This is a genomic window from Patulibacter brassicae (assembly GCF_033949425.1).
Taxonomy (GTDB): Bacteria; Actinomycetota; Thermoleophilia; order Solirubrobacterales; family Solirubrobacteraceae; genus Patulibacter; species Patulibacter brassicae.
The window spans coordinates 55,429-112,837 of sequence record NZ_JAXAVX010000002.1 but is presented as its reverse complement, the minus strand read 5'-3'; the positions used below and the strand labels follow the sequence as shown (position 1 = coordinate 112,837).

General features: G+C 75.3%; 48 protein-coding genes, 2 tRNA genes, 1 pseudogene and 1 riboswitch (2 of these 52 running past the window's edge). Of the genes and pseudogenes, 16 read left to right on the top strand and 35 right to left on the bottom strand.

Features of this window, described 5'->3' with window-relative positions; translation table 11 throughout:
- From SK069_RS05505 to SK069_RS05495, 4 genes and pseudogenes are all read right to left on the bottom strand, one after another.
- A protein-coding gene (locus SK069_RS05505; protein WP_319953192.1) for a DUF559 domain-containing protein crosses the window boundary here: on the bottom strand, positions 1-56 show its 5' end (the start). It extends 814 nt beyond the left edge of the window; only the first 56 of its 870 coding nucleotides appear in the window; it begins with the start codon at positions 54-56; the stop codon falls past the left edge of the window.
- Positions 57-59: 3 nt separating this feature from the next.
- Positions 60-212: pseudogene (locus tag SK069_RS20230) on the bottom strand (type IV toxin-antitoxin system AbiEi family antitoxin domain-containing protein); the annotation flags it as partial.
- Positions 213-571: 359 nt separating this feature from the next.
- Positions 572-1,954, bottom strand: coding sequence for an FAD-binding oxidoreductase (locus SK069_RS05500; protein ID WP_406628262.1), 1,383 nt, complete (start codon positions 1,952-1,954; stop codon positions 572-574).
- 268 nt (positions 1,955-2,222) lie between these two features.
- The gene (locus tag SK069_RS05495) at positions 2,223-5,669 is read right to left on the bottom strand and encodes a BTAD domain-containing putative transcriptional regulator (protein ID WP_319953190.1); all 3,447 of its coding nucleotides are present in this window, start codon (positions 5,667-5,669) and stop codon (positions 2,223-2,225) included.
- A 101-nt stretch (positions 5,670-5,770) separates the two neighbouring features.
- Here SK069_RS05495 and SK069_RS05490 point away from each other — a divergent pair, with 101 nt between their 5' ends.
- On the top strand, positions 5,771-7,054 hold the full coding sequence (locus SK069_RS05490; RefSeq protein ID WP_319953189.1) for a TIM44-like domain-containing protein: 1,284 nt from the start codon (positions 5,771-5,773) through the stop codon (positions 7,052-7,054).
- Positions 7,055-7,235: 181 nt separating this feature from the next.
- Positions 7,236-8,417 (top strand): hypothetical protein, encoded by a 1,182-nt coding sequence (locus SK069_RS05485; protein WP_319953188.1) that lies wholly within the window; start codon positions 7,236-7,238, stop codon positions 8,415-8,417.
- A gap of 65 nt (positions 8,418-8,482) precedes the next feature.
- Here SK069_RS05485 and SK069_RS05480 read toward each other — a convergent pair whose 3' ends face one another.
- Positions 8,483-8,857, bottom strand: a complete 375-nt coding sequence (locus SK069_RS05480; RefSeq protein ID WP_319953187.1) for a VOC family protein — start codon at positions 8,855-8,857, stop codon at positions 8,483-8,485.
- Positions 8,858-8,994: 137 nt separating this feature from the next.
- Between SK069_RS05480 and SK069_RS05475 the strand changes: the two genes are divergently transcribed.
- Positions 8,995-10,605, top strand: a complete 1,611-nt coding sequence (locus SK069_RS05475) for an FAD-dependent thymidylate synthase (protein WP_319953186.1) — start codon at positions 8,995-8,997, stop codon at positions 10,603-10,605.
- 88 nt (positions 10,606-10,693) lie between these two features.
- Entirely contained in the window at positions 10,694-11,290 is a 597-nt protein-coding gene (locus SK069_RS05470) for a methyltransferase family protein (protein WP_319953185.1), read from the top strand.
- 89 nt (positions 11,291-11,379) lie between these two features.
- Here SK069_RS05470 and SK069_RS05465 read toward each other — a convergent pair whose 3' ends face one another.
- The 18 genes from SK069_RS05465 to SK069_RS05380 all read right to left on the bottom strand — a co-directional run bounded on the left by SK069_RS05465 (position 11,380) and on the right by SK069_RS05380 (position 30,335).
- Positions 11,380-12,024, bottom strand: coding sequence for a response regulator transcription factor (locus SK069_RS05465; RefSeq protein WP_319953184.1), 645 nt, complete (start codon positions 12,022-12,024; stop codon positions 11,380-11,382).
- A 376-nt stretch (positions 12,025-12,400) separates the two neighbouring features.
- Positions 12,401-13,963 (bottom strand): NADH-quinone oxidoreductase subunit N, encoded by a 1,563-nt coding sequence (locus SK069_RS05460; protein ID WP_319953183.1) that lies wholly within the window; start codon positions 13,961-13,963, stop codon positions 12,401-12,403.
- Positions 13,960-15,795, bottom strand: a complete 1,836-nt coding sequence (locus SK069_RS05455) for an NADH-quinone oxidoreductase subunit M (RefSeq protein WP_319953182.1) — start codon at positions 15,793-15,795, stop codon at positions 13,960-13,962. Before SK069_RS05455 ends, SK069_RS05460 begins: the two co-directional genes overlap by 4 nt.
- Positions 15,795-17,834, bottom strand: a complete 2,040-nt coding sequence (gene nuoL / locus SK069_RS05450; protein WP_319953181.1) for an NADH-quinone oxidoreductase subunit L — start codon at positions 17,832-17,834, stop codon at positions 15,795-15,797. Before nuoL ends, SK069_RS05455 begins: the two co-directional genes overlap by 1 nt.
- The gene (nuoK, locus tag SK069_RS05445) at positions 17,834-18,133 is read right to left on the bottom strand and encodes an NADH-quinone oxidoreductase subunit NuoK (protein WP_319953180.1); all 300 of its coding nucleotides are present in this window, start codon (positions 18,131-18,133) and stop codon (positions 17,834-17,836) included. The genes nuoL and nuoK overlap by 1 nt, the downstream gene beginning before the upstream one ends.
- Before the next feature lies 1 nt (position 18,134).
- A complete protein-coding gene (locus tag SK069_RS05440) occupies positions 18,135-18,836 on the bottom strand; it encodes an NADH-quinone oxidoreductase subunit J family protein (protein WP_319953179.1) in 702 nt (233 codons plus the stop codon).
- Positions 18,837-18,851: 15 nt separating this feature from the next.
- Positions 18,852-19,412 (bottom strand): NADH-quinone oxidoreductase subunit NuoI, encoded by a 561-nt coding sequence (nuoI, locus tag SK069_RS05435; protein ID WP_319953178.1) that lies wholly within the window; start codon positions 19,410-19,412, stop codon positions 18,852-18,854.
- Between the two features lie 9 nt (positions 19,413-19,421).
- Positions 19,422-20,447, bottom strand: coding sequence for an NADH-quinone oxidoreductase subunit NuoH (gene nuoH, locus SK069_RS05430; RefSeq protein ID WP_319953177.1), 1,026 nt, complete (start codon positions 20,445-20,447; stop codon positions 19,422-19,424).
- Positions 20,447-23,062 (bottom strand): NADH-quinone oxidoreductase subunit NuoG, encoded by a 2,616-nt coding sequence (gene nuoG, locus SK069_RS05425; RefSeq protein ID WP_319953176.1) that lies wholly within the window; start codon positions 23,060-23,062, stop codon positions 20,447-20,449. The genes nuoH and nuoG overlap by 1 nt, the downstream gene beginning before the upstream one ends.
- Position 23,063: 1 nt before the next feature.
- Positions 23,064-24,392, bottom strand: coding sequence for an NADH-quinone oxidoreductase subunit NuoF (nuoF, locus tag SK069_RS05420; protein WP_319953175.1), 1,329 nt, complete (start codon positions 24,390-24,392; stop codon positions 23,064-23,066).
- Positions 24,389-25,219 carry an NADH-quinone oxidoreductase subunit NuoE family protein gene (locus tag SK069_RS05415; protein WP_319953174.1) on the bottom strand — a complete coding sequence of 277 codons (831 nt, stop codon included), beginning with the start codon at positions 25,217-25,219 and terminating at the stop codon, positions 24,389-24,391. Before SK069_RS05415 ends, nuoF begins: the two co-directional genes overlap by 4 nt.
- Positions 25,216-26,358 (bottom strand): NADH-quinone oxidoreductase subunit D, encoded by a 1,143-nt coding sequence (locus tag SK069_RS05410; protein ID WP_406628261.1) that lies wholly within the window; start codon positions 26,356-26,358, stop codon positions 25,216-25,218. Before SK069_RS05410 ends, SK069_RS05415 begins: the two co-directional genes overlap by 4 nt.
- A 302-nt stretch (positions 26,359-26,660) precedes the next feature.
- Positions 26,661-27,176, bottom strand: coding sequence for an NADH-quinone oxidoreductase subunit C (locus SK069_RS05405; protein ID WP_319953172.1), 516 nt, complete (start codon positions 27,174-27,176; stop codon positions 26,661-26,663).
- The gene (locus SK069_RS20225; protein WP_406628253.1) at positions 27,169-27,990 is read right to left on the bottom strand and encodes an NADH-quinone oxidoreductase subunit B; all 822 of its coding nucleotides are present in this window, start codon (positions 27,988-27,990) and stop codon (positions 27,169-27,171) included. Before SK069_RS20225 ends, SK069_RS05405 begins: the two co-directional genes overlap by 8 nt.
- On the bottom strand, positions 27,981-28,346 hold the full coding sequence (locus tag SK069_RS05395; protein ID WP_319953171.1) for an NADH-quinone oxidoreductase subunit A: 366 nt from the start codon (positions 28,344-28,346) through the stop codon (positions 27,981-27,983). The genes SK069_RS20225 and SK069_RS05395 overlap by 10 nt, the downstream gene beginning before the upstream one ends.
- Positions 28,347-28,629: 283 nt before the next feature.
- Entirely contained in the window at positions 28,630-29,085 is a 456-nt protein-coding gene (locus SK069_RS05390; protein ID WP_319953170.1) for a hypothetical protein, read from the bottom strand.
- A 1-nt stretch (position 29,086) separates the two neighbouring features.
- Positions 29,087-29,581 (bottom strand): flavin reductase family protein, encoded by a 495-nt coding sequence (locus SK069_RS05385; protein WP_319953169.1) that lies wholly within the window; start codon positions 29,579-29,581, stop codon positions 29,087-29,089.
- Between the two features lie 259 nt (positions 29,582-29,840).
- Positions 29,841-30,335, bottom strand: a complete 495-nt coding sequence (locus SK069_RS05380) for a hypothetical protein (RefSeq protein ID WP_319953168.1) — start codon at positions 30,333-30,335, stop codon at positions 29,841-29,843.
- Positions 30,336-30,480: 145 nt separating this feature from the next.
- On the opposite strand from SK069_RS05380, the gene SK069_RS05375 reads away from it, so the two are divergent.
- The gene (locus SK069_RS05375; protein WP_319953167.1) at positions 30,481-30,957 is read left to right on the top strand and encodes a c-type cytochrome; all 477 of its coding nucleotides are present in this window, start codon (positions 30,481-30,483) and stop codon (positions 30,955-30,957) included.
- A gap of 111 nt (positions 30,958-31,068) precedes the next feature.
- On the opposite strand, the gene SK069_RS05370 is transcribed toward SK069_RS05375, so the two are convergent.
- Positions 31,069-31,839, bottom strand: coding sequence for a TrmH family RNA methyltransferase (locus tag SK069_RS05370; protein ID WP_319953166.1), 771 nt, complete (start codon positions 31,837-31,839; stop codon positions 31,069-31,071).
- A 125-nt stretch (positions 31,840-31,964) separates the two neighbouring features.
- Between SK069_RS05370 and serS the strand changes: the two genes are divergently transcribed.
- A complete protein-coding gene (gene serS, locus SK069_RS05365) occupies positions 31,965-33,281 on the top strand; it encodes a serine--tRNA ligase (protein ID WP_319953165.1) in 1,317 nt (438 codons plus the stop codon).
- A 96-nt stretch (positions 33,282-33,377) separates the two neighbouring features.
- Here the strand turns inward: serS and SK069_RS05360 are convergent, their stop codons facing one another.
- A complete protein-coding gene (locus SK069_RS05360) occupies positions 33,378-33,773 on the bottom strand; it encodes a hypothetical protein (RefSeq protein WP_319953164.1) in 396 nt (131 codons plus the stop codon).
- 237 nt (positions 33,774-34,010) lie between these two features.
- Here SK069_RS05360 and SK069_RS05355 point away from each other — a divergent pair, with 237 nt between their 5' ends.
- A complete protein-coding gene (locus SK069_RS05355; RefSeq protein ID WP_319953163.1) occupies positions 34,011-34,979 on the top strand; it encodes a cation diffusion facilitator family transporter in 969 nt (322 codons plus the stop codon).
- A gap of 193 nt (positions 34,980-35,172) precedes the next feature.
- A complete protein-coding gene (locus SK069_RS05350; protein ID WP_319953162.1) occupies positions 35,173-36,780 on the top strand; it encodes an acyl-CoA synthetase in 1,608 nt (535 codons plus the stop codon).
- Between the two features lie 82 nt (positions 36,781-36,862).
- Here the strand turns inward: SK069_RS05350 and SK069_RS05345 are convergent, their stop codons facing one another.
- Positions 36,863-38,413 carry an FAD-dependent oxidoreductase gene (locus SK069_RS05345; protein WP_319953161.1) on the bottom strand — a complete coding sequence of 517 codons (1,551 nt, stop codon included), beginning with the start codon at positions 38,411-38,413 and terminating at the stop codon, positions 36,863-36,865.
- Positions 38,413-38,907: an FMN-binding protein gene (locus SK069_RS05340; protein WP_319953160.1), complete on the bottom strand. Its 495-nt coding sequence runs from the start codon at positions 38,905-38,907 to the stop codon at positions 38,413-38,415. The genes SK069_RS05345 and SK069_RS05340 overlap by 1 nt, the downstream gene beginning before the upstream one ends.
- Positions 38,908-39,068: 161 nt before the next feature.
- Here SK069_RS05340 and SK069_RS05335 point away from each other — a divergent pair, with 161 nt between their 5' ends.
- Positions 39,069-39,950, top strand: coding sequence for an FAD:protein FMN transferase (locus SK069_RS05335; protein ID WP_319953159.1), 882 nt, complete (start codon positions 39,069-39,071; stop codon positions 39,948-39,950).
- A gap of 109 nt (positions 39,951-40,059) precedes the next feature.
- Here SK069_RS05335 and SK069_RS05330 read toward each other — a convergent pair.
- The 3 genes from SK069_RS05330 to SK069_RS05320 form a co-directional block, all read right to left on the bottom strand.
- Positions 40,060-40,147: transfer RNA gene (locus tag SK069_RS05330), tRNA-Ser, on the bottom strand.
- A 123-nt stretch (positions 40,148-40,270) separates the two neighbouring features.
- Entirely contained in the window at positions 40,271-41,572 is a 1,302-nt protein-coding gene (locus SK069_RS05325; RefSeq protein ID WP_319953158.1) for a DUF445 domain-containing protein, read from the bottom strand.
- Positions 41,569-42,516, bottom strand: a complete 948-nt coding sequence (locus tag SK069_RS05320; RefSeq protein ID WP_319953157.1) for an Abi-alpha family protein — start codon at positions 42,514-42,516, stop codon at positions 41,569-41,571. The genes SK069_RS05325 and SK069_RS05320 overlap by 4 nt, the downstream gene beginning before the upstream one ends.
- A gap of 252 nt (positions 42,517-42,768) precedes the next feature.
- Here SK069_RS05320 and SK069_RS05315 point away from each other — a divergent pair, with 252 nt between their 5' ends.
- The 6 genes from SK069_RS05315 to SK069_RS05290 all read left to right on the top strand — a co-directional run bounded on the left by SK069_RS05315 (position 42,769) and on the right by SK069_RS05290 (position 49,434).
- Positions 42,769-44,091, top strand: a complete 1,323-nt coding sequence (locus SK069_RS05315; protein WP_319953156.1) for an exonuclease SbcCD subunit D — start codon at positions 42,769-42,771, stop codon at positions 44,089-44,091.
- A 7-nt stretch (positions 44,092-44,098) separates the two neighbouring features.
- The gene (locus tag SK069_RS05310; protein WP_319953155.1) at positions 44,099-47,095 is read left to right on the top strand and encodes an SMC family ATPase; all 2,997 of its coding nucleotides are present in this window, start codon (positions 44,099-44,101) and stop codon (positions 47,093-47,095) included.
- Positions 47,096-47,197: 102 nt separating this feature from the next.
- Positions 47,198-47,488, top strand: coding sequence for a hypothetical protein (locus SK069_RS05305; protein WP_319953154.1), 291 nt, complete (start codon positions 47,198-47,200; stop codon positions 47,486-47,488).
- Positions 47,489-47,614: 126 nt separating this feature from the next.
- Positions 47,615-48,313, top strand: coding sequence for a peptide-methionine (S)-S-oxide reductase MsrA (msrA, locus tag SK069_RS05300; RefSeq protein ID WP_319953153.1), 699 nt, complete (start codon positions 47,615-47,617; stop codon positions 48,311-48,313).
- Positions 48,314-48,541: 228 nt separating this feature from the next.
- Positions 48,542-49,219, top strand: a complete 678-nt coding sequence (gene trhA / locus SK069_RS05295) for a PAQR family membrane homeostasis protein TrhA (protein ID WP_319953152.1) — start codon at positions 48,542-48,544, stop codon at positions 49,217-49,219.
- Positions 49,220-49,344: 125 nt separating this feature from the next.
- A tRNA-Ser gene (locus SK069_RS05290) sits at positions 49,345-49,434 on the top strand.
- Between the two features lie 128 nt (positions 49,435-49,562).
- Here the strand turns inward: SK069_RS05290 and SK069_RS05285 are convergent.
- Positions 49,563-49,790 carry a helix-turn-helix domain-containing protein gene (locus SK069_RS05285; protein WP_319953151.1) on the bottom strand — a complete coding sequence of 76 codons (228 nt, stop codon included), beginning with the start codon at positions 49,788-49,790 and terminating at the stop codon, positions 49,563-49,565.
- Between the two features lie 220 nt (positions 49,791-50,010).
- Here SK069_RS05285 and SK069_RS05280 point away from each other — a divergent pair, with 220 nt between their 5' ends.
- Entirely contained in the window at positions 50,011-50,661 is a 651-nt protein-coding gene (locus SK069_RS05280) for a DUF4352 domain-containing protein (RefSeq protein ID WP_319953150.1), read from the top strand.
- Positions 50,662-50,758: 97 nt separating this feature from the next.
- Here SK069_RS05280 and SK069_RS05275 read toward each other — a convergent pair whose 3' ends face one another.
- The 4 genes from SK069_RS05275 to SK069_RS05260 form a co-directional block, all read right to left on the bottom strand.
- Positions 50,759-53,176 (bottom strand): peptidoglycan DD-metalloendopeptidase family protein, encoded by a 2,418-nt coding sequence (locus SK069_RS05275; RefSeq protein ID WP_319953149.1) that lies wholly within the window; start codon positions 53,174-53,176, stop codon positions 50,759-50,761.
- Positions 53,177-53,183: 7 nt separating this feature from the next.
- Positions 53,184-53,337: riboswitch (cyclic di-AMP (ydaO/yuaA leader) on the bottom strand.
- Between the two features lie 103 nt (positions 53,338-53,440).
- Entirely contained in the window at positions 53,441-54,574 is a 1,134-nt protein-coding gene (locus SK069_RS05270; protein WP_319953148.1) for a glycoside hydrolase 5 family protein, read from the bottom strand.
- Between the two features lie 177 nt (positions 54,575-54,751).
- Positions 54,752-56,746: a glycoside hydrolase family 26 protein gene (locus SK069_RS05265; protein WP_319953147.1), complete on the bottom strand. Its 1,995-nt coding sequence runs from the start codon at positions 56,744-56,746 to the stop codon at positions 54,752-54,754.
- A protein-coding gene (locus SK069_RS05260) for a glycosyltransferase family 2 protein (protein WP_319953146.1) crosses the window boundary here: on the bottom strand, positions 56,743-57,409 show its final stretch. 1,160 nt of this gene lie beyond the right edge of the window; only the last 667 of its 1,827 coding nucleotides appear in the window; the start codon falls outside the window, past its right edge; it ends in the stop codon at positions 56,743-56,745. Before SK069_RS05260 ends, SK069_RS05265 begins: the two co-directional genes overlap by 4 nt.

Genomic DNA, 57,409 nt, shown 5'->3' with positions numbered 1-57,409 from the left:
AGCAGTCCCGCGAACGCGAGTCCCGCGTCGCTGGTGCCCGGTTGGAATCCGTACACGGCCCGAAGGACGCGAACGAGCACGCCGGATCGGCACCGGCTGACGATCGTGCTGTCGGCGAGCCCGGCCGCCCGCAGCTGCCACAGGGAGATCACCCCGTGCTGCCGGGCTGCGACCTCCCGGATCAGGACTTCCGTCGGCCGTCCTCGGGTCATCGCTCGAGGATCCCGAGTGGGTCGTTCCGTGGGGCGGACGCGTCGCGTCGATCGTGCACCGCAACGGCGTCGGTACACCGCCACGGGCTCTCCCTCTCGACGACTCGAGTCACCCAGGACCGGAATCCCGCTCCAAACGACTCGAGTCACGTAGAACCCGGAATCCCGTCCCGAACGACTCGAGTCACCCAGGACCGGAATCCCGCTCCAAACGACTCGAGTCACCCAGGACCGGAATCCCGCTCCAAACGACTCGAGTCACCCAGGACCGAGAGCCCGTCCCAGACGACTCGCGTCACCGAGGACCGGGAACCCCGCCCCGGACGACGCGCGTCACCCGGGAACGGGGAGGCGGCGGGTCAGGCCGGGGCGCCGGAGCGCACGACCTGGCCCACCGCGAGGACGCCGCGGGGGTCGTGCTGGGCGGCGAGGGTCGCCAGGTGCGCGCGGGTCGGCGCGTCGTAGCAGCGGTCGTTCACCGCCGGATCCGGGCTCGGCGCGAAGTTCGGCAGGCGCCCGCCCGTCGACCAGGGCTCGAGCGCGGCGGCGAGCGCCGTCGCGTGGGCCGGGACGGCCTCCGCGACCGGCGGCGCGAGCACCCCGATGGTGCACAGCGAGAACGCGGCGTCGCGCTGGCAGAAGGCGCTCGCATGGCGCGGCGCGCGGGCGAGCGCGCCGCCCAGCAGCCGCAGCTCGACGATCACCTGGGGCGAGCCGGCCGCCGGGCCGGCGGCCGCCAGCAGCGCGTCGACGGCGTCGTCGGGCAGCGCCCGCAGGAGGGCGTGCCCCTCGTGGACCGGCATCGGATCGACCGGATCGGCGTGGATCGCCCCGAGCGCGGACGTCGGCAGCGGGCCGACGGCGTCGATCAGCGGGGTCGCGACGGCGCGGAGCTCCTCCAGCAGCGCCGCCGCCGCGTCGTCCCCCGCCACGCTCGCGAACCGCACCGCGACGGTCGGGCGCCCGGCGAGCGGCTCGGGCACGGCCGGCAGCGGCGGCAGCTGCAGCAGCGCGATCGACGTGTCGGCGTGCTCCGGGAGGGACGGCGCCCAGCGCGCCCAGGTCCGCACGACGGCCTCGGCGTCCGCCCCGTCGAAGTACACGGCGCCGCCGTGGACCTCGCGCAGCGGCAGGAGCTCGAGCTCGACGGCCGTGACGATGCCCAGCGTGCCCTTCCCGCCGCGCAGGCCCCAGAAGAGGTCGCTGTGCTGCTCGGCCGTCGCGCGCAGGATCCGGCCCTCGCCCGTCACGACCTCGATCGCGCGGACGCGGTCCGCCGACAGGCCCTGGCTGCGCACGAGCGGACCGATGCCGCCACCGGTGAGGAACCCGGCGACCCCGACGCCCGGGGCGGACCCGCAGAGCGGGACGAGCCCGTGGGGCGCGGCGGCCTCGATGACCTGCTGCCAGACGCAGCCGGCGCCGACGCGCGCGGTGCGGCCGACGGGATCGACCTGCAGGTCGGTGAGCGCCCCGGTGTGCACGAGCAGCACGTCGTCGGCGTCGAGCGGCAGCGCCCCGTGCCCCGTCCGCTGCACCGCGACGCGCAGGCCGTGCTCGCCGGCGAAGCGCACGGCCTCGGCGACGTCGCGCGGGCAGCGCGCCGCGACGACGGCGGCCGGCCGCACCGGAATCGCGACGTTCCAGGGCTGGGCGGCCGCGTAGCCCGGCTCGTCCGGGAGGGCGAGTCGCCCGTCGAGGCGGACGCGCAGCGCATCGAGCGGGGCGTCGGCGCCGCGCAGCGGCGCGGCGGGCGCCAGCGGCGCGGCGGGCGCCAGCGGGGCGTCGGGGCGGTCGGTGGACGGGTCGGACGGGACGGTCGGCACGGGGCGCTCCTGGCGCTCGGCGGGGGCGGTCGGACCGACCGTCCCCGCGACGGGAATCGGGACGACGGCACCCTCGCCGACCCCGCTTGGCGCGTCCTTGGCGTGCTCTTGGGGCGGCCGGCGCTGCCGGCGACCGCTGCGCGGCGAGCCGGGCGACGACGGGGTCCGGCGCCGACGACCGCGCTCAGGCGCCGAGGGCGGCGAGCGCGCGGTGGGCGCGGGCGACGGACGGCCGCCCGCCGGTCCGCTCCGCGAGCTCCCGGGCGCCGTGCAGCAGCGCGAGCGCGCGATCGCGTCCGCCGGCGAGCGCGTGCAGGCGCCCGAGCGCGAGGTCGACCGGCCCGACGGTCCCGACGTGCCCGATCGCGGCGATCCGGCCGGCGAACGGCTCCAGCAGCGCGATCGCCCGCTGCGCGCGGTCCGCCAGCCCCGCGTCGGCGATGGCGTGCGCGACGAGCACCGCGTGCCCGAGCGTCAGCCAGACCCAGGGACGCGGCGCGTCGAGCCAGCGGTCGACCGCCGCGCCGGCGACGTCCCGCTCGCCGCGCTCGGCGGCGATCGCCGCGATCCAGGCGTCCTGCTCCGGCGCGTCGCCGGGGTCGGCGTCCCGCAGGCCGCCGCGCTCGCGCTGCAGCGCCAGGGCGGACAGGGTCCCGGCGCCGGCGTTGTAGAGCTCGGTCTGCCCGTGGACCCGGCGGGCGATCGCGAACTCGCGGGCGGCGAGGTCGTGCTCGCCGCGCCACGCGGCGAGGTTGCCCTGCATCCACCGCAGCTGGATCCGCACGACCTGCAGGCGCCGCAGGTCCGCCTCGTTGACCGCCTCGGCGACCACGCGCGTCGCGCCGGCGACGTCGCCGAGCTGGAACCGGTCGAGGCTCGACGTCGCCCGGGCGATCGTCGCGTCGAGCCGCGCGCGGTGCGCGGGGTCGTGCAGCAGCGGCGCGTCGCCGAGTCGCGGGCCACCGGCGTCGCCGTGACGGTCGCCCTCCTCGATCAGCGCGTTGGCGATCGCGAGGCTGCGCTCCGCCTGGTGGGTCACGCCGGTGTAGGAGACGAGCCGCGCCAGCCGGGCGTCGGCGAGCACCGCCGGGTCGCCGAGCTCCTCGGCCCGCGCCAGCGCCTCGGCCGTGCGCCGGTCGGGCACCGCGCCGTCGGGGTCGTAGCAGGTGCCGACCGCGGCGGCCGCGAGCACGCGGACGTGCGCCACCGGGTCCTCGCGCACGAGCGGGGCGACCTGCGTCAGCCGGTCCTGCAGCGCCGTGGTGTCCTCGCCGTAGGAGATCCAGGGCCAGGCGCCGGCGGCGCGCAGGACGGCGGACGCGAGCGCGCCCGCGGTCGGCCAGCGTCGCTCGCGAACGGCGTCCAGCAGCGCGGCGTCCACCCGGTCCAGGAGCGTCTGGTAGCGCCCCGCGCGAGCGAGCGCCGCGATCTGGGCGACGCGCAGCTCGTCCTCCTCGGCGACGGAGCGCTCGGCCGCCGGCCGCAGCGCGGACGCCCGCAGGGCCGCGGCCCACCACTCCGCGGCCGTCTCCGCGCTCCACCGCTGCTCGGCGACCGCCGCGGCGGCCCGGCAGGCCCCGAGCGCCTCGGCCGGATCGACGTGGGGCAGCGCCGCGAGCAGGTGGTGCGCGCGGCGGCTGATCGCGTCGCCGTCCGCGTCGCCGGCCAGCGCGCCCGCGATCCGCGCGTGCAACCGGGCGCGGCGCATCGTCGGGATCCCCTCGAGCAGCTGCTGGCGGAGCAGGCCGTGGGCGAAGGCGTACCCGCCGGTGTCCGGGCTCACGACGAGGACGTGCTCGTCGGCGGCCTCGTCCAGGAGGTCCGCCAGCGCGTCGCCGTCCATCCCGGTCGCCGCGGTGAGCGAGTCCATCTCGATCGCGTCACCGGCCACCGCGGCGGCCCGCAGGACGCCGACGACCTCGGGATCCAGGCCCGCCAGGCGTCGACCGAGCACGGCGCGGACGGCGAGCGGCACGTCGCCGCGCGCCCGCTCCGCCGACGGGAGCCGCGCGTACTCGCGGACGAACAGCGGGTTGCCGCCGGTGTGCAGCGCCAGCTCGGTGACCTGCTCGGCGCTCAGCGACTCGCCGGCGATCCGGCGGGCGAGCTCGCCGACCTCCGCGACGGCCAGGGGACCGACGCGCAGCTGGACCCCGCCCTCGCGCGCGACCGCGGCGAGCAGCGCCTGCGCGACGACGGGGTCCTCGTCGTCGCGCAGCGTGAGCGCCACGACGAGGGGCAACCCGCGCAACGCGGCCGCGAGATGCGTCAGGCAGCGCACCGAGGTCTCGTCCGCCCACTGGACGTCGTCGACGACGATCGCGAGCGGGCCGTCGCCGGCGGCGCGCTCGAGCGCGCCGGCCACCCGCTCGTAGAGGACGAAGCGCGCCGCGTCGGTGTCGACGCCCGACGGCGGGACGAGCAGCGCATCCGGGTCCTCGCCGAGCGCCCGCACGACCTGCCGGATCGGCCACCACGCCGGGGCGCCGTCCTCGTCGGAGCACCGACCCCAGGCCTCGCGCCCGCCGGCCGCCCGGGCGCGGGCGGCGATCTCCTCGGCCAGGCGGGTCTTGCCGATCCCCGCCGGGCCCGCGAGGACGACCCAGCGCGTGCGGCCGGCGCGCGCGTCGTCGAGCACCGCCCCGAGCTGCGGCAGCTCCCCGCCGCGCCCGACGAGCTCGTCCTCGACCGCGGCCGCGCCGTCCGACAGGACGGTCGGGGGCGCGTCGGCGGCCGGGACCGTCCCCGGTCGCTCGGCGACGGGCGGCTCGACGTGGAGCGGCTCGGACGGCGCGGCGTCCGGCGCGGCGGCGTCCGGCCGCGGCCAGTGCGCGACCCACGACTCCTCCGCGAGGATCGCCGCCTGCAGCTCGCGCAGCTCGCGGCCCGGCTCGAGCCCGAGCTCGGCGTCGACGCGCCGCGCGTGCTCGCGGTAGCGCTCCAGCGCGTCCCCGGTCCGCCCGGCGGCGTGGAGGGCGACCATCTCCAGCCAGCACCCGCGATCGCGCAGCGGGTGGGCGGCGCGGAGCTCCTGGGCGGCGGCGGTCGCGCGCGCGGCGTGTCCGAGCGCCAGGAGGGCCGCGATCCGCGCATCGCGGGCCTCGGCGCGCAGCTCCTCGAGCGCGGCCGCCTCCCCCGCCACCCACGGCAGCTCGCCGAGCTCCTCCAGCGGCGCGCCGCGCCACTCCGCGAGGACCGCCTCGGCCCGCTCCAGCAGCGTCGGCCACGCCCTGGCCGCCCCGGCCTCGCGCAGCGCCGGCATCGCCGCCTCCACGCGGGCGAGATCCAGTCGCGCGGGGTCGACCGTCAGGACGTAGCCCGGCCCGCGGCGCACGATCGGCGGCGTGGCGCCGGCGGCCTCTCGCAGCGCCCGCCGGAGGTTCGAGACGTAGGCCTGGATGCTCGCGGTCGCGCTCGGCGGCGGCGCGTCGCCCCACAGCGCCTCGGCGAGGCGCTCCGTCGTGACGACCCGGCCGCGCTGCAGCAGCAGCAGCGCGAGCACCGCGCGCTGCTTCGGTGCCCCGAGCGGGATCGGGGCCGGCGTCCCGTCGCTCCAGCGCTCGGCGGCGAGCGCTCCGAGCAGGCGGTAGGCGACCCCGTCGGCGAGCGTCGTCTCGAGGGCGTCCGGCATCCGTGCGGGAACCTAGCTCGCCGCGCGCGGAACGGCGAGGGCACGTCGACGCCGTCGCGCCACGTCCGCCGGCGCCCGGCGACGTGGCAGCATGCCCGCCCATGGCCCTGCCCGCCGCCCTCGCCCCCGTCGCGACGGTCCTCGCCCAGGCCGGCGGCGGGTCGTCCGGCTTCTCGAGCGGCGGCGGAGGCGGGGGCGGCGGGTTCTCCTCGTCCGGAGGCTCGGGGACCGGGGGAGGCTCGCTCGGCGCCGGCGGGGTCGTGCTGATCGTCGGGTTCCTCGTCGTCCTGGGGCTCGTCGCGCTCCTGCAGGCCCGCGCCCGCCGGCAGCGCGCCGCCGCGCGGACCGCGCGCGACGAGCGCACGCGCGCCGCCGCGGCCGAGGCGGCCGCCGACGACGAGGACTTCGACGCCGAGGGGCTGGCTGCGGCGGCCGGCGAGCTGTTCACGGCCGTCCAGCGCGCGTGGGACGACCGCGATCGCGACGCGATGGCGCGCCTGCTCGGGCCCGACCTGCTCGAGGAGTGGCGCCGGCGGCTGGACGACTTCGACCGCAAGCGCTGGCACAGCCGGGTGCGGGTCACCGCGACGCCGGAGGTCCGGCTCGTCGGGCTCGTCAACCGCGCGGCCGACGCGGACGACCGGGTCGTGGCCTTCGTGAGCGCCGACATCGAGTCCTGGGTCGTGCAGCCCGGCGGCCGGAAGCTCTACCGCGACGGCGCCGACTCGCCGGAGATGCGCCTCGAGCAGTACTGGACGCTCGGCAAGCGCGGCGACGACTGGATCCTCCTCTCGATCGAGGAGGAGGCCGAGGGGCGCCATCACCTCGAGAGCGCGCTCGTGGCGACCCCGGAGGCGGACCCGACGCTCGCCGGGCGCACCCGCACCGAGCTGGCGGTCGCCGACGCGGCGGGCGACGCCGGCGAGATCGCGCGGCTCACGACGATCACCGACGACGCGCGGGCCGCGGCGCTGGACCTCTCGCTCGTCGACGACCGCTTCAGCCCGGACGTCCTGACCGTCGCGGTCCAGGAGGTCGTCGCCGCGTGGATCGAGGCGATCGACGGCGCCGACGAGGCGCTCGAGCGGCGCGCCGACACGGGCGCGGTCGCGCACCTGCTCTACGGCGACGACGCCACGCGGCGGGTCCGCACCGTCGTGCGGGGCCTGCGCGTCACGGCGGTCGAGATCGACGGCCTCGACGGCGCCGCGACGCCCCCGACGATGAGCGTCGTCGTCCGCTACGCCGGCGCCTGGTACCGCGAGGACCGCGACACCCAGGCGGTCGTGGCCGGATCGCGCGAGCGGCCGACGGACCGACGGGAGCGCTGGACCCTGGCGCTCGTCGACGACGCCGAGGTGCCCTGGCGCCTCGTCGCCGCCTGACGCCCTCCGCCGCGCCGACGGGCGCGCCTCCCGAAGGGCCGCGACGCAGCGCGCGCCGCCCCGGCGAACGCGTCGCGGGCGCGCCCGACGACCGTCCGGACGTCCAGCGCCGGCCTCGGATGTCCGTCCGCCGTCGCGCGCACGGGGCGTCGCGCGCGGGACGGCGGCCGATCCCCGTGGCGTGCCCTCGACCCGCGCCATCCGACCGTCCCGCCGCGCGGCCGCCGTCGCCCTCGGCCTGACCGCCGCCCTGGGCGTGCCCGCCGTCGCCCACGCCGCCGACCCGCTCGTCTGGTGGGAGGACGGCGAGCAGCAGCTGCTCGGCCGGACCCCCTCGGGCGGGATGCCCAACGGCGTGGCCAGCGAGCCGACGTTCTCGCACGACAGCCGCAACAACCGCTGGATCGCCTTCACGTCGACCGCGACGAACATCGACGGCCCGGTCGCGGCCGGGCGACGCAACGTCTACCTCGTCCAGCGCGGCGGCGCGATCAAGCCGTGGGCGAACCCGTGGCAGTACGGCAGCACGCGGCTGCTGACCGTCGGTCGCGGCGGCGCGCCGGCCGACGGGGACTCCTGGGGCCCCTCGATCTCCGGCTTCACCGGCCCGAAGGACAAGCCGGAGGAGGCGCGGATCGTCGCGTTCGTCTCGACCGCCACGAACCTCGTGCGCGGCGCCGGCGACGGCCGCACGCCACGCGCGTACGTCGCGAGCGTCCGCGGCGGCGGCATGCGGCTCGTCCGGGCGCCCGGCTGGGTGACCGGCGTGGAGGTCAGCGCCGACGCGCAGCGCGTCTTCGTCACCACGACGCGCGGGCTCTACGTCGAGACCGGGCGGCGCGTCCGCAAGATCGCGAGCGGCAGCGGGATGGCGCACCCGGCCACCACGACGCGCGGCTACCAGGTGGCGTACGAGCGTCGCGGCAACCTCTACCTCACGACGGTCGCCAGCCGACGCACCGTCCTGCTCGGCCCGGGCACGGACCCCGACGTCGACGCCGGCGAGCCGAACGGTCCGCGGCGGGGCTTCGTCCGGGCGCTGACCTTCAGCCGCGACGGCGGGGCGTTCCGGATGTCGTTCTCCGGCTCCCGGACGAAGATCGAGCAGTTCGGGGTCACCCAGACGGCGTCGAAGGTCAACAGCGGCGGCTCGACGACCGCCTTCGGCGAGGGCCGCCAGGTCCGGCTGCAGGTGCGCCTGCTCGACGGCGGCGACTACGGCGGCTACGTCCGGCCGCAGGGCGTCTGCCCGCTCGGCCAGGGCGACGTCACGAGCGTCGCCGTGAGCACGCGCTACAACTACACCGCCTTCACCTGCCAGGGCGGCGGGCTGTTCGGCTTCTACGTCGGGCCGTACGAGTAGGCCGCACGGGGCGCGGGCGACGGGACGCCGGCGGCACGCGACGGCGGCGCGCCGGCGCGGCCGCCTCAGCCGTACTTGTGGTGGAGGTCCAGCGCGTTGCCGGCCGGGTCGAGGAAGATCGCCTGGTGGCAGGTGCCGCTGTCGATGACGTCGGTGACGAACGCCACGCCGCGCGCCTCGAGCTCCGCACGGGCCGCGGCGACGTCGGGCACCTGCAGCGCCAGCGGCACCGCGTGCGGGCGGAGCTCCTGGCCGAACGCGCTCGGCTCCATGATCGCGATGGTGAGGTTGCCGGCCTGGTACTCCGCGGCGGGCATGGTGCCCCAGCCCTTCACGAACGGCAGGCCCAGGACCTCGCCGTAGAACCGCTTGGACTCCTCGATGTCCTTCGCCGGGAGCGTCACGAAGTCGACGCCGGTGATCTGCAGGCCGTTGCCCATGGTGCTCCTCGCAGGGGTCGTGGCCGCCCGCGCGGCCCTCGTCGACCAGGACCGCGCGAGGCGCCGGAACTCATCGGTCCCGGGGCGCCGCGGCGCCACCGCCTCCGACCGCGGGGCGCGGTACGGTGCGCCCCCGCGTGCGCTACCCCGTCGACGACCTCACCCCCGCCGAGCGCGAGCGCATCGCGCCGCACGTCACCGACCTCGAGCGGCCGGTGTACGCCCTCGTCAACCTGCCCGAGACGGTCAAGGGCGCGCTCTTCGCCCGCTACAGCCGCTACCCGGGCACGCTGAAGCGCCTCTTCCTCGACGAGTTCGCCGACTCGCTGCCCGCCGGGGCGCCCGCCTTCGACGGCCGCGAGGGCGACCGCGCACGCGAGCTCTACGAGCGGATCTTCCTCGGCTTCGGCGACGACTCCGTCGCGCAGCTCGGCGGCCTGCACGTCGCGGCGGAGTGGAGCTCGAACGTCCTGACGAAGCTCCTCCAGCGCCCGCGGATCGGTGCCTACCTCGAGCAGTCCACGCGCTACATCGCCTTCGATCGGCCGGTGGCGGGGCTCGGCACCGCCGGCGACGGCGCGGCGGCGAGCCACCGCTACTACCGGGACCCGGACCTCGGCCCGGCCTACGCCGCGGCGATGGACGAGCTCTTCGGGATCTACGCCGACCTGCTGCCGCGCGTGACGCGCTGGTGCGCCGAGACGTACCCCGCGCCCGACGGCACCCCGGCCGCGGCGCACGAGCGCGCGCTGAAGGCGAAGGCGCTGGACCTGCTGCGCGGGCTGCTCCCCGCGTCGACGCTCAGCCACGTCGGGATCTACGCCTCCGGCCAGACGTACGAGCAGCTCGTCCTGCACCTGCTCGCGCACCCCCTGCCCGAGGCCCGGCAGTACGGCCGCTGGATCCTCGACGCCGTCCAGGCCGTGACGCCGAGCTTCGTCAGCCGCGTCGAGCGCCCGGACCGCGGCGGCCGCTGGATCGCGTACCTGCGCGAGCGCGAGGCGGCGGCCGACCGCTGGGCCGGCCGGCTGGGCCTCGACCAGGCCTCCGCCGCCGCGCGCGAGGACGGGCCGTCGGTGCGCCTCGTGCACCACGACGGCGACGAGGAGGACCTGCTCGCCGGGCTGCTCTACGAGTCGGTGGCCTGCGACGAGGCGACGGCGCGCGTCGCGATCGCCGCCCTGGACGGCGACGAGCGGGGCGCGCTGCTGGCCGACCTCGTCGGCGCGCGCGAGAACCGGCGCCACCGCCCGGGTCGCGGTCTGGAGCGCCTGCGCTACCGGTTCGAGATCGTCTCGGACTACGGGGCGTTCCGCGACCTGCAGCGCCACCGGATGCTCACCGTCCAGTGGCAGCCGCTGACGCCCGAGCTCGGCGCCGAGGTGCCCGAGGAGGTCACGCTCGCCGGCGGCGGCGACGACTACCGCCGCGCCCTGACGCGCTCCGCCGAGGCGTGGCAGGCGCTCGTCGACGCGGGTCGCCCGCGCGAGGCGAGCTACGCCGTCTGCCTCGGCTACCGGATCCGCTACGTCCTGGACCTCAACGCGCGCGCCGCGATGCAGCTCGTCGAGCTGCGCTCCGGGCGCGAGGGGCACCCCGCCTACCGCGCCGTCGCGCAGGAGATGCACCGCCTCATCGCCGACGTGCACCCGACGGTCGGCGCCGCGATGCGCCACGTCGACCACAGCGTCGAGCCGCGGCTGGAGCGCATCCTCAGCGAGATGCGCGCCGAGCGACGCCTGGGCTGAGCGACACCGCTCCGGGGGCGTCAAGCGCTGCAACGCCCCGCCCGCGACGTGCGCCGCCGGGCGGCGCCTGCCACGCTTCGAGGCCCCGATGTCGCTCCTCGCCCTCCTCTGCGCGATCGCCGCGCTCGTGCTCCTCGTGCCGGTGCGGATCGCGCTCCAGCGGCGCTGGACGGGCTCGAGCGGCGTCGTGCTTGCGGGTGCCGCGCCCGGACCGCCGCGGACGGCGCGTGCTCTGATGGCCGGCGGCACGCTGCTCGTCGGTGCCGGTCCCCTCCTGCACCTCGCCGGCCTCGACGAGCTCGCGTGGGAGCCCGCCGACCCCTTCCTGACCCGCGCGACCGGCTTCCTGCTCGCCGGCGGCGGCATCGGCTGGACCTTCTGGGCCCAGGTGACGATGCGCGACGCGTGGCGGATCGGCCAGGACGACGCCGAGCGGCTGCCGCTGGTCACCGCCGGCCCGTTCGCGACGGTGCGCCACCCGATCTACAGCGGGATGGTGGCGATCGCGCTCGGCATCACGCTCCTGGACGCCACGGGCCCCGGCCTGCTCGGGGCGCTGCTCCTGAGCGCCGGGGCGATCCTCCAGGCGCTCCGCGTCGAGGAGCCGCACCTGCGCGAGGTGCACGGGACGGCGTACTGGGACTGGGCCCGACGCACGGGTCGGTTCCTCCCCCGGATGCGCTGAGCCACACCGCGCCCGACCGGACACGAGCCCACCCGCCCCCGGACCCGACGCACGGGTCGGTTCCTCCCCCGGATGCGCTGCGCGCGAGGTCAGTCCAGCAGGCCGCGACGCATCGCCTCGGCGACGGCGGCCGCGCGCTCGGGGACCCCGAGCTTCGCGTACACGTTCTGCGTGTGGGTCTTCACCGTCGCGGCGCCGATCTGCAGCTCGCGGGCGATCGCCGGCCCGGACTTGCCGTCGGCGATGAGCCGCAGGATCTGGTGCTCGCGCGGCGAGAGCGAGGGCCGGGCCTCGACGGCCACGCGGTCGCGGACCTCGTTGGCGAGGACCTGCTGGACGAGGCTCGCCAGGACCGTGCCGCCGCGGGCGATCTCGCTGACGGCGTCGGCGATCTCGTCGCGCGTCGCGTCCTTCGAGAGGTAGCCGTTGACGCCGAGTCGGACGGCGTCGAAGACCTGATCGCCGGCCGCGTCCCCCGAGAGGATCATGACCTTGCAGTCGAGGCCGTCGTGACGGATCGCCTTGAGGATCTCCAGCCCGGTCATCCGCGGCAGCTGGATGTCGAGCACGACGAGCTGCGGGCGCAGCTCCTGGATCTGCTGCCAGGCCCGGATCCCGTCGGAGGTCCAGCCGACGAGCTCGACCTCCTCGCGCGATCCGAGGATGCGCAGGAGGCTCTCGAGGTAGAGCGGGTGATCCTCGGCCAGGTAGACCGTCGTGCGCGTGTCCGACACGGGCACCAATGTAGCGCCCGACCGGGCGATCGTCCGCGCTCGGGCCGGACGATCGGTGGACGCATCTCCTCCCCCGATCGGCGGAGGGACGCGCGCTCTGGCGTCGCACGCGCGTCGCGATCGTGGTTTGCGGCGCTCGGCCCCATCTGGGCGCCGGGCGCGCGCGCCGGTGCCCGGGGCCCGATGTCGCCCGGGTGAACCCGTCGCGGTGGTCGCAGCCCGGCCGCGCGTCGCGGTGCGCACCGCGACGCGACCGTCCGAGGTCCAGGCGTCGCGGCCGGTGCCCGCGATCGCCGCGGGCCATGCGCGGGAGCCTCGACCGGGCCGGCGGGATCCGCGCCCGCGCCGCGAGCGATCGGCCGCGAGCGCCGCCGCCCTAGAAGATCGTCGGCAGCGAGCGGCCGACGGCCTCGACGGTGTCCATCAGCGGGCCGGGCACGATGCCCAGGACGAGGACGGCGGCACCGGCGATGCCGGCGACGACGGTCGTCGGCCAGACGGCACCGAGCACCGCCGGCGCCGGGGACCGGACGCCCGACACCGCATCGCCGACCGGGTCGGCGCCCGCCAGCGGCGCGACGGCCGTCGAGGGCGTCGGCGCCTCGCGCGGCGCGCCGGACCACACCCGCGCGATGAGGCGCAGGTAGTACGCGAACGAGATCATCGACCCGACGACGAGGACGACGGCGAGCCACGCGTAGTCGCCGTCGACGGCGGACTCGATGATCCGGAGCTTCGCGACGAAGCCGACGGTCGCCGGCACGCCCGCCAGGCCGAGCAGCGACAGCGTGAGGGCGACGGCGTGCACCGGGCGACGCTGCGCGAGACCCTCGAACGCGACGCCGTCGTCCGTGCCCGCCTCGCGCTCGACGGCGGCGACGACCGCGAACGCGGCGGCCGTCATCACGAGGTACGCGAGGACGTAGAAGGTCGTCGCCTCGGCACCGAGCTGGGTCCCGACCACCACGCCGACGAGCATGTAGCCCGCCTGGGCGACCGAGGAGAACGCGAGCAGCCGCTTCGCCGAGGACTGCCCGAGCGCGCCGACGTTGCCGACGATCATCGCGATCGCCGCGAGGGCCGCGAGCACCGGGCCCCAGACGTCGGAGACGCCCGGCAGCGCGACGTCGAAGAGGCGGATCATCGCCACGAGGGTCGCGACCTTCGTCGCGGTCGCCATGAACGTCGTGACGGCCGTCGGGGCGCCCTCGTAGACGTCGGGCGTCCACTGGTGGAACGGGGCGACCGAGGCCTTGAAGCACAGGCCGACGATCGTCATCGCCATGCCGCCGAGCAGCAGGACGTCGTCACGGAGGTCGGCGTCGCCGAGCGCCGTGCGGATCGCGGCGTAGTCGGTCGCGCCGGTGGCGCCGTAGATGAGCGCGAAGCCGTAGAGGAGCGTCGCCGAGCCGACCGACCCGACGATGAGGTACTTCAGCCCGGACTCGAGCGAGCGACGGCGGTGCAGCTCGGTCGCGGCGAGGATGTAGAGGGGGATCGAGAGGAGCTCGAGCCCGACGAACGTCACGACGAGGTTCTGCGCGCCGGCGAAGACGACCATGCCGGCGCCCGAGACGAGCAGCAGGCCGTGGAACTCGCCGTGGGCGGCCTCGCGCGGGGCGGCGGTGCCGACGCCGAGGAGCGTCGCGGCGACGCCCGCAGCCGCGACGCCGAGCGCCGTCAGCAGGTAGAGCGGATCGAGGGCCAGAGCGCCCGAGATGAGCGCGCCGCGCTCGTCCCACTGCCAGACCGCGAGCCCGCCGGCGGCGGCGAACGAGACGATCGTCAGGAACGGCACGACGCCGTGGCGGGCGGTCCGCGAGCGCAGGAGCCCCACGAGGAGCACGACGATCGAGCCGCCGAGCAGGGCCAGCAACGGCGAGAGCCCCGCCCAGTCGATGTCGGGGGCCTCGACGGCGGCGGAGACGAGCGAGGTCATCGGCCGGCACCTCCAGTGGTGGGATCGACGGGCTGGCCGGTGCTCGGGTCGACGGGCACGCCGCCGCTCGGATCGACGGGCTGGCCGGTGCTCGGGTCGACCGGTACCGCCTGACCGCCCGACGGGTCGACGGGCTGCCCCGTCGTCGGATCGATCGCCTGCCCGGTCGACGGGTCGACGGGCACGGCGCCGCTCGGGTCGGCCGGCTGCCCGGTCGTCGGGTCGACGGCCTGGCCGGCGGCACCGGCCGCGCCCTGGGCACCGGCGGCGCCCGTGGCGGCGGCCTCGCGGCCCACCGAGCTCTCCTCGAGCATCGAGCGAGCCTTCTCCGGGTCCGCGGCGGCGGCCGCCCCGAGCACGGACTGCGTGCTGGCGCGGTCGCTCGCGCGCAGCGTCTGCTGCGGGTGCACGGCGAGGGCCACGATGAGGAGGACCGGCACGCCGAGGAGCAGCAGCTCGCTCGGCGACAGGTCGCGGCTGACGACCTTCGGCCCGACCCGGTTGTGGGTCGTGCGGATGAAGAGCCGCAGCGCGTAGACGGCGGCGAGCGCCACGCCGATCGCGGCGACGCACGCCAGCGCGATCGACGCGCCCTCCCAGACCCCGCGGAGGATGAGGAACTCACCGACGAAGTTCGACGTGCCCGGCATCGCCAGCACGGCGTAGGTCACGACGACGAAGAGGATCGCGAAGATCGGCGCGCGGAAGGCCACGCCACCCATGTCGCGGATGTCCTCCGAGCCTCCGGCGCGCGAGGCGAGGATCCCGACGGCGAGGAAGGCCGGCAGCACCACGAGACCGTGGTTCACCGACTGGAGGATCGCGCCGGACGCCCCGTCCGTGCGGAAGCTGAAGACGCCGAGGGTGATGAACCCGAGCTGCGCGATCGACGAGTAGCCGAGCACGAGGCGCGCGTCGACGGTCGTCAGCGCGATCGAGCTCGCGTAGAGGATCGACAGCACCGCGATGATCAGGACGACCCAGCGGAGGTCGGCCGCGCCGCTGGGCAGCAGCGGCAGCGCGACGCGGAGGAAGCCGTAGACGGCGACCTTCGACAGCACGCCGGAGAAGACGGCGAGCACCGGCAGCGGCAGGGTCTTGTAGCCCTCGCGCAGCCAGCCGTGGATCGGGAACGCCGGCATCTTCACGAGGAAGGCCGCGGCGAAGCACGCGAAGATCCAGCCCTGGCTGCCCTCCGGGACGCCGCGCTGCGCGAGGTCGGCGAAGGAGAAGCTGATCGACTGGCCGTCCGGCGTGGCGAGGACGCCGATCGCGACCGCGCCGACGAGCATCAGCAGCGAGCCCACGAGGGTGTAGACGACCATCCGGGTGACCGCGCGGACCTTGTCGCTGCCCGGCGGATCCGTCCCCCAGCCCACGGCGAGGAAGAAGAACGGGATGAGCATCAGGTCGAAGAACGCGACGAACAGGAGCAGGTCCTGCGCCACGAGCGCGCCGATGACTCCGGTGTAGGCGACCCCGAGGTGGAAGTAGTACGTGCCGGGACGGTCGACCTCGGCCACGCCCCCGCCCCCGAGGGCCGACCACGCGAACGTGAACGTGAAGCCGACCGCGGCGAGCAGCAGGAGCCACGCGTTGAGGCCGTCCAGCCCGAGCGCGTAGTGGACGCCGAGCGCGCCGATCCAGGTCTCGTCGGTCGCGTGCTGCAGGCCGGGGGCCGCCGACTCGAAGTCGACGAGGAACCCGATCGCCAGGGCGAGGGTCAGGAGCGAGCCGCCCAGCGCGACCCAGCGGACGAGCGCGCGCGGGACGACGAGCCCGGCGAGGGCGATCGCCAGCGGCAGCCAGAGGAGGATCGAGAGATGCAGCATCAGGAGGCGACCAGGACGACGACGAGGACGACGACGAGGCCGCTGAGCACGACCGCCGCGTAGCTGCGCAGGAAGCCCGACTGCGCCCGCCGCACGAGCGCCGAGGCGCCGCGCGTGGCGCCGGTGGCGCCGCCCATGAGCGCACCGCCGACGACGAGGCGCTCGAAGGCGTCGTGGCTGAGGCGCCCGATGGCCCGGGTCGGCCGCACGATCAGGAGATCGATCAGCTCGTCGAACCACCACTTGTTCACGAAGAGCTTGTGGATCGGCGCGAACCGCTGCTGCCAGCCGGCCGAGATCGCCGTGGCGGGCTCGCCCCGCTCCAGGGGACGGGCCCAGATCAGGTAGGCGACGTAGATGCCGGCGAGGCCGAGGAGCGTCCCGACCGCCATGCCGCCGAGGATCAGGCCGGTCCCGGGGTGCGCCGGGTGGGCGACGTCGGCGAACGTCGGCTCGAGGAAGTGCTCCAGCGGCGTGAGGACCTTCGGGATCCCGAGCAGCCCGCCGAGGACCGCGAGGACCGCCAGGCCGCCCATGGCGATCCGCATCGGCAGCGCGCGCTCGGCGATGTGGTGCTCCGGGCCGGGGAAGCCGACGTCGGTGTCCTCGATCTCGCCGGTGCCCGGGTTGCGGTGCACGTCGGCGTGGTGGAGGTGGCCCTCCTCGAGCTCCTTGGCCTCCGGGACCGGCGGGCCCCAGAACGCGCGGAAGATCATGCGCCAGGTGTAGACGGCGGTCAGGAACGCGCCGACGTAGCCGCCGACGACGAGGATCCAGTGCCAGCCGCCCTCCTCGGCGAGGACCGCGAGGATCTCGTCCTTCGAGAAGAAGCCGGAGAACGGCGGGATGCCGGCGAGGGCCAGGCCGCCGATGACGAACGCCGCGAAGGTGAACGGCATCGCCCTGCGGAAGCCGCCCATCTTGTCCAGCGACTGCTCGCCGGCCATCGCCGCGATGAGCGAGCCGGCGGCCATGAAGAGCAGGGCCTTGAAGAACGCGTGCGTGGCGAGGTGGAACATGCCCGCCACGTACGCCCCGGCCGAGACGCCCATGATCATGTAGCCGATCTGGGACATCGTCGAGTAGGCGATGACGCGCTTGAGGTCGGTCTGCGTGAGGCCGATCGTGCCGGCGACCAGCAGGGTCGCGAGGCCGATGCAGGCCCCGACCGCCATCGCCGTCTCCGACAGCTGGAAGAGCGGGTGCAGGCGCGCGATGAGGTAGACGCCCGCGGTGACCATCGTCGCCGCGTGGATGAGCGAGGAGACCGGCGTCGGGCCCTCCATCGCGTCCGGCAGCCAGGTGTGCAGCGGCAGCTGCGCCGACTTGGCGAACGCCCCGACCATGATCAGCAGCAGCCCGGCGGTGAGCGAGCCCGTCGAGGCGGTGCCGCCCTCGCCGAAGGTCTCCTTCGCGACCGCGAAGGTGTCGAGGAAGTCGACGGTGCCGGTCTTCGAGAGCAGCAGGATCGCGCCGAGCACGAGGCCGATGTCGCCGACGACGTTGATGACGAACGCCTTGATGCCGGCGCTCGTCGCGGTCGTGCGCCGGTACCAGAAGCTCACGAGCATGTAGCTCGCCGCGCCGACGAACGCCCAACCGACGATCAGCAGGACGAAGTTGCCCGCGAGGACGAGCAGGAGCATCGAGAAGACGAAGAAGTTCAGGTACGCGAAGAACCGCGAGTACCCCTCGTCGCCCCGCATGTAGGCCATCGAGTAGAGGTGGATGAGCGTCGAGACGCCCGTCACCACGAGGAGCATCGTCACCGAGAGCGGGTCGACGAGGATCTCCATCCGCACGTCGACGCCGCCGACCTTGGCGTAGTCCCAGAGCGATGACGCGATCTGGCGGTGCTGCTCGTCCTTGCCCTGCAGCCCGATGAGCGCGAGGACGCTGAAGAGGAACGAGCCGCCGATCGTGGCGGTGCCGATGATGCCCGCGACCGGCCCGCGCCAGAGGCGGAAGCCGAGGCCGAGGGCGAGCGCGCCGAAGAGGGGAAGGGCCAGGACGATCCAGCCCGCAGCGGTGGGACTCATCAGCCGTGCAGCTCCCGCAGCTCGTCGACGTCGACGGCGACCTTGTTCCGATAGAGGGCCACGACGATGCCCAGGCCGACCGCGACCTCGGCGGCGGCCACGACGATCACCACGAGCGCGAAGACGTGGCCGTCGAGGTTGCCGTGCATCTTCGCGAAGGCGAGCAGGGCGAGGCTCGAGGCGCCGAGCATCAGCTCGAGGCAGAGGAGCACGAGGAGCGGGTTGCGGCGCGTGATCACGCCGGCCGCGCCGATGGCGAAGACGATCGCGGAGACCGCGAGGTACCAGCCGATGTCCATGTCAGCGATCCTCTCCGCCGTCGCGGGACGCGGTGCCGCCGGAGGCCGTGCCGCCGTCGGGTCGCGTGCCGCTCGGGAGCTTCGTGTTGACCGCGCCCGGGACGGGGTTGATCGCGCCGATGCCCTCGCGCATCGAGCCCGTGCCGGTCGGAGCGAGCAGGTCGAGCGCCGCGATCATGCGCGTCTCGCCCGGCAGGGTGCCGCCGCGGCGACGGGCCAGGACCACCGCGCCGACCGCGGCGACGAGCAGCAGGAACGACGCGAGCTCGAACGGCAGCAGGAACTTCGTGAGCAGCAGCTCGCCGATCTGGCCCGGCGACCCGAAGTCGGCGCCGACCTCGGCCCCGTCGGAGTCGATCGCCGTCAGGCCGGAGCCCAGCAGCGCGATCCCGAAGGTCGCCGCGACGCCGATCGAGATGAGGCCCGCGAGCCAGCGCAGGGGCCGCCCGGGTCCGCCGCCCGCGTCGTCGGCGCCGCCGACGTACGCGTTGACGAAGACGTAGAGCACCATCACCGCGCCGACGTAGACCATCACCTGGATCACGGCGAGGAACGGCGCGTAGAGCAGGAGGAAGAGCAGCGACAGCGACAGCAGGTGGACGACGAGCGACAGCACCGCGTAGAACGGGTTGCGCAGGACGACCACGCCCAGCGCGGTGAGGACCGCGATCGGCCCCGCGAAGAAGAAGAGCGCTTCGTTCATGGGTGGGCGGGCTCCCTACTCCCCCGCGGCCCGCAGCGGCGTGCGCTCCGGCGGCTCCTGGAGGAGCATCTCCTTCGTGAAGATGAGGTCCGAGCGGTTGTAGTCGGCCAGCTCGTAGTCGTGGCCCATCGTGATCGCGTCGAACGGGCACGCCATCTCGCAGTACCCGCAGAAGATGCAGCGGCTGAGGTTGATCTCGTAGACCGCGGCGTAGCGCTCGCCGCCCGAGACGCGGTCCTCCGGATCGTTCTCGGCGGCCACGACGCGGATGCAGTCCGCCGGGCAGGCGGCGGCGCAGAGCGAGCAGCCGACGCACTTCTCCAGGCCGGTGTCCTCGAAGGTGTGCAGCCGGTGACGGCCGCGGAAGCGCGGGTAGACCGGCGTCTTCTCCTCGGGGTACTCGATCGTCGTCGTGCCCTCCACGACGCGACCGAACGACGTCTTGAGGCCACGCAGCGTCTCGCCGAAGACGCGGTAGGCGCCGGCGAGCCCGCCGGGCTCGGGGCCGCGCTGGACCGCGACGACGTCGTCGGGCGCCCAGGAGCGGGCGGGCGGGCGGGAACCAGTCGAGGGCATCGGGGGCTCCTAGTCCGCGAGCGTCACGAGGATGATCGCCGTGACGAGCGCATTGAGGGTGGCCAGGGGCAGCAGGACCTTCCAGCCGAAGGACATCAGCTGGTCGTAGCGGACCTTCGGCAGCGAGGCGCGGATCCAGATGATCAGCGACACGATCAGGCCGGTCTTCGCCAGGACGACGATCGGGTCCACCCAGCCGGGCGGGTCGATGCCGAACGGCAGGTTCCAGCCGCCGAGGAAGAGCGTCGAGAACATCGCGCCGGCGACCACGAGGTGGACGTACTCGCCGACGAAGTAGAGGGCGAACCGGCCGCCGCCGTACTCGGTCATGAAGCCGGCGACGAGCTCGGAGTCGGCCTCGAGCAGGTCGAACGGCGTGCGGTTGATCTCGGCGAGCGTCGCGACGAAGAAGATCAGGCCGCCGACGATCTGCGGGACGATGAACCACATCCCGTTCTGGTGCTCGACGATCTCCGACAGCGAGAGCGAGCCCGCGGTCATGACGATGCCCAGCAGCGCGAGGCCCTGCGAGATCTCGTACGAGATGAGCTGGGCGGCGCCGCGCATCGCGCCGAGGAACGAGTACTTCGAGCCGGACGACCAGCCGCCGAGCAGCACCCCGTAGGAGCCCAGCGAGCTCAGGGCGAAGAAGAGCAGCAGGCCGATGTTCGAGTCCGCGACGTACAGGCCGACGTCGGTGCCGAAGACGTCCTGGGTGCGGCCGAACGGGATCAGCGCGAAGGTCGCCAGCGCCGCGACCGCGGAGATCAGCGGCGCGAGCTTGAAGAGCCAGCCGATCGCCCCGCGCGGCTGGAACTGCTCCTTCGAGATGAGCTTCAGGATGTCGGCCGCCGGCTGCATCGAGCCGAACGGGCCGACGCGGTTGGGCCCTGGCCGGTTCTGGAAGCGACCGAGGAGCTTGCGCTCGTAGAGCAGCGCCAGCGGGACGAGCGAGAACCCGATCCCGAAGATGATCAGCGTCTTGAGGAGCTGGACGTACCAGGGCTCGAAGTAGCCGACGGTGGCGAGCGTCATCAGGACTCCGTCCCGTCGGCCTGGGCGTCGATCCCGGCGGACGTCGTGGCGCCGGCGTCGGTGGCGCCGTCCGTCGCACCGACGGCGACCGGCACGGGCGCGCGGGCGATCCGGACGAGGTCGCCCGAGGCACCCAGGGCGTCGGCGCTGTCCTGCGCGATGCCGCCCTCGAGGAAGACGCTGCCGCGGTTGGCCGTCGAGCGCAGGTGCGCGACCGCCGCGACCTCGCTCGGCGCGACGGCGCCGCCGGGCCCGACGGAGACGACGACCTGGTCGCCGTGGCGGATCCCCCGCTCCTCGGCGTCCGACGGGTGCAGCTCGGCGCGCTGGCGCGGCTGCAGGAACCGCAGCGCGGGCGCGTTGGCGACCTCGGGCGCGGCCCAGATCGAGCGGTAGCGTCCGAGGCGCAGCGCGCCGTCGACCTCGGCGGTCCCGGTCGGGGCCTCGAGGCTGAACGGCCCGCTCTCCCCGTCCGGGAAGGCCGCGGCCGCCTCGCGCTCCTGCCAGCGGACGCCGAAGCCGCCGATCTCGTCGTGCGTGAGGCCCGCGAGGAACGGCACGCGCTCGGCGTACTCGCTCGTGACCATCATCGACGTCAGCGCGCTCGCCCGGCCGCCGGCCATGGCGATGAGCTGCGAGAGGACCTGCCAGGTCGGGCGGACCTCGCCCGGCCGGCCGACCGCCGGACGCAGCCGCTGCACGCGACCGTCGGGGTGCGTCACCGTGCCCTCGCGCTCCGGGCTCGCCTCGGCGGGGAAGACGACGGTGGCGTGCTCGGCGACGCCGGGCGTCAGGAAGCTCGCGTGGGCGATGACGCCGGCGTGCTCGAGCGCGCGGCCCCAGAGCGCGGTGTCGGGGAACTGCTCGAGCGGGTCGACGTGGAGCAGGTGCAGCGTCGTGATCTCGCCCGCGGCGGCGGCCCGGGCGATCTGGGCGGCGCCGCGGCCGATCTCGTCGGGCTCGGCGTAGCCGGGACCGCTGGCGGGCAGGACGCCCATCTCGCGCAGGCCGCGGCCGTTGCCGCCACCGGGGACGTGCAGCAGGCCCGCGCCCTCGCGGTCCTCGAGCAGCCCGAGGCGACCCGAGAGCTTCAGCAGCGCGCGGGCCGCGTTGGCGCCCGCGGCGGGGTCGGCGGTCGGTCCGCCGTCGGTGAGCCGCGGGCCCCAGACGACGACGACGTCCTCGCCCGCCTCGCGCAGCATCCGGCCGAGCGCCTCGACCCGCGCGGGATCCGCGCCGGCGGCCTGCGCCAGCCCGGCGACGTCGCCGACGCCGCCGACGGCGGCGTCCAGCGCGCAGGCGAAGGCCTCGCCGGCGCCGGGCGCGAAGCGCACGGACTGCTCGGCGATCGGGTCGAGGCTCGACGGGCGGCTCGTGGCGATCGCCAGCCGGGCCCCGTGCCGGCGGACGCCCTTGCGGATCCGCAGGTCGAGGATCGGCATCTCGTCGACCGGCTCGACGTCCAGGAGCAGGACGGCGTGGGCCCACTCGACGTCCGGGACCGTGGCCTGCGCGGCCGGGGCGTCGAGCGCCGCCAGCAGCGGGGCCGGGAGGCTCGTGCCGGCGCCGCCGGTCCCGGTCGAGTCGATGTCGGGGCTACCGAGCGTCTCGACGACGAGCTTGCGCAGCAGGAAGCCCTCCTCGTTGGAGGTGCCGCCGCCGGCGAGCGCCGCGACGCCCTCGCGCTTCAGGAGCCGCGCGGCCTCGGTCAGGGCGCGGTCCCAGCCGACGGGACGCAGCTCGCCGCCGTCGCGCAGGAGCGGCTGCGTGATCCGCTCGTCGACCGTCGTGGACTGATAGCTGAAGCGGCCGCGGTCGCAGAGCCAGCCGTCGTCGACGGCGTCGTTGTCCCGCGCGAGGACGCGCTGGACGCGGTCGTCGCGGACCGTGTAGCTCACGTTGCACTGGCCGGGGCAGAGCGTGCAGACCGAGCCGGACTGCTCGATGTCCCACGGGCGCGCGCGGAAGCGGTAGGCCTGGCTCGTCAGCGCGCCGACGGGGCAGAGCTCGATGATGTTGCCGCTGAAGGGCGCGACGTACGGGTGGCCGTCGAAGGTGCCGACGAACGTGTCGGCCCCGCGCTCGTGGAGGATCAGCTGGTAGTCCTCGGAGACCTCCTGGCTGAACCGCACGCAGCGGTAGCAGAGGATGCAGCGCTCGCGGTCGATCGCGATCAACGGCGAGAGGCCGACCGGCTTCTCGAAGTGCCGCTTCGGCTCGACCATCCGGCTCTCGCCGCGACCCCAGCCGTAGGAGATGTCCTGCAGCGGGCACTCGCCGCCCTTGTCGCAGACCGGGCAGTCGAGCGGGTGGTTCAGGAGCAGGAACTCGACGACCGACTCCTGCGCGGCCTTCACGCGGTCGGTCTCGGTGTGGACGACCATCCCGTCGCGGACCGGCGTGGAGCACGCGGTCTGGAGCTTCGGGATGCCCTCGACCTCGACGAGGCACATGCGGCAGGCGCCGACGGGCGCGCCGAGCTTCGGCTCGTAGCAGAAGACGGGGATGTCGACGTCGCCGAGCTTCGCGGCGTCGGCGAGCATCGTGCCCGCGGCGGCGACGACCTCGCGGCCGTCGACGGTGAAGGTGATCTCCTCGATCTCGGGGCGGGGCATGTCAGTCCGCCGCGATCCCGTGGAGGACGTCGCGCCCTGGCCCGTCGGCCGAGAGCTCGGCCAGGAGCGCCGCCTCGCGCGCGGCGCGCGCGGCCTCGATGTGCGTCTCGAACTCGGGGCGGAACTTCTTGACCATCGAGCTCACCGGCATCGCCATCGCGTCGCCGAGGACGCAGAGGCAGTTGCCCATGATCTGGCTGCAGACCGACTCGATGACGTCGAGGTCCATTGGCGTCGCGTCGCCGGACTGGATGCGCTTGAGCATCTTCGTCGTCCAGTTCGTGCCCTCGCGGCACGGCGTGCACTTGCCGCAGCTCTCGTGCTTGTAGAAGCTCGCGGTCTTCACCGCGATGTCGACGACCGAGTTCGAGTCGTCGGCGACGATGATCGCGCCGGAGCCGAGCATCGTCCCCGCGCCGGCCATCGACTCGTAGTCGTAGGGCAGGTCGAGGTCGTCCTTCGTGAGCACCGGCGAGGACGAGCCGCCCGGGAACCAGAGGAGGACCTCGCGGTCGTCCTCGATCCCCCCGGCGAGGCCGTAGATGATGTCCCGGCCGGTCATGCCCATCTCGATCTCGTAGTTGCCGGGGCGCTTGACGTTGCCCGACACGGAGATGAGCTTCGTGCCCGAGGACTTCTCGACGCCCATCGCCGCGTAGGCCTCGGCGCCGACCTCGAGGATGTACTTGATCGCCGTGAGCGTCTCGACGTTGTTGATGAGCGTCGGGCCCTGGTACAGGCCCTGGTTCGCCGGGAACGGCGGCTTCAGGCGCGGGTTGCCGCGCCGGCCCTCGAGCGCGTCGAGCAGGCCGGTCTCCTCGCCGCAGATGTAGGCACCGGCGCCCCGGTGGACCCACATGTCCAGCTCGACCCCGCGCCCCAGGACGTTCGGGCCGAGGTACCCGGCGGCCTTCGCCTCCTCGATCGCGCGCTCGAGGATGTCGGCCTGCTGGACGTACTCGCCGCGGATGAAGATGAACGCCTTGTTCGCCCCGACGGCGTAGGCGGCGATGATCATCCCCTCGATGAGGGAGTGCGGGTTCTTCTGGATGAGCTCGCGGTCCTTGAAGGTCCCCGGCTCGGACTCGTCCGCGTTGCAGACGAGGTACTTGTCCATCTTCCCCTGGGGGATGAAGGAGGCCTTGAGGCCGGTCGGGAAGCCGGCGCCGCCGCGGCCGCGCAGGCCGGAGTCCTTCAGCGACGTGACGATCGACTCGCGCGCCATGGCGAGCGCCTGCTCGGCCATCGCGTAGCCGCCGCGGCGCTTGTAGACGTCGATCGAGGCGAGCCCGGGCTCGTCGATGTCCTTGAAGAGGAGCTTGTTGCTCATCGCAGATCACCCACCGGGGGACCGTCGGGAGGGAGCACCGGGCCGATCGTCCCGGCGTCGACGGCGGCCCGCTGGACGTCGTCGGAGTTGGCGGCGACGTCGGCGACGCGACGGCGCACGAGCTGCTTGGCCGGCAGGGGGTCGGCCCCGCGCCGGATGTCGTCGGCGAGCGTCGGGATCTCGGCGTCCTCGACCGGTCCGACGTACGTGCCGTCGACGGAGCACATCGGCGCGATGTCGCAGGCGCCGAGGCACTCGAAGCCGCGGATGTTCACGTCCGGGTCGTCGGCGAGCTCGGTGCGCAGGGCGTCCAGCAGCTCGTCGCCGCCGCGCAGCGAGCACGAGATGTTCGTGCAGACGTAGACCGTCTTGCGCCCGACCGGCCGCGCCTCGAGCATGTCGTAGAAGCCGACGACGGCGGTGAGGTAGGCCGGCGTGAGCCGCATGACGCAGGCGACCTGCTCGATCGCCTCGGGCGAGCACCAGCCGTGCACGCGCTGGGCGGCCGCGAGCGCCGGGATCGCCGCCGAGCGGTGATCCGGGTAGCGCGCCATGAACGCCTCGATCTCCGCCCGCAGGTCCTCCGGGACCGGCGTCGTGGCGGGGTCCGGCACGACGGCCGGGTCCTTCGCCGGGTCGTAGGACTCGCGCCATCCGGGGACGCGGGAGCCGTCGCGGAAGCGGTGGACGTCCTGGTGGAACAGGCGGCCGTCGATCCCGTCGCCGGCCTCGGGGGACCCGGGGACCGGGATGGCGGACGGGACGTGGTCGCCCTCGCGAACCGCCTCGCGGTCCAGCGGGCCCAGCGGGTCTCTGCGGAAGCTCACCGGTCGATCCCTCCCAGGAGCGGATCGAGGCAGGCCAGCGTGGCGATGAGGTCGGCGATGTACTCGCCGCGCGCCATGTCGCCGTAGGCCTGCAGGTTGACGAACGAGGGATCGCGCACGTGCACGCGCGCGGGCTTCGAGGACCCGTCGGAGCGCACGAAGCAGCCGAGCTCGCCGCGGGGGCCCTCGATCGCGTGGTACGCCTCGCCCGGCGGCACGCGGAAGCCCTCCGTCACGAGCTTGAAGTGGTGGATCAGCGCCTCCATCGACGTCGCCAGCTCGTGGCGCGGCGGCAGGGCGACCTTGCGGTCCTCGGTGATCCACGGTCCCTCGGGCAGGCCGTCGATCGCCTGCTCGATGATCCGCACCGACTCGCGCATCTCCGCGGTCCGGACGAGGTAGCGGTCGTAGTTGTCGCCCTCGATCCCGACCGGGATCTGGAACGCGAAGTCGTCGTAGGACGAGTAGGGCATCGCCTTGCGCAGGTCCCACGGGACGCCCGCGGCGCGCAGCAGCGGGCCCGTCACGCCCCACCCCTGGAGCGTCTCGGCGTCGAGCACGCCGGTGTGACGCAGGCGCCGCAGCACGATCTCGTTCTTCTTGAGCATCGCGTCGTACTGGTCGAGGCGCTTGGGCATCTCGACGAGGAACTCGCGGAGCTTCTGCTCCCAGCCGACGGGGATGTCCTCGGCGACGCCGCCGACCTGGAAGTAGCGGGTGTGCATCCGCTGGCCGGAGGAGTACTCGAAGAGGTCGAGGATCGTCTCCCGCTCGCGGAACGCGTACCAGAAGATCGAGATCGCGCCGAGGTCGAGCATCGTCGTCCCGAGCCACACGAGGTGGCTCATGATCCGGTTCAGCTCGAGGTGGATGACGCGCAGGTACTGGGCGCGCTTGGGGACCTCGAGGTCCAGCAGGTCCTCGACGGCCCCGACGTAGGCCATGGCGTTGAAGTAGTACGCCAGGTAGTCCATCCGCTCGACGACGGGGATGGCCTTCCAGTACGCCTTGTCCTCGGCGGTCTTCTCGATGCCGGTGTGGAGGTAGCCGATGACCGGCTTGACGTCCCGGACGACCTCGCCCTCGAGCGTCGTCAGCAGCCGCAGCACCCCGTGCGTGGCGGGGTGGTGCGGCCCCATGTTGATCGTCAGGAGCTCGGCGTCGTCGCGCGTGGCCACGGCGCGCAGCTCGGCGGAGAAGTCGATCGACTCCTCGCCGGCGCGATAGGCGGCGCGAGCGGCCTGGTCGGACTGGTCGGCGGGGCCGTCGGCGACCGTCGTGAGCGGGCCCCCGGGCGTCCCGCCGAGGAGGTCGGCGGCGCTCGCGCCCGCCTCGCGCTCGGTCGTGCTGGTGCCCGCCGGCGCGTCCTGCTCGCGGTGGCTGGGGCCCGAGGGCTCCTGCCCGCCCGGCGCGGACGGGTCGCGGCGCGGCGTCTCGTCGCTCACTTCCACCACCCCGGGTTGCCGGTCTCGTTCTCCGTGAAGAGCACGGGCTCGCCGCCGATCGGGAAGTCGCGGCGCTGCGGGTGCCCGAGGTAGTCCTCGGGAAGGAGGATGCGGCGGAGGTCCGGGTGGCCGTCGAAGACGATGCCGAACATGTCGAACGCCTCGCGCTCCTGGTAGTCGGCGGTCGGCCAGGCCGGCGTCACCGACGGGATCCGCGGCTCGTCGATCGGCACGCGGACCTTCACCGACACGCGGTCCTGGTGGTGCATCGACAGCAGTTCGTAGGCCACGCCGAGGCGCGGCTCCTCGGGCAGGTAGTCGACGCCGTGGAGCGACACGAGCATCGTGTACCCCTCGGCCCGCAGGCGCTCGAGCGTCGGGCCGATCGCGGCCGCCTCGACCTCGATCTCCGCGCGGCAGTGGGTGTGCGTGACGCCGCGGACCACGCTGCGGTCCTCGTGCTCGGCGTCGATGATGTGGGCCAGGCGCTCGAGCGCCTTGGCGTCAGGCACGCGCCTCGTCCTCCCCCGCCTCGGCGGCCGGGGCGGGCTCCTCGCCGCGCGCCTCCCGGGCGGCGGCGATCGCGGCGTCGCGCTCCTCCCGCTCGGCCTGCGCGCGGGCCGCGGCCTGCGCCTCGGCCTCCGCGGCGGCGGCCTCGCGCTCCTGCGCCTCCGCGTCCTGCGGGCGGGCGCCGAGCTCCTCCGTGCCGACCGCGCGGTAGCGGTCGCGCCAGCCCATCGTCGGGTCGTCCTGGATCATCCGGCGCAGCTTGAGGATCCCGTACATCACGGCCTCGGGCCGCGGCGGGCAGCCGGGGACGTGCACGTCGACCGGCAGGAACTTGTCGGCCGGGACGACGGCGTAGTTGTTGAAGACGCCCATCGACGACGAGCAGGCGCCCATCGCGATCGCGTACTTCGGCTCGAGCATCTGGTCGTAGACGCGCCGGACGACCGGCGCCATCTTCATCGACACGCGGCCGGCGAGGATGATGAGGTCGGACTGGCGCGGCGTGCCGCGCATCGCCTCGCCGCCGAAGCGCGAGATGTCCATCCGGGAGCCGACGAGGCTCATCATCTCGATCGAGCAGCAGGCGAGGCCGAAGGTCAGCGGGAAGATCGAGTTGCCCTGCGCCCACTTGACGGCCTTGTCGAGCGTCGTCGTGAGGACGCTCTCCTCGACGTGCTGCTCGAGCTCCTCCCCCTCGAGCTCGCCGCGCAGCAGATCACGGGCCCGCAGCTGGCGGGCCCGGAAGGCGGCGGGGTCGCCGGCGCCGCCGGCGGTCAGGGCACCGGCCGAGCCGGACCCGTGGCGGATCACTTCCATTCGAGGGCCCCCCGGCGCCAGACGTACACGAACGCGATCAGGAGGAGGACGATGAAGACCCCCGTCTCGACCAGCGCGAAGGTCCCGACCGTCCGCAGCTCGACGGCGATCGGGTACAGGAACACGACCTCGATGTCGAACAGCAGGAAGAGCATCGCGATCAGGTAGAAGCTGATCCCGAACCGGAAGCCCTGCTGGACCTCGGAGGGCAGCCCACACTCGTAGGCGTCCTCCGTGTAGGTCGTGGGTCGGCGCTTGAACCGCGGCCCCAGCAGCGTGTTGGCGATCAGGAAGAACGCACCAACGCCGGTGGAGAGGACGAGGAAGACCAGCAGCGGCAAGTACGACCGAAGCACTCCGCCTGTTCTATCACCCCGCACCCGTCGACCCGGGCACGGATGGCGCGTCGAACAGCCGGATTTCCGGCCATTCGTGCGGGTCCTCACGAAGTCGCGCCGCCGCTCGTCACAGCGGCCACGAGGCGCCGTGCGGGGTGCCACGTGCGGGCCTCGACACCGCGTCAATTCCCGACGGGGACGGTGGGTGATCCCACCGCTTATTCGGTCTCCCTAATACCAACTTCGGAGGTCGGCGTTCGCGGACGCGTCCGCACGACACCGCGGCGGCGACGGTCGCGGGCTACAGGCCGCCGCGCTCGGCGACGATCCGCAGCGCGAGGAACGCGATCACGAGCGCCGCGGCCGCCATCACGCCGACCTCGCGGCGAACGATCTCGCGGACGATCGCGCGCTGGGCCGGCTCGTCGAGGCCCCGGACGTCGGCCGCGCCCTCGAGCCCGCGCCGCTCGAGCACCTGCTCGGCGGCGACGATCCGCAGCTGCTCGGCGACGAGCGAGACCGCCAGCGGCAGCAGCGCGTAGAGCCAGAAGAGCCAGTTGTCGGGCTCGCTGTCGGGCGCCAGCCAGACCGCGCCGGCGAGGAGCGTCAGCAGCAGCGCGCCCGCCTGGGTCGCGCGCACGCCGATCCAGTACCGCGGGTCGGCCTCGAGCCGCTGCCAGAGCCAGGCCCCCCAGGCCCCGGTCACGAGCGCCACGGCGGAGACGACGAGGCTGACGACGAGCGCGACGCCGGCCATCTCAGGCGGCCGTCCCGGCGACGCCGAACGCGCCGCGGTGGAAGAGCAGGGGCGCGGCGGCCGGGTCCTCGCCGACGTCGCGGACCTCGCCGATGCCGATCGTGTGGTCGCCGCCCGGCAGCAGCTCGCGGAGCTCGCAGACGATCCAGGCGGCCGCGTCGTCGACGACCGGCACGCCCTCGTGGACGCGATGCAGCACCGCGGCGAGCTTCTCGGGCCCGGGGCGCTTGCTCGCGAAGACCCGGGCGACGTCCTCCTGGTCCTCCCGGAGGATGCTCACGCCGAAGCGGCCCTGGTGCCGGACCGCGGGCAGCGTCCGGCTGCCGTTGTCGAAGCAGACGAGCAGCAGCAGCGGATCGAGCGAGAGCGAGCTGACGGCGTTCGTCGTCAGTCCCGCGGGCCCGTCGGGACCGACCGCGGTGACGACGGCGACCCCCGTCGCGAAGCCCCCGATCGCGCGGCGGTAGGCGTCGGGGTCGACGGGGGACGCGGCCATCGCCGGAACCGTACGGCACGGCCGGCCGACGGGGACCGCGACCGGGACGCCGCGCCGCGCGGCGCACGCGCGTGCGCGCAGGGGAAAGCGGGGCCCCGGCGCCGACCAGTGGTTGCCGCCGTCGAAAGACCAGTCGCGGGCATCGAAGTGCGCGGGGCGAAGGGCCTTCGGGTCGGCGCCGGGGACGATGACCTGTTCGCCCTCGCGCGCGGACCTCCTTCTCGCGGATCGCACGAGATCGCGCGCTCGCCCGCGGACGTCAGCCGTCGCTCGCGCGCTTCTCGCCGACGAGCGGCTCGCACGTCGTCGGCGGCGGGCCCTCGACCCGCAGGTCCGCGACCGCGCCGAGCTCCTCGTCGCCGGGCATCGGGCTGACGATCCGGTAGCGGCCGGGTGCGAGGCAGACGTCCAGCACGTCCTTCGACTCGCCGGGCTGCAGCGGGCGGGGCACCCGCGCGAACCGCGAGCGGCGGTTCCCGCGCTTGTCGTCGTCGCTGACGATCCGCACGCCGTGCAGCAGCCGTCCCGTGTTGCGCGCGGAGATCCGCAGCTGCCCCGCGGGCGCGACGATGTTGCGCGGCTCGATCGAGTACTCCCGGAGCGTGAGCGCCAGCCGGCCGTCCGCGACGCGGTGCTCGGGGCCGGTGTTGCAGCCGGTCTGGACGAGCAGCACCGACGCGACCGCCACGGCGAGGGCGATCAGGACCCAGCGGAGGTCCCGGAGGGGTCCGGGCGCGGGCTCGGCGTCGGGCATCGGCGCGCATGATCGCCGATCGCCGCGATCGCCGTGGCCGACGACCGCGATCGCCCGCCCCCACGGGTCGCGCGCCCGACGCTCCCCGGGCCGACCGGGGTGGCAGCCGCCTTCGCGGGGGTTCTCGTCTAGGATGGCGCGCGTCATGCAGCGTCGCGCCCTCACGACCTTGGCGGCTGTCTCGTCGGCCTTCGTCCTCGCCTCGTGCGGTTCGGAGTCCGTCCAGACCAACCTGGATGCCGGCAAGATCCGTGCCGCGGACAACCCATCGGTGCTCCGGGGCGCCGAGCTCTTCGCCGAGCGCTGCGCCGGGTGCCACACGCTGGCCGTCGCCGGCACGCAGGGCGGGGCCTACCGGATCAAGGACCGCGAGCGGACCGACGGCCCGAACTTCGACCTCCGTCGCGAGACGAAGGGCTCCGTCCTCTACGCGCTGCGCAACGGCGGCTTCTCCGGGGCGATCATGCCCCAGAACATCGCCGTCGGGAAGGACGCGGAGGACATCGCGGACTTCCTCTGCAACAACTCCGGCCTGAAGGCCCAGGAGATCCCGAGCCCGGATCCGACCCCGACCGCCGAGCAGCGGTGCGCGATGGTCGATCCGCCCGCGCCGTCGAACTGACGCCGGCGTCCACCGATCTGCTCCGCGGGCGGCCTGAGGGCCGCCCGCGGTCGTTCCGGCCCCGCGCGCGAGGACCGCGCGGATCGTCCCGACCCGGTCCGACCGGGGACCTCAGCCGCGGCGGGCGATCTCGAAGACGACGAGCGTCGTGGCGCAGGCGACGTTCAGCGACTCGACGCCGCCGGCCATCGGCACGCTGACCCAGCCGTGCGCGTACGCCGCGGCCTCCGACGACGCCCCGTCGTGCTCGCCGCCGACGAGGAACGCCACCCGATCGGGCAGCTCGACGTCCCAGAGCGTGCGCTCGGCGGACGCGTCGAGGCCGAGGATCGCGAAGCCCGCGTCCGTGAGCTCCGACAGCGCCGTCGGCGCGTCCCGCGCGCGCAGCAGCGGCGCGCGCCAGGCGGTGCCGGCCGACGCCTTGACGACCTGCGGACCGAGCGCCGCGGTGCCGCGGTGCGGCACGACGAGCCCGTCGACCCCGGCGCCGGCCGCCGAGCGCACGATGAGGCCGAGGTTGCCCGGCGTCGTGACGCCGTCGACGACGAGCAGCCGCTGCCGGCGCCCGGGATCGCGAGCGAGCTCGTCGAGCCGCTCGGCGAGCGACCGCATCGCCGGGGCGACGACGTCGGCGACGACCCCCTGGTCCTGGCGGCCGTTGCCCGAGATGAGCGAGACCTTGTGCGCCCGCTCGCGACGGACCGGGACGCCGCGCGCCCGCGCGGCCTGCTCGGCCTCCGACGCGACGCGGCCCCCGCTCTCGGCCACGATGACCTCGGCGACCTCGAGCGTGTCGTCGGCGAGCGCCTCGAGCACCGCCCGCCGGCCGTAGACGGTGATGCAGCGGTCACGCCGCCGGCCGGGCTCGATCGTGGAGGGCACGGCGCGGAAGGCTACGCCGCCGCGGGACGACGGGTGGCCCGCCGGACGCCGGCGCGTCGGCCGCGCGTCGCGGCGGCGGGCGTCCGCGCGCGGCCGTCCGGCGGCGCTCGCTAGCCTCCGGCGCGATGCTCGACCTGAAGGCCCTCCGTCGCGATCCCGACGCCGCGCGCACGGCCCTCTCCCGGCGTGGGGGCGACGACGGGGCGATCCTCGACCACGTGCTCGAGCTCGACGAGCGGCGCCGGGCGATCCTGCCGGAGCTCGAGGCGCTGCGCGCCGAGCAGAACGCGGCGAACCAGGGCATCGCCCGCGCGCAGAAGGCGGCGAAGGACGGCAGCGGGTCGCAGGAGGACGCCGACGCCGCGATCGCCACGATGCGCGAGGTGGCCGGGCGCGCGAAGGCGCTCCAGGAGGAGCTCGCGCACGTCGAGACGACGCTGCAGCAGACCCAGGCGCGCCTGCCGAACCTGCCGCACCCGGCGTCCCCGCCGCAGGACGCCGTCCTGAAGACCGTCGGCGAGCCGCGGATCGACGGCCTCGGCCTGCGCGCCGCGCTGCCCGGCACGCCGCCGGCCGCGCCGCAGGACCACCTCGCCCTCGCCGGGGAGCGCGTCGACATGGAGCGCGGCGCGCGGCTCTCGGGCTCGCGCTTCGCGTACCTGCGCGGCGAGCTCGTCTTCCTCGAGCTCGCGCTGGTGCAGTGGACGCTCTCGAAGCTCCGCGATCACGGGCACGAGGCGGTCCTGCCGCCGGTGCTCGTGCGCGAGGAGGCGCTCTACGGGACGGGCTTCCTGCCCGACACGGAGCAGCAGATCTACGCGCTGCCCGACGACGAGCTGTACCTCGCCGGCACGAGCGAGGTCGCCCTGGCGTCGCTGCACGCCGACGAGATCCTCGAGGGCGGGACGCTCCCGCGCCGCTACGCCGGCTTCTCGCCGTGCTTCCGCCGCGAGGCCGGCGCCGCCGGACGCGACACGCGCGGCATCTTCCGCGTGCACCAGTTCGACAAGGTCGAGATGTTCAGCTTCGTCGCGCCGGAGGACGCCGAGGCCGAGCACGACCGGCTGCTGGCGCTCGAGGAGGAGATCCTCACCGAGCTGGGCATCCCGTACCGCGTCGTCGACATCGCCGTCGACGACCTCGGCGCGTCCGCCGCGCGGAAGTTCGACTGCGAGGCGTGGCTACCGTCGCAGGAGCAGTACCGCGAGCTCACCTCGACGTCGAACACCACCGACTACCAGGCGCGCCGGCTCGGTGCGCGGTACCGCCCGGAGGGCGGCAAGCCGGACGCGCTGGCGACGCTCAACGGCACCGCGGTCGCCGTCGGGCGCACGATCATCGCGCTGCTCGAGCACGGCCAGCGCGAGGACGGCAGCGTCGTCCTGCCGCCGTGCCTCGTGCCGTTCGGCGCGCCCGCGGTGCTCGCCCCGGCCGCCGCCTGAGCCGAGCCTCGCCAGGGACGCCCGGCCGGCGTTCCCGGCCGCGTCGGAGGGCGATCGCGGACGCGGCCGTCGCGCCGGGCCGGCGTCGGCGCCGCGTCAGCGCGTCCGCGACGCGAGCTCGCGCGAGGCGAGCAGGTCCGCGGTCAGCGGGATCGCGATGAGGATCGCGGCCGGCACCGCGAAGATCGTCGGGGCGTCGCCCTTCAGCGCCTGGAGCAGGCCGAAGAGCACGAGGTTCGCGCCGACGATGGTGCCCGGGAAGCGCCAGCTCCACAGGCCCTGCTGCGCGCCCCACGCGACGATGCCGGCGAGCACGAGGAAGACCGTGCCGTGCGTCCCGCCGACCGGTCCGACGAACGAGTCGCTGTCGATGACGTCGAGGTAGCCGAGCAGCAGCGGCACGAGGAGGAAGACGTCGATCAGCGCGAGCCCGCCGACGATCTTCAGGAACTTCCGGGTGCGGTCGGGATCGGCGGTCGAGACGTCGAACATGGCGCCGAAGAGTACGGCGCCGCAGCGGCCGAGGCGCCCCGCCCTCGCCCGTCGAACGTGGCGCGTCCGCGCTCGACCAGGGGCGCGCGCCCCGGCGCGCATGTCGCGTCGGCCGCCACCGCGGAGCGCCGCACCGGCCGCGACGCCTGCGGCGGATCTGGGACCGGTTCCCGTTCGAGAGGGAGTCCCGTCCTCGCGATCCATCGGGATCGGCGCCCGATGCGCCACGATCGAGGGGTGAGCGCCACGACGCACCACGGGCACGACCACGACCACGACCACCACCACGGGGTCGGGGCCGACGACGACCGCCGCTGGGTCGCGCTCGCCCTGGGCATCACCGCGACCTTCATGCTCGTCGAGGTCGTCGCGGGCATCGTCTCCGGGTCGCTGGCGCTGCTCTCCGACGCCGCGCACATGCTCACCGACGCCGGGGCGCTGGCCCTCGCGCTCGGGGCCGCGACGCTCGCGCTGCGACCCGCCGGCGGCCGCTACACCTTCGGACTGGCGCGGGCGGAGATCCTCAGCGGGCTGATCAACGCCGTCGCCCTGCTCGCGCTCGGGCTCGTCGTCGCGATCGAGGCGGTGCGCCGGCTCGTCGACCCGCCCGAGATCGAGGCCGGGATCGTCATCGTCGTCGGCGTCGTCGGCGCGCTGGCGAACATCGCCAGCGCCTACGCGCTCTCCCGGGCGCAACGGCGGTCGATGAACGTCGAGGGGGCGCGCCTGCACGTCCTCGCGGACCTCTTCGGATCGGTCGCGGCGATCGTCGCGGGCGTCGCCGTGCTCGCCGGCGACTGGCGGATCGCCGACCCGCTCGCGTCGCTCGTCGTCGCCGGCCTCATGCTGCGCGGCGGGCTGCGGCTGACGACCCGCACCGCCCGGGTGCTGCTCGAGGCCGCCCCGGCCGGGACCGATCCGGACGAGGTCGGCGCGACGATCGCCGCGGTGCCCGGCGTCAGCGGGGTCCACGACCTCCACGTGTGGGAGCTCACGACCGGCTTCCCCGCGCTCAGCGCCCACCTCGTCGTCGCGGTCGACGCCGATCCCGACGCGGTGCGCGGGCGGGTCGGCGCGGTGCTCGCGGAGCGCTACGGGCTCGACCACGCCACGCTCCAGGTCGAGCGGGGCGCGCAGGACGACTGCGTCGGCTGCGACGGGACGCACCACGCGCCCGCGGCGAGCGCGTCCGCGCCCGGACGCTGAGCGCGTCGTCGCCCCCGCGGTCCGGGGGCCCGCCCGGCCGGTCCCGACGGGCCGGCCGTCCGACGGCGGCCGACGGCCGCTGGGCGCGCCGGCGCGCCCGGTCGTCCCCGGCGGTGGACGCGGGACGCCCCGAGGTGGGAGGGTCGGGACGAGGCGTCCCAGGCGCTCCCCCACCCCGACGACCGAGATCCGCATGAGCACCGCGCACGACCCCACCACCCGCACGTACGAGCAGCTCGTCGCCGAGCACGAGTGGCACGTCCCGGAGCGCTACAACATCGCCGCCGACGTCTGCGACAAACACCCGGCCGACAAGCTCGCGATGGTCCACGAGGACCCCGACGGGAACGTGCGCCGGGTCGCGTGGGGCGAGCTGCGGGAGCTCGCCGACCGGTTCGCGAACCTCCTCGTCGCGCACGGCGTCCAGCGCGGCGACCGGGTCGCGTTCCTGCTGCCGCCCACGCCGGAGACCGCGGCCGCCTTCATCGGCACGTGGAAGGCGGGGGCCGTCCTGCTGTCGATGTCGGTGCTCTACGGCACCGAGGGCATCCGCCACCGCGTCGGCGACAGCGACGCCGCGATCGTCGTGACCGACGAGGCCCACCGCGACCAGATCGCCGGGGCGATCGACGGCCTCCCCGGCGCGGAGGACCGCGAGCTGCTCGTGCTGACGCCGGAGCTGCTGGCCGAGCAGCCCGCGACGTTCGAGACCGTCGACACCTCGAGCGAGGATCCGGCGCAGCTCTACTACACCTCCGGCACGACCGGCCTGGCGAAGGGCATCCTCCACGCGCACCGCTACCTGCTCGGGCACGAGGAGTTCGAGTACTGCCACGAGGTCCGCGACGGCGAGCGGTTCCGCTCGATGGGCGAGTGGGCCTGGGCGGCGGGCATCATCCCGCTCATGGGCGCCTGGCGCTACGGCGTCGTGCAGCACGTCGCCCAGCGTCGCGGCGGCTTCGACCCCGAGGCCGAGCTGGCGTTCCTCTCCCGCCACGAGGTGACGAACGTCTTCACGACGCCGACGGCGATGCGATCGATGATGGCCGTCGAGCGCGCCGCGGAGCGCTACCCGATCCCGCTGCGCCGGGCGTGCTCGGCCGGGGAGCCGCTGAACCCCGAGGCGATCCGCTGGTTCCGCGAGCAGTACCGCGTCACGGTGCTCGACTTCTACGGGCTCTCCGAGAGCTATCCCCTGTGCGCGAACTTCCCGTTCATGGAGGTCCGGGAGGGCTCCATGGGCAAGCCGATGCCCGGGTGGGAGGTGGCGATCCTCGACGAGGACGAGCGGCCGGTGCCGCCCGGCGAGCGGGGCGAGATCTGCCTGCGGGCGCACACGAACCCCACCTGGCCGCTGGGCTACTGGAACAACCCGGAGGCGACGGAGGAGACGTTCGGCGGCGCGTGGTTCCACTCCAAGGACGCGGCCCGGGTCGACGAGGACGGCTACGTCTGGTTCGAGGGCCGCGCCGACGACGTGATCCTCACCGCCGGGTACCGCGTCGGCCCGTTCGAGGTCGAGTCGGCCTGCCTCGAGCATCCGGCCGTCGCCGAGGCGGCGGTCGTCGCGAAGCCCGACGAGCGCCGCGGCTGGATCGTGAAGGCGTTCGTCGTGGCCGCGGCCGGCGTCGACGCCACGCCCGAGCTCGGGCAGGAGATCTCGCGGTTCGTCCGCGACAGCCACTCCGCCTACGCCTACCCGCGCGAGGTCGAGTTCGTCGACGAGCTGCCCAAGACGCTCACCGGCAAGATCCGCCGGATCGAGCTGCGCAAGCTCGAGGAGGAGCGCGCCGCCGGCTGAGCGCGCCCGTCGCGGCCGGCGCCCGGGATCGCCACCGTCCGGTAGCGCGAGGCGCCCGGCCGACGATCGCCGGCCGGCCGGCTCAGTAGCCCGCGAACTGGTCGGTGTGGACCCGCCGCGCGCCGCGGGCGCGGAGGGTCGCGGCGACGGCGTCGACCATCGCGGGCGGGCCGGACACGAACGCGCGGCGATCGGCCAGGTCGGGCGCGGCCGCCTCGAGCGTCGCGGCATCGAGCCGCTCGCCGGCGACGTGCCGCCACCCGGCGGGCAGCGCCCCCGGATCGGCCGGCGCCACGACGACGACCCGCAGGCCCGGGACGGCCGGCAGCCGATCGGCGTACGGCACGCCCTCCCCCGCGCTGACCCCGTAGACGAGCACGAGGTCGCGCTCGCCGTCGTCGTCGGCCATCGCCCGCAGCTGGCTGACGAACGGCGTGATGCCGATGCCGCCGGCGACGAGCAGCAGCGGCTGCGCGGCATCCCGCGGCAGGACGAAGTCGCCCGCCACGAGCGAGGCCCGCAACGTCGCGCCCGGCTCCAGGGCGGCGAGCGCGGCCTTGTACGCGCTGCCGTCCCGCGGCGCGTGGCGCACCCCGAAGGCGACCTCGCCGCCGGGCGCGGAGGCGATCGTGAGCATCCGCCGCTGGCCGCGCGCGTCCGACGAGCCGTGCGGCACGACGAGCTCGGCGTACTGCCCCGGCCGGAACCGCACGGGCCGCCCCGGCGCGAAGCGGTGCTCCCAGGTCGTGGGGCCGAGCTGCTCGCTGCCGACGTGCCGCAGGCGCACCGCGCCGAGCTGCCCGAAGCCGAACGCGAGCACGTTGCCGAGCAGCAGCGCGATCTCCGGCGTCATGTACGTGTCGCCGACGTGGAACGTCGGGGACGCGAAGAGGAACGCGACCACGGCGGCGACGAGCACGCGCTGCCACCGGCGCGGCGGGAGCGTCAGCGGCTCGGTGAGCATGAACGCCGCGAGGAAGAGGATCGGGTACGACGTCAGGGCCATCTCCAGCGCGTCGCCGAAGCCCGTGCCGGCCGCGTCGAGGTCGCTGACGACGTTCGCCGTCGCGAGCAGCACGAAGACGCCGACGAGCACGCCCTGCCGCAGGCGCACCACGACGAGCAGCAGCGCGACGACGACGAACCACCGCAGCTCGACCCCGGCCACCCACCACGTCGGGATCGCCCCGAGCTGGAGGATCGTCGCGAGCGCCGCGCCGGCCGCCGCCGGGTTCAGGACGTGGCGCCCGCGGACGGCGAGGACGTACTTCGACGTGCTGGCCACCGCGGCGACGAGCGCGAGGTCCAGCAGCGCGCCGCCGTCGGTCGTCGGGGTGAAGAGGAAGAAGAGCAGCAGGCCGGTGATGAGCGTCGACTCCGGCTGCCACGCGGCGCGCAGCACCCGGCAGAACGCGGCGTTCACCGCGAGCGCGACGCCGAGCGCGACCGCGAGGCTCGCGAGGACGTCGCCCGGCCCGGGCGCGAGCTCCCCGACGATCGAGAGGACGAGGGCGACCGCCACGAGCACCGCGAGGACGAGCAGGACGAACCGGTGCATGCCGATCCGGCCGAGCCGCTGGTCCAGCGGCGCGAGGGCCCGGGTGAGGGCCGGCGGGACGATCGCCGCCTGCATCAGCCGGCCGCCTCCGCCTTGATCGCGTCGATCGCCTGGTTGAAGCCCCCGCTCGTGAGCGACGAGCCGGCGACCTTGTCGACCTGCAGGTCGTCGATCGGCTTGCCGACGACCTCCGCGTCGATGCCGGAGATGAACTTCGCCTGGAAGTTCTTGGAGTTCGGGTGCTTGGCCTTCGACGTCACCGTGAGCTTCGTGACCGTGCCGTCCTTCAGCGTCAGGGCGACGCCGACCGCTTCGGTGCCACCGGGCGACTGGTACGAGCCGTCGGCGGAGTAGTCCCCGTCGCGGTAGGCGCCGTCGGACGAGGCGCCGCTCGCGCCCCCGGTCGTCGTGGCCTCCGACGAGGCGGCCCCCGCGTCGGTCGTGGCGGCCGAGGGCTGGGTGGCCGCGCCGTCGGTCGAGGCGTCGTCGGAGCCGCAGCCGGCGACGGTGACGGCGATCGCGGTGGCGGCGGCCCCGGCGATGAACGGGCGCAAGCGGGTGGACGGCACGTGGGGACTCCTGGCGGGGATCTGCGGGGTGGATGGCTCGCGGCGACGGTCGTTGTCGCTGCAACAGCATCACCCATCACACGGACTCGGCGGTAAGAACGCGATAAGGGCCTCCCCGGACGCCGTCGCGACCGCCCGCGCGAGCCGTCAAGCTGGGCGCGATGACGACGCCCGACGTCCTCGAGCTCGACGCGATCGGCACCCGCTGGCGGATCGACGCCGACCAGCCGCTCGCCCCGCACGCGGACGGGATCGCCGCGCTCATCGACGCCTACGACCGCGCCTGGTCGCGGTTCCGCGACGACTCGCTCGTGGCGAGGATCGCCCGCGAGGGCGGGGCGCATCCGCTGCCCGCGGCCGGCGAGCGGCTGCTCGGGCTCTACGACGCGCTGCACGAGCTCACCGCCGGCGCCGTCACGCCGCTCGTGGGGGCCGCGCTCGAGCACCACGGCTACGACGCCGGCTACGCGCTGACGCCGCGTCCGGGACCCCCGCCGGCGGTGGCGGACTGGCGCACGGCGGTCCGCTGGGACGCCACGACGCTCCACGCGGACGCTCCCGTCCTGCTCGACGTCGGCGCCGCCGGGAAGGGGCAGCTCGTCGATCTCGTCGGCGCGCTCCTCGTCGAGCGCGGCGTGGCGTCGTTCGTCGTCGACGCCGGCGGCGACCTCCTGCGTCGTGCGCCGGCCGAGGCCGGCCCGCTGCGCGTCGCGCTCGAGCACCCCGGCGACCCGTCGCAGGCGATCGGCGTCGTCGAGATCGGGCACGGCGCGCTGGCCGCCTCGGCGGTGAACCGCCGCGCGTGGGCCGATCGGCACCACGTGCTCGACGGCCGCGACGGCCGGCCGACCGGCGAGGTCGTCGCGACGTGGGCGGTCGCCGACGAGGCCCTGCTCGCCGACGGCCTGGCGACCGCCCTGTTCTTCGTCGGCCCGGAGGAGCTCGCGACGCGCTTCCCGTGCGCGGGGGTGCGACTGCTCGCGAGCGGTCGCGCCGAGTGGTCCTCGCGCTGGCCCGGCGAGCTGTTCCTCGCCGGCCGCTGAGGCCGGCCGGCATCCGCCCGGACCGGTCCGGGCGAGGCGCGATCGCCGTGCGCGGGAAGCCCGGAACGACCGATCCCCCGTCGAAGCGGGGGACCGGGCGGGGGGAGAGCGGAGGGGGCGGGATTCGAACCCGCGGATCGGTGCTCCCGACCTCTGGTTTTCAAGACCAGCGCAATCGTCCACTCTGCCACCCCTCCAGCAGAAGACGCATGGTCCGCGGACAAGAGTAGAGCGCCGGAGCGCTCGGGGCCACCCGGATCGGTGAACGGCCGGTGTCGCTTCCCACGACGCGTGCCCGCGCCGCGACGCGCGGGCCGGGGTCAGCCGAAGATCGCGAGGTGCAGCAACCCGGCGCCGAAGCCGAGGACCGCGCCGTGGAGGAAGAGCAGCCACTCGTCCTCCTTCATCGCGGTGCGCAGCATCTCGACGAAGTCGCGCCCCGACATCTCCCGCATCCGGTCGCGGATGAGGATCCGGATCGCCTTGCTCTGACGCTCGTTGAACTCCGGGTCCTGGAGCGGCGTGAGCGTGTACTCGACCGCCTCGACGGCGACCGACTCCCGCACGGCGTCGTACTTCCGCGCGCCCATGAGCATCCGCACCGCGGCGCGCGCCGGCCCCGTGGCGCGGTCGATCGCGGGGCGCATCGCGTCCTCGATCATCCGCCGCGTGCGGTCCGACCGCGGGCCGTGGAGCAGCTCGTGGCCGATGTTCGCGATCGTCACGATGTTCTCGGCGATGATCTTCGAGTAGATGTCGGCGACCTCGTGCTGCCGGCGCAGGAAGAGGCCCTGGATCTTCACCCCGAGGATCCGGCGCGGCTCGATCGGCTCGAAGATCATCCAGATGCCGACGAGGTTCGTCGCCCAGCCGACGAACGTGCCCATGATCGGCAGCACCCACCAGTGGTGCCAGGCCCCGGTGACCCACACGACCGGGAAGCCGAGGAGGAAGGCGAACCAGAAGCCGAAGTTGATCATGAACTTCAGCTCCTTCTCGCCGACGTCCTCGAAGACGCGGTTGGCGAGCTCGGGCTGCTGCTCGAGGTGCCGGATGACCATGAGCTTCACGTCGAGCAGCTGGTCGATGTTCGTCCCGATCTGGTCGGTGACGTTGCCGACGATCTCCGGCAGCTGCTGGCGCACCCGCCCGTGGACCGCCTCCCGGACCGCCGGCGGCAGGTCGTGCCAGAGCTGCGGGTGCTCGCGCTCCATGATCCGCTCGACCATCTCGCGCAGGTCCTCGCGCGTGGCGACGAGGATCTGCTCGGCGATCTTCTCCGGCTCGAGCTGCTGGTAGAAGTCCGCGGCGCTGCCGAGCTTCGCGATCCCCTTGTCGACGGCGATCGAGCCCATCTTCGCCGACCGCGACGGGATGATCCCCTGCCACCCGACGCCGCCGTGCATGACGCCGGGGATCTGCTGGACCTTCCGCGGCGCGAGCTTCACGAGCGTCGCGAGCCCGGGCAGGCGGAACCCCTTGAACTCCAGGGGGTTGAAGAGCATCCAGACGGCCGACCAGTTCGTGACGTAGCCGATCCCGCCCATGAACAGCGGCACCGTGATGAGGTGCAGCAGCTCGATCTCGGCGCCGAGGACGTTCCAGCTCGTCGCGAGCGTCATGCGGCACCCCGGCCGCCGCGCGCGCCCCCGACGGCGCCGAGGCTCGCGCCGTCCGGGGCCTGCAGGGGCAGGCAGACGCGGCAGAAGTCCTCGCCGAACGGCGTCAGCGCGATGCTGCGGCGGACGGTCCGGGGCGCGCGGCCGGCTCGGCGCATCGCCTCACGGACCTCCGGCTGCGCCTCGAGCACCTGGTAGGCGCGGAGGTCCTGGAGCTCGTCGTGGGAGAACCAGACGAGGCCCAGCCGGAAGAGGTTGTTGAGGTACGCCGGCACCCGCTCCCCGTAGCGGACCCCCGCCTCGGCGCCGAGGATCGTGAGGTTGCTCGCGATGAGCTCCGAGCCGATGCCCAGCGGCCGGCCGGTGCGGATGTCGACCGAGGCCTGCGGTCCCTTCGTCGCGAGCAGCCGCAGGAGGCGCGCCTCGTCCGGCGCGAGCTCGTCGAGGATCCGGGCGTACGCGGGGTGGGCGTCCTCCTCGAGCGCGACGTCGGCGGCCCGGTCCAGCAGCCCGGCGCCGCGACGGCGCAGCTGCTCGGCCGGATCGACCGGCTCGGACGTGGACGACGCGGAGGATCCCGGCGCGAAGGCGCGGGTCGTCTGCCCCACGCGGTCGGGGACGAGTCGGCGCAGCCGCTCCTCGACGTCCTCGACGCCGAGCAGCTGGCGAGCGCTGCGCCGGGCCTGGCGACCGGCCTCCTCGGCGAGGCGCTCGGCGATCCCGGCGCCGGGCAGGCGCCGGGCGATGCCCAGGCCGGTGCGGACCGACGTCTCCGCCGTCCACGTCAGCGCGCGGACGTACGCGCCGCCGGCGATCCGGGCGAGGCCGGGGACGACTTCGAGCGCCTGCTCGCGCGTCCCCGCCTCCGCGGGGACGTCATCGACGTCGGCGCCGCGCGGGGCGTCGGCGCGGAGCGGGCGGGAGGAGCGAGGTCGGTCGTCGGTCACGCTGGCGGTGCTGCGGCTGGGACGGCGTCGGGCCCGTGCGCGACGTGCCGCCGCGCCCTTCGCTCCCGCCGGCCGGGCGCGGGCGCCCGGCGCGGCCAATCGTAGGCCACCGCGACCGCCGGTCGCAACACGGGGAGCGCGGAGGCGCTCGCCGCCCACGGGGCGCGCGCACCCGGCCGCGGCGCGGTCCGGTCCGAGCGCGCCGGCACGGCCCGGGGACGTCCGATCCGGGCCGTAGCCTCGGGCGAGCCGATGCGGCTCCTGCACACCGCCGACCTGCACCTCGGCCGGTCCCTGCACCGGCTCCCGCTGCTGGACGCCCAGGCGGCGGTCCTCGACCAGCTCGTGGCCGTCGCGCGCGACGAGCAGGTCGACGCGGTGATCATCGCCGGCGACGTCTTCGACCGCGCCCTCCCGCCGGTCGAGGCGGTCCGCCTGGCGGGCGAGCTCCTGCGGCGGCTCGCCGAGATCGCCCCCGTCCTCGTGATCAGCGGCAACCACGACTCCGCGGCGCGGCTCGGCTTCGCGGGGGAGCTCATCGCGGCGGGCGGGGTGCACCTGCGCACGGAGCCGGGGCGCTGCGCCGACCCGCTCGTGCTCGAGGACGAGCACGGGCCCGTCGCCCTCTACGGCATCCCGTACCTCGATCCCGACCTGGCGCGCGCGGAGCTCGGCGTGCAGGAGCGGACGCACGACGCCGTCGTCGGCGCCGCGATGGACCGCGTCCGCGCGGATCTCGTCGCGCGCCGCGCGACGACGGCAGCGCCGGTGCGCTCGGTCGTCGCCGCGCACGCGTTCGTCGTGGGCGGCGAGCCGTCGGCGTCGGAGCGCGACATCGCCGTGGGCGGCGTCCAGACCGTGGCCCGCCGGGCGTTCGACGGCGTCGACTACGTCGCGCTCGGGCACCTCCACCGGCCCCACCAGCTCGGCGCGGCACCGGTCGCGGTCCCCGTGCCGGAGCCGGCGGCGGCCGAGATCGACGCGCTCGCCGACCTCGGCGGCCTCTTCGCGCTCGCCGCCGAGGACGTCCGCGGGACGACGGCCACGGCCGCCCCGGCGGCGCCCCGCGCGCGCGAGCCGCTGCTGCGCTACGCCGGCTCCCCGCTGCCCTACTCGTTCCCGGAGGTCGGCGACAAGTCGGTGTCGATCGTCGACCTCGACGCCGACGGCGTGGCGGACCTGCGCACCGTCGTCCTCGAGGCGCCGTTCCGGCTCGTCCGGGCCCGCGGCACGCTGGAGGAGCTGCTGCTGGACCCCCGCCTGGACGAGCACGAGGGCGAGGACAGCTGGCTCGAGCTGACGCTCACCGACCCCGAGCTGCCCGCGCGGCCGATGGAGCGGCTGCGGCGCCGGTTCGCGCGGATCCTCGTGCTCCAGCACGAGCCGGAGGGCGGCGTCGACCGGACGCGGGCCAGCAGCGCGGCCCAGCGCGTCGCCGGGCGCACCGACCTCGAGATCCTCGAGCGGTTCGTCGCCGACGTCCGCGGCCGCGCGGTCGAGGAGGACGAGCGGCCGCTGCTGCAGGACGCCCTCGAGCACGCGCTGCGGACCGCCGACCGCGACCGCGACCGCTGAGGCGCCGGTGCGGCTGCATCGGCTGGAGCTCGAGGCGTTCGGCCCGTTCGCCGGGCACGAGGAGGTCGACTTCGACCGGCTCTCCGACGCGGGGCTGTTCCTCCTCTCCGGACCGACGGGCGCGGGCAAGACGAGCGTCCTGGACGCCGTCTGCTTCGCGCTGTTCGGGCAGGTCCCGGGCGCCCGCGACACCGCCGCTCGCCTGGCCAGCGACCACCGGGACCCGGCGACGACGCCGCGCGTGACGCTCGAGGCGACGATCGCCGGTCGGCGGATCCGCGTCTCCCGCACGCCCCCGCACGCGCGCCCGCGCAAGCGCGGCGAGGGGGACGAGCTCGTCTCGGTGAGCGCGACCGCGACGCTCGAGGTCGACGCCGGCGACGGCTGGACGCCGGTGGCGTCGCGGATCGAGGAGGTCGCCCACGAGCTCGACGCCCTGCTCGGGATGACCGCCTCGCAGTTCCTGCAGGTCGTGATGCTCCCGCAGGGGGCGTTCTCCGGCTTCCTGCGCGCGGACGCGAAGTCCCGGCAGGCGCTGCTCGAGCGGCTGTTCGACGCCGGCCGCTTCTCCCGCGTCGAGGACCGCCTGCGCGACCAGGATCGCACCGCCGCATCGGTCGTGGCGCAGGCGCGGGTCGCCGCGAGCACCGCCCTCGCCGCCGCGGCCGGCCGCTGGGAGTCCCCGCAGTCGCCACCGGAGCTCACCGACGGGGACGACGTCGACGACGTCGCGACGTGGCTCGCGGGCGAGGAGGAGCGCCTGCGTCTCGCGCACGAGCAGGCGGCCGCCGCGCTGGAGTCCGCGCGCGACGTCGCGCGCGAGGCGGCGGCGGCCCGCGACCAGGCGCGCGAGGTCGCCGAGCGCCAGCGCCGGCGCCGCGATGCGCTGGAGCGGCTGCGCGCCGGCGACGAGGACGCCCAGCGCGAGCGCGCCGCGCGGCTCGACGCGCACCGGCGCGCGGTCCCGCTGGCCGGGCACCTGTCGCAGGTCGCGGCCGCGCGGGCCGCCGCGGGCGACGCCGAGCGGACGCTGGCGAAGGCCCGCGCCTGGATCGACGGGCTCGAGGACGACGCGCTGGCCGGGACGGCGCCGGACGGGTGGGGCGCGGGCGCGCGCGAGCGCGCGGAGCAGGCCGCCGCGCTGCGCGACCTCGCCGAGCTGGAGGCCGGGCTGCCCGGGCGCCGAGGCGAGCTCGAGCGGCGTCGGCTCGCGGCGCGGGCCGACGCCGAGCGCGCGGCGGCCGCACGGGCCCGTGGCGACCAGGCGGAGGCGCAGGAGCGGGACCTGCGCGACCGCGTCGAGCGCGGACGTCGTGCCGCGACCACCGCGGCGGAGCTCGCCGCGCAGGCCACCGCGGCCGGCGAGCGGGCCGCCGCCGCCCTCGAGCGCGACCGGCTCGAGCGCGAGGTCCAGGCCTGCGTCGCGCGCGCGCAGGCGGCGGTCGACGCCCACCAGGCGGCGCTGGATGCGGTGCTCGACCTGCGCCGGCGGCGGCTGGAGGGCTACGCGGCCGAGCTCGCGGCGGGGCTGCGCGACGGCGAGGCGTGCCCCGTGTGCGGCGGCGATCACCACCCCGCTCCCGCGCGGCCCGGGGACGGCCACGTCGACGCCGCGCAGGAGGAGCGCGCGGAGGCCGAGGTCGAGCGCCTGCGCGGCCGTCGCGAGGACGCCGAGCGCCTGCTCGGCGAGCGCCGCCAGGAGCTCGCCGCGGCGCAGCAGGCCGCCGGGCTCGGTGCCGCCGAGGCCCTCGCCGCCGAGCGCGACGCGCTGGAGCGCCGGCTCGCGGAGGCGCGCGAGATCGCCGGCGCCGGGGAGGGGGCGGCCACGGCGCTCGCCGAGCTCGAGCGCCGGCGGACCGCCGATCGCGAGACGGAGCAGGAGGCGCTGCGCGCGGCGAGCGCGGCCACGGCTCGTGCCGATGCGCTGGCCGAGGAGCTGGACGCCGTCGCGGCCCGCGTCGCACAGGCCCGGGGCGACGCGCCGAGCGTCGCCGCGCGGATGCGGGCGCTCGAGCACGAGGCGCGGTACCTCGAGAAGGCGGCGGCGGCCCACGAGGGCGCGCAGGCCGCAGCCGCCGCGCTGGACGCCGCCGAGGCACGGCTCGCCGCCGCGCTGGCCGAGCACGGCTTCGACGCGCCCCCGGATCCGCGCACCATCCTCGCTCCGCGCGACGCGGCCGCGCTGGAGCAGGAGGTCGAGCGGGACGCCCGGGAGCGCCGGTCCGCCGAGGCCGCGCTGGCGGCCCCGGAGGTGGCCGCGGTCGCGGAGCTGCCGCCCGTCGACCTCGCCGCGGTCGAGCGACGGACCGCCGAGGCCCGCGACGCCGTCGAGCGCGCCACGGCGGTCGCCGACGCCGCCCGCCGCCGCCACGCCGACGTCACGGAGCGTCTCGCGGGCCTGCGCACGGTGCTCGACGCGCTCGGACCGCTGACCGACGCGGCGCGGCGCGCCCACGCGCTCTCCGAGCTCGCCCGCGGGGGCAGCGGCAACGCGCGGCGCATCCAGCTCTCCGCCTGGGTCCTCGCGGCCCGTCTGGAGCAGGTCGCCGCCGCCGCGACGATCCACCTGCGGCGGATGTCGTCGGGCCGCTACGCGCTCGTGCTGCACGAGGAGGCCGCCAGCGCCCGCGGCAAGGGCACGGCCGGACTCGGCCTCCGGGTCCAGGACGGCTGGACGGGCGAGGAGCGCGACACCGCGACGCTCTCCGGCGGCGAGTCGTTCTTCGCGTCGCTCGCCCTCGCCCTCGGCCTCGCCGAGACGGTCTCCGCCGAGGCGGGTGGCGCCCAGCTGGGGACGCTCTTCATCGACGAGGGCTTCGGCTCGCTCGACGAGCAGACCCTCGACGAGGTGCTCGCCGTCCTCGACGAGCTGCGCGACGGCGGGCGCGCCGTCGGCATCGTCTCCCACGTCCCGGAGCTGAAGCAGCGCGTCCCCGCCCAGCTGCTCGTCGAGAAGGCCCGCGACGGCTCGCACCTGCGCCACGCCGCCGCCGCGCCCCTCTGACCGCTGCTGGGCCCGTCTCCTGGTCACGCCGCCGACGACGCGCGCGAGCTCGAGGTCGCGTTCGTCGCGCTCTGTCACCGAGAGGGGTTCCCCGCCCCGACGATGAACGCGTCGGTCGCCGGGTACGAGGTCGATGCGACCTTCGTCCCGTGGTCGCTCGCGGTCGAGCTCGACGGTCGCGCGTTCCACACCGGCCTCGCGGCGTGGGAGGACGACCATCAGCGACGCGCCGACCTCGTCGTCGCGGGATGGCGGTTCATCGCGCTGACCCACCGGCAGGTGACCGCCGGCGGCGGCCGTCGCGCGGCGGCGCTCCTCGAGCGACTCCTGCCGCGCGCCGCACCGCCGACCGGCCGGTCCGACGGCCGCGATGGTCGAGTCGCCCCCCGCTGACGTGGGAACGGCGACCCGCCCGGTCGGCGTCCGGCGCCGCGTCCGGTTCGCCACCGGTGCGGTGGAGAACCGGACCAGCCGCCCGCACCGAGCGGGGCGGCTGGACGGCGGCGCTACGGTAGATCCATGCTGTTCCGTCAGAAGGCCACCGCGCTCATCGACCCGGCCGAGACGCTTCCCGGCCGGGACCAGCTCATGCCCGTCGTCGACGAGCACCCCGTCCTCGGTCGGTCGATCGTGCCGCCGCTGCCCGAGGGCAGCGCCCACGCGTTCTTCGGGATGGGCTGCTTCTGGGGCGCCGAGCGCGGGTTCTGGCAGACGCCCGGCGTGCTCGTCACCGCCGTCGGCTACCAGGGCGGCGAGACGCCGAACCCGACCTACGCCGAGGTCTGCAGCGGCCAGACGAACCACACCGAGGCGGTCCTCGTCGCATGGGACCCGCAGGCGGTGACGTTCGAGGACCTGCTGCGGGTCTTCTGGGAGGGGCACGACCCGACCCAGGGCATGCGCCAGGGCAACGACGTCGGCACGCAGTACCGGTCGGCGATCTACACGACGACCGAGGAGCAGTTCGTGCAGGCCGAGGCCTCGCGCGTGAACTACGGCAAGGCGCTGGCTGCCGCCGGCCACGGCCGGATCACGACCGAGATCCGTGGCGACGCCGACGGTCCCGGCGCGTTCGGCGGCGCGCTGCTCGGCGGCGCGATCCCGTTCTTCTACGCCGAGCCGGACCACCAGCAGTACCTCCACAAGGTCCCGAACGGCTACTGCGGCCACGGGGAGACCGGCGTCAGCTGCCCGGTCGGCCTCGTCGCCGCCGGCTGAGGCGGCCGGGCCTCCCGGCCGCCGCACCGCGGCGCGACGGACCCCGTGCCCGTTCGCGACCCGCGGCGCACGGCGGAGCCCACCGCACCGCCGCACCACGCCCGTCGCGCGCGGGTCGGTCGCGCGTCCGCACGCTCCGACGCCGCGACCGAACCGACGTCCGCACGCGGCGGCGTCCCGCCGTCCGTCCTCTAGCGCGGGAACGCCCGCAGCGACTACGATCGTGTCGTGGTCAAGGCCGTCTCCGCTCCGAAGCTCCCGGTGCCGGCGCTGAAGCCGACGATGCGCGGGGTCCTGCACCAGTGGGCCGCCGTCGTCGCGCTCGCCGCCGGCGCGTACCTCGTCCTCGCGTCGCCGAACGCCGAAGCCCGGATCGCGTCGGCGATCTACGCCTTCTCGATCGTCGGCCTGTTCACGGTCAGCGCGATCTACCACCGGGTCAACTGGCAGCGCCCGTCGGCCCGCGCGTGGATGCGCCGGCTCGACCACGCGATGATCTTCGTGATGGTCGCGGGCACGACGACGCCGATCGCGGCGATCGTCCTCGAGGGCGGCATGCGCACGACGGTGCTGAGCGTCGCGTGGGGCATGGCGGGCCTCGGCATCACGCTGAAGCTCCTCTGGATCGGCGCGCCGAAGTGGGTCAGCGCGGCGATCTACCTCGCGATGGGCTGGGCGGGCTTCGCGCTCTTCCCGAAGCTCGTCGGCGACCTCGGCCCGTGGCCGGCGGTCGGCCTGCTCGGCGGCGGGGTGCTCTACACCGTCGGCGCGGTCATCTACGCGGGCAAGCGGCCGAACCCGTTCCCGAAGGTCTTCGGCTACCACGAGGTCTTCCATGCCCTCGTCATCGCCGCCGCGATCGCGCACTACCTCGTGGTCGCGCTCGCGGTCGTTCCCAGCGCCTGAGGTCGGCGCCGACGCGTCCCGGAGCCCGCTCCGAACCGCCGCCCCGCCGAGCGCGGCGGTGCGTCCCCGAACGGCCGTCCGGCACGCGGCGGACCCGCGGGATGCTCGTTACACTCGGCGCCCACGGATCGATGGCCGAGTGGCTTAAGGCGCTCGCCTGCTAAGCGAGTTGGGGGTTGATAGCTCCCTCGGGGGTTCGAATCCCCCTCGATCCGCCTCCCGGAACCCCCGTGCCGACGGGGGTTCCGTCGTTCTTGCGCTGCTGCGCGCGACGACGCGCCCGACGCGGCCCGGATCATCGGTGCTCGGTGGCGCTCGCCGCGGAGGATCCGGCGTTCCGGGCTCAGAGGCCCGCGCGGCGGAAGAGCTCGGAGAGCTCGATCCGCAGGGCCGTCGCCAGGCGCAGGAGCGTCGCGACGCTCGGACTGCGCTCGCCCCGCTCGACGCCCCCGATGTAGTTCCGGTGGACGCCGGTCTCGAGGCTCAGCTGCTCCTGGCTGAGACGCCGGTCGAGCCGAACCTGACGCAGCGCGTCGCCCAGTGCGACGAGTGGGGGCTGCGGGTCCGGCACGGCGGCCGACCTTCGCACCCCCTCCGTGTCCTCTCTACAGCCTGAGCGTGTTGCTCGCGCAGTCTGATCGTGTGATCATCTCGGCGTCGTACCGCGCGAACGCGCCACACCAGAGAGGACGAGATGCTTCGCAGAACCGCGACGGCGCCGCTGCGCCCGCGCCCCGAGGGACCCCCGACGGCCCCATCACGCACGACCGCCCGACGCCGAGGAGCCGACCGTGCGTAAGTGGCTGAAGTGGGTGCTGGGCGCGTTCGTCGTGCTCGTCATCATCGGCGCCGTCGCCGGTGGCGGCGACGACGAGCCCTCGTCGTCCGGCGACGCCGACAAGGCGACGACGAGCGAGACTCGCGAGGACGCCTCCGGGAGCGGGAAGGCCGAGGACGGCGACGGGAAGGACAAGGACGACGCCGGCTGCGGCACGAGCGCCACGAGCGACTGCACGCCGCGGGTGGGCCCCGACGGTCAGGTCCGCGTCGACGCGCTGTACTACCGCCTCGTCGGCGTGCGGACCGCCGAGACGCTCGGCGACCAGGAGTACGGCCTCGGCGAGCGCGCCGACGGCGTGTTCGTCATCGCGAAGATCCGGGTCCGCTCCGACAAGGACGAGTCGGCGACGCTCACCGACCGCGTCTTCCAGCTCGAGGTCGACGGCAACACGTACGACCCCGACAGCGAGGGCACGATCGCCGCGGTCGGCGCGCGCGAGGAGCCGTTCTTCCTCAAGGACATCGGCCCGGACGCGACGACGACCGGCACCGTGGTCTACGACGTCCCGCGGTCGGTGCTGCGCAAGAAGCCGGCGCTGCGGTTCAACGAGCTCGGCTTCGGCGACGGGCACGGGTACATCACCCTGCCGTCGCTGGACTGACGCCCGGCCGCGCCCGCCGACGCGCCCGCCGAGGGCCGGCGGGCGCGGAACCGGCGCGACCGACCGCGCGAGGCGGCCGGTCGGGTCGGGACGGGGCTCAACCCGCGACGGCCGCCGCCTGCGGCGCGGCGGCGTCGGACGACGGGGTCGCGGCGTCGGCCGCGGGCGCCGGCGTCGCCGCCGGCTCGGGGGCGGCGGTCGGCCCGGACGCCGACGCCTCGACGGCGGCCTCGGGCGCGGCCGTGGCCGGCTCCGGCGCAGCCGTCTCCGTCGCGGGCTCCGGCGCGGACGTCTCCGCCGCGAGCTCCGGCGTCGCAGCAGGCTCCGGCGCGGACGTCTCCGCCGCGGGCTCCGGCGTCGCAGCAGGCTCGGGCGCGGACGTCTCCGCCGCGGGCTCCGGCGCCGCAGCAGGCTCTGGCGCCGCACCCGACTCCGGCGCAGCCGACTCCGCCGCGGGCTCCGGCGCCGGCGTCTCGGCCGCGGGGTCCGGCGTCGCAGCAGGCTCCGGCGCAGCCGTCTCGGCCGCGGGCTCCGGCGTCGCGGGCGACTCCGCGGTCGCCGCCTCCGGCGCCGCGGTCGCATCCGTGGCGCCGGCAGCATCCTCGGCCCCGGACGGGGCGTCGACCGTCGCCGTCGCGTCGACGGTCGCCGTCGACGCGTCGTCCGCCTCGGCGGTGCCGTCGACCGGTGCCTCGCCCGCGGGAGCGGCCGCGTCGGCCGTCGCGGCGCCGGCCTCGGTCGGCGTCGCCGCCGGGTCCGCGGTCGCCTCGGCCACGGCGTCCGCAGCCGCGACCGCCGCCGCGGCCTGCGCCGGGTCGACGCCGGCCTGCGCCGCCAGCAGCGCCTGCTGCTGGGCCGCGTCGACCGTCGCCGGATCCGCGGCGGAGCGCTCGAGCTGGACGCCGCCGGTGGTGGCCAGCGACGCCTTCTGCAGCGACGCCGACGACGCCGTGGCGGAGGCCTGCGTCGCCGTCGCCGCGGCGCCGCCCTCGGCCGTCGCGGTCCGGGCGCTCGCCTTCGCCGTGCCGGCGGTGCGGTAGTACGGAGCCGGGTCGACGGCGGTCCCGTTCTTGCGGACCTCGAAGTGCAGGTGGGGACCGGTCGTGCGGCCCGTCATGCCGACGTAGCCGACGACGTCGCCCGCCTGGACCTTCGAGCCCTTCGCGACCGCGTTCTTCGACATGTGGGCGTAGCAGGACTCCAGGCCCGCGCCGTGGTCGACGCAGACCATGTTCCCGTAGCCGTCCTGGGACCCGGAGAACGACACCGTGCCGGCCATGTACGACTTGATCGGGGTCCCGATGGCCGCCGCGATGTCCATGCCGGCGTGCTGCCGTCCGCCGCGCGGCCCGAAGTTCGACGAGACCGTCCCGTTGACCGGCTTCACGGTGCTCGACCCGCTCGCGGTCCCGCCCTCGTCGGCGGTGCTCGGCGTGGTCGCCGTGCCGGAGTCGTCGTTCGTCGTCGGCGGCGCGGCCGGGCTGCCCTCCGCGCCACCCACCGCCGCGCTCGCGCCGGCGGAGCCCGAGCCCGAGCCGCTCGACGCCGAGCCGCCCTTGCCCTTCGCGCTCGAGGACGCCGGTGCGGCGTCCGCGCGCTCGGCCGTGCGGACGGGACCGCCGTCGCCGGTGGCCTTCGCGTGCCCGCCGGTCTGGCGCTGCAGGACGACGCTCTGCCCGCCGTCGGCGGTGCGGACCGCCGAGACGACCTTCAGGGCCGTCGCCGGCGCGGCGCTGCTGCGGACGGACGCGCGCTGCGTGCTGAGCAGCGCCGTCCAGGTCTGCGGCCCGACGACGCCGTCCGCGTTGAGCTGGCGCTGCTGCTGGAAGCGCTTCACGGCCGACTCGGTCGTCGCGCCGAAGTGGCCGTCGGCCTGCAGGCCGAGCCGCTGCTGCACGTCGCGGACCTCGTCGCCGGTGGAGCCGACGAGCAGGACCGGGCGGCTGCGCCCGTCGTCGCTCACGGCGGAGGTCAGGCTGCCGATCGTCGTGCGGCCGGCGTCGTCGGTCGCCGAGGTCGTGTCGCCCGACGTCGACGAGGCCGTGGCCGCACCGACCGCCGGGCCGGCCGTCGAGCCGACCATCGCGAGGCTCATCGCCAGCGCGGCCTTGCGGCGACGGCGCTCGCGCACGCGCTGCAGCGGGACGGTGACCCGCCGGTCGCGGGCCCAGGACAGCGAGCGCTGCCAGACGCTCGGGTCCGCGAGGTCACGACGGCCGGGCGCATCCGGCGCGCCGACCGCGTCGAGCGCGGCGGCGAGCTCGTCGGTGGTGAGGTCCAGCGCGGCCGAGCCGGCCGTCGGCTCGGCGACGTCGGTCGCGGTCGCCAGCGCCTCGGCGAGCGCGGGATCGCGCTCGGGCCGCCAGCCGGCGCGCCGGCGGCGCGGGCCCGTCGTCTCCCCCGCGTGCGCACGTGGGGTGCTCGCGGCCTGTCGGTCGCGGCGCTGGCGGGATCGCTCCCGTGAGGTGCGCCAGTGGTCCGCCCGCGCGAGATCGCGCTGCTGCTGCCCGGTCATGCCGAACGTGTCCTCCTGCGTCGGGCCTACGAGGTGAGCTGACGGGCTCGCGCTTCAGGAGTCGCGCTACGCCTTGCGGCGATTCGCCCCGTGCGGCCCCGGAAGGCCGCGAGTGGTTCCCCCGCCCGCGCGTCGAACGCGCGGCTCGGCCGGTTCTCGGTCCGCGGAGGACCGTAGCGCAGCTGCAAGCGGCCTTGCGGCACTTGAGCGAATCTTCACCGCGGCCTAAGGCGACCAGCGCCGGCGCGCCAGGTCCTCGCCGGCTCAGCGACCCCCGTGCAGCCGGATCGCGCGCTGCAGGACGGCGAAGGCCGGCTTCGGCACGAGGTCGTCGCGCAGGACGCCGTACTGGTGCTGGAAGTCGGTGCTGCTGGAGTCCGCGTCCCGCAGGTCGAACCAGCGGAAGTCCGAGACCCCGTAGCGCGTGCGCGCCTGGACCGCCGCGTCCGTGACCGCCTTCATGACCTTCGCCTGCACCGCCTCGCTGCGACCGGGGCCGGTCGGGTAGCCGGCCTCCGACAGGTGGACCGCCACCCGGCGCCCGAGGCCCGCGCGCACCATGTCGCGCCGCAGCTTGCGCAGGGCCCCATGAACGGTCGTGCGCACCGCCCGCGGGCTCGGCGGGCGCTTGACCTGGGTCGGCCACGTGCCCGGGTAGATGTCGAGCCCGACGTAGTCGACGTTGCGGGCGAACCCGCTCCCGCCCGTCCGGGCGAGCTGCGGCCAGAAGTCCGGCGTCCGCGCGTCCCGGGCGACGTTGAAGCCGATCGCCAGGCCGCGGCGACCGAGCGCCGCGCGCTCCTCCGCCGCGGCGTTCACGCCGCGCACGAGGGCGTCGCGCACCCCGGGGAAGTCGCCGTCCGCGGCGTCCGGCGCACCCGGCACGTTCGCCTCGTTCGTGATCTGCACGCCGACGAGCCCGCTGCGGCCGCCGAACTCGCGCACGACCGCGCGGACGAACCGCTCGTACCCGGGCAGGTCGACCGCGGGGTCGCGGGCCGTCGGCTGGTACCGCAGGACGATCTCCGCCTGGCTGCCGGTGGCCGCGGCGTCGGCGAGCACCCGCTCGAGGTGGATGCGGGCGCCCTCGATCGAGCCGGCGTCGTGGTAGGCCGCGTACTCGTGCAGGACGAACGATCGCCGCCCGGCACGCAGGCGGCGGATCATCGCCAGCCGCTGCCCCTCGTCGACCTCCGGCGCGCGAGCGACCCCGTCGACGGCGCCCGCGTCGCCACCCGGGTAGATCCCGAAGCGGATGGTCGCGGCCCGGTGGGGACCGGCCTCAGCCACGGGGCTCGTCCGCGTCGCCACGACGATGGTCGCCGCGACGGCGACGAGCAGCACGAGGAGCTTCCACCGGCTCATGAGCGTGACGTCGGCGGCGAACGCGCGCAGCATGCGGTGTTCGTCGCGAGATCGACGAACGGACCACGAACGGCGGGATCTCTGGCCGAGGGGCACGGGTCGGGGGATGCGGGCCGCCGCTCGCGCGACGCGGCCCGGCACCGGACGGCGGCAGCTCGCGCGCCGTCGCGGTCGGGGGACCTCCCATGCTAGTCAACCGGCCCTCGCCGATCAGCCGCAGCCGAGGCCCCGGGCGCCGTAGCGCCCCGGGGCGGCCGGCACGAACCGGGGCGCGGACCGGCGGAAGAGCGTCGGCGCGCGGTCCCGCGACAGCGAGTACTCGATGCGCCCGTCGGCGACGGCGAGGCCGGTGAGGTCGACCGTCGTCCCGTACTCGGTCGCCGCGGCGAAGTCGCGGTCCTCCGAGCACGCCGCGCCGGCCCGGAGCGGGATCCGCTGGATGCCCTCCGCACCCCGGTCGCCGGTCTGCGTCCATCGCACGTAGGCGTGGGCACCGTCGAGCTCGACCTCGGGGATCCCGAAGACCCGGCGGGAGGTGTTGTCGCGCCGGAGCAGCACGAAGCCGGGGCGGCCGTCGCGCCGGGTGACGTGCAGCTGGGTGACCGAGCCCGACGGCGTCGGGCGGTACTGGACCCAGGCGATCCAGCGGCCGCTGAGGTCGACCGCGCCGCCCTGCACGGCGCCCATGCCGATCCGCTGCCGCGCGCGGCCGTCGCGGACCGCGTAGAGGCCGCTGGCCCCGCAGCGGGCGGCCGGGCCGTGGCGCAGGACGACGACCGTCCGACGCCAGACCGCCCACCCATCAGCGCCGCAGGGACGACCGGGGAGCGACGAGATCGGCACCGCCGACGCGCCGGGGCGCAGCGCTCGGCGCATGAGCCGGGCGCGTCCGTCCGCGCCGCACCGGCGGTAGACGACCGCGACGCCGGCGTCGCCGTCGCGCCCCAGGTCGGGCAGCGGCGGGCAGGTCGACGTCGCCGGGTCCAGCGGCGCGAAGCGGCCGTCGACGACCTCGACGAGCGCGTAGCGTCGGGCGAGCGTCCGGACGACGCCCACGCGGCGCCCGCCGAGCGCGTCGACCTGCTCGATGATCCCCGGCGCGACCGAGCGGTCCGGGGACGGCGACGGCTTCGTCGTCCCCACGCCGCCCGGGACCGCGAAGCGCCGCACCCGCTGCCCGAACCGCGGGGAGCGCACGCCGCGGGCGAACGCCCGGCGGGCGGCCGGGGACGTGGCGACCCGCCAGTCGGACCGCTTGTCGAGGTCGAACCACACGAGCGCGTCGATCTCGGGGTGCCGCCGCAGGCCGTCGAACATCTGCCCGAGCCAGGCGGCCTTGTCCCCGCCGGCCTCCGCCACGCCGATCTCGCTCAGCTCGACCGGCTTGCCGGGGGCGATCTCCCGCAGCTGCCGCAGCGCGGGACCGAAGATCTCCGCGAAGGGCCGCCACTGCTGGAACCGGATCTGCCGTCCGCCGTTGAACCCCGACAGGCCGACGCGGTCGACGTACCGGTCGCCGGGGTACTCGCCGGGCTTCAGGCGCAGGGGCGCGACCGGGCTCCAGACCCATTCGACGTTCGTCGCTCCCGCGTCGTGGAAGAGCTGCCAGACGTGGCGCCAGGCCCGCGCGTACTCGCCCGGCCGATTCCCGTTGGAGACCTCGGTCCACGGGTACCAGTTGCCGTTCATCTCGTGCGCGAACCGCAGCCGCACGGGCCCGCCGTAGCGGGCGAGATCGGTCGCCCAGCGACGGACGTAGGCGTCGAAGCGGCCGTCGATGATCTCGCGCAGGCGGTACTTCGACCGGTCCGGCGGCCGGCGCGAGTCCCACGGCTCCCACGTGATCTCGGGGATGCTCCCCCGCGCGGCGACGGCCCGCAGCTGCGCCACGTCCGGTCGCGCCACGGACTCCCAGTCGGAGAACCACATGACGACGCCGACGTGGTGCTGGACCGTCCGCTCGAAGCGATCGATGCTCGCGAGGTCCGCCGGGCGCCACGGCCGGTAGGAGTCCTGCGCGAGCACCGCGGTCGTCGCGCCGAGCAGGATCTCGGCCCGCGGGTCGGGCACCGCCGCCACCCCGCGCGAGACCGGAGCGCCGGAGGACGCGGGCCCGTCGTCGCGCAGCTGCACGACCAGCAGGACGGCGACCGCGACCAGCAGCAGCGCCAGCGGCGCGAGCCTGCGGACGCGGGCCGCCGTCACGTCATGCCCTCCACCGCGACCGCCGCCAGGTGCGCGGTCGTGACCGCGAGCCCGGCGACGAGCACCACCGTCGCGACGACCACCGGGGCGTGCCCGCGGGTCGCCGCCCGCAGGCCCACGCCACGGCGCGCGTGATCGCGGACCTCCAGCAGCAGCGCGACGAGCAGGACGACGAGCGGCACGAGCGCGTTGAGCAGCACGAGCCCGGCGTAGTGGGGCAGCATCGCCGTGCGACCGGTCAGCTCGACGACCCACAGCACCGCCAGCGGCAGCGCGACGAGCGCCACGAGCGGGCCGTAGACGATCCCGAGCCGGCCGGGCGGCGCGGCCGCGGCCGGGGACGCCGACCGCGTCTTCGGCGTGATCATGTACGAGTGCTGCAGCCGCAGCACGACGCTGAGGACGGCCCAGAGCACCACGGGCCACCGCGCCACCATGAGCACGGCGCCCCGCCAGCTCAGGCCGATGCCCTGCGGCTGGAACCACGACCGCGCGAAGCCCCACATGAGGTGCGCGGTGAGCGCGACCGGCAGGAAGTAGATGAGGTACGTCCCGAGCTGGACGGTCGCGATCCGGTGCTCCGTGGCGAGGGCGACGGTCGGTGCGAGCCAGAGCACGAGCATCGACAGGCCCCAGAGCAGGTACCAGCTCTGCGAGAAGAGG

Coding starts and splice junctions, on each gene's coding strand:
- SK069_RS05315 (WP_319953156.1), top strand. CDS start 42,769: ATGCGGCTCCTGCACACCGCCGACCTGCACCTCGGCCGGTCCCTGCAC.
- SK069_RS05385 (WP_319953169.1), bottom strand. CDS start 29,581: ATGGCCGCGTCCCCCGTCGACCCCGACGCCTACCGCCGCGCGATCGGG.
- SK069_RS05360 (WP_319953164.1), bottom strand. CDS start 33,773: ATGTTCGACGTCTCGACCGCCGATCCCGACCGCACCCGGAAGTTCCTG.
- SK069_RS05325 (WP_319953158.1), bottom strand. CDS start 41,572: ATGACGCTCGCGACGAGCTGGAACGTCCTCGGCGCCGAGATCGAGCTG.
- SK069_RS05455 (WP_319953182.1), bottom strand. CDS start 15,795: ATGCTGCATCTCTCGATCCTCCTCTGGCTGCCGCTGGCGATCGCCCTC.
- msrA (WP_319953153.1), top strand. CDS start 47,615: ATGCTGTTCCGTCAGAAGGCCACCGCGCTCATCGACCCGGCCGAGACG.
- nuoG (WP_319953176.1), bottom strand. CDS start 23,062: ATGCCCCGCCCCGAGATCGAGGAGATCACCTTCACCGTCGACGGCCGC.
- SK069_RS05345 (WP_319953161.1), bottom strand. CDS start 38,413: ATGCAGGCGGCGATCGTCCCGCCGGCCCTCACCCGGGCCCTCGCGCCG.
- SK069_RS05490 (WP_319953189.1), top strand. CDS start 5,771: ATGGCCCTGCCCGCCGCCCTCGCCCCCGTCGCGACGGTCCTCGCCCAG.
- SK069_RS05470 (WP_319953185.1), top strand. CDS start 10,694: ATGTCGCTCCTCGCCCTCCTCTGCGCGATCGCCGCGCTCGTGCTCCTC.
- SK069_RS05275 (WP_319953149.1), bottom strand. CDS start 53,176: ATGACCGGGCAGCAGCAGCGCGATCTCGCGCGGGCGGACCACTGGCGC.
- SK069_RS05380 (WP_319953168.1), bottom strand. CDS start 30,335: ATGCCCGACGCCGAGCCCGCGCCCGGACCCCTCCGGGACCTCCGCTGG.
- SK069_RS05305 (WP_319953154.1), top strand. CDS start 47,198: ATGAACGCGTCGGTCGCCGGGTACGAGGTCGATGCGACCTTCGTCCCG.
- SK069_RS05390 (WP_319953170.1), bottom strand. CDS start 29,085: ATGGCCGGCGTCGCGCTCGTCGTCAGCCTCGTCGTCTCCGCCGTGGCG.
- nuoK (WP_319953180.1), bottom strand. CDS start 18,133: ATGGACATCGGCTGGTACCTCGCGGTCTCCGCGATCGTCTTCGCCATC.
- SK069_RS05440 (WP_319953179.1), bottom strand. CDS start 18,836: ATGAACGAAGCGCTCTTCTTCTTCGCGGGGCCGATCGCGGTCCTCACC.
- nuoL (WP_319953181.1), bottom strand. CDS start 17,834: ATGAGTCCCACCGCTGCGGGCTGGATCGTCCTGGCCCTTCCCCTCTTC.
- nuoF (WP_319953175.1), bottom strand. CDS start 24,392: ATGAGCAACAAGCTCCTCTTCAAGGACATCGACGAGCCCGGGCTCGCC.
- SK069_RS05495 (WP_319953190.1), bottom strand. CDS start 5,669: ATGCCGGACGCCCTCGAGACGACGCTCGCCGACGGGGTCGCCTACCGC.
- SK069_RS05480 (WP_319953187.1), bottom strand. CDS start 8,857: ATGGGCAACGGCCTGCAGATCACCGGCGTCGACTTCGTGACGCTCCCG.
- SK069_RS05375 (WP_319953167.1), top strand. CDS start 30,481: ATGCAGCGTCGCGCCCTCACGACCTTGGCGGCTGTCTCGTCGGCCTTC.
- nuoH (WP_319953177.1), bottom strand. CDS start 20,447: ATGACGCTCGCCACCGTCGGCTACTTCGAGCCCTGGTACGTCCAGCTC.
- SK069_RS05350 (WP_319953162.1), top strand. CDS start 35,173: ATGAGCACCGCGCACGACCCCACCACCCGCACGTACGAGCAGCTCGTC.
- SK069_RS05270 (WP_319953148.1), bottom strand. CDS start 54,574: ATGCTGCGCGCGTTCGCCGCCGACGTCACGCTCATGAGCCGGTGGAAG.
- SK069_RS05410 (WP_406628261.1), bottom strand. CDS start 26,358: ATGGGGCCGCACCACCCCGCCACGCACGGGGTGCTGCGGCTGCTGACG.
- SK069_RS05335 (WP_319953159.1), top strand. CDS start 39,069: ATGACGACGCCCGACGTCCTCGAGCTCGACGCGATCGGCACCCGCTGG.
- SK069_RS05460 (WP_319953183.1), bottom strand. CDS start 13,963: ATGACCTCGCTCGTCTCCGCCGCCGTCGAGGCCCCCGACATCGACTGG.
- serS (WP_319953165.1), top strand. CDS start 31,965: ATGCTCGACCTGAAGGCCCTCCGTCGCGATCCCGACGCCGCGCGCACG.
- SK069_RS20225 (WP_406628253.1), bottom strand. CDS start 27,990: ATGGAAGTGATCCGCCACGGGTCCGGCTCGGCCGGTGCCCTGACCGCC.
- nuoI (WP_319953178.1), bottom strand. CDS start 19,412: ATGCCCTCGACTGGTTCCCGCCCGCCCGCCCGCTCCTGGGCGCCCGAC.